This window comes from Variovorax sp. UMC13, assembly GCF_014170375.1.
Taxonomy (GTDB): domain Bacteria; phylum Pseudomonadota; class Gammaproteobacteria; order Burkholderiales; family Burkholderiaceae_C; genus Variovorax.
The window spans coordinates 111,456-162,507 of sequence record NZ_LZZW01000010.1; the positions used below are offsets into that span (position 1 = coordinate 111,456).

The 51,052-nt window shown below is 65.2% G+C and carries 71 protein-coding genes and 1 tRNA gene (2 of these 72 only partly in view); 22 read left to right on the top strand and 50 right to left on the bottom strand.

The genetic code is table 11. The features are described from left to right. The 5 genes from prfB to A9977_RS05485 all read left to right on the top strand — a co-directional run. Nucleotides 1-828, top strand: a protein-coding gene (prfB, locus tag A9977_RS05465) for a peptide chain release factor 2 (RefSeq protein WP_183023870.1) (it extends 277 nt beyond the left edge of the window). Within the gene, nt 1-828 belong to an annotated coding region that runs on past the window's edge; the region does not span the whole gene. Beyond that, complete coding sequence (locus A9977_RS05470; protein WP_183023871.1) at nt 828-1,505, top strand: HAD family phosphatase; 678 nt, start codon at nt 828-830, stop codon at nt 1,503-1,505. The genes prfB and A9977_RS05470 overlap by 1 nt, the downstream gene beginning before the upstream one ends. After that, entirely contained in the window at nt 1,489-4,179 is a 2,691-nt protein-coding gene (pepN, locus tag A9977_RS05475; protein WP_183023872.1) for an aminopeptidase N, read from the top strand. Before A9977_RS05470 ends, pepN begins: the two co-directional genes overlap by 17 nt. A gap of 16 nt (nt 4,180-4,195) precedes the next feature. Continuing rightward, a complete protein-coding gene (locus tag A9977_RS05480; RefSeq protein WP_183023873.1) occupies nt 4,196-5,206 on the top strand; it encodes a class 1 fructose-bisphosphatase in 1,011 nt (336 codons plus the stop codon). A gap of 11 nt (nt 5,207-5,217) precedes the next feature. Next, a tRNA-Thr gene (locus tag A9977_RS05485) sits at nt 5,218-5,293 on the top strand. Between the two features lie 493 nt (nt 5,294-5,786). Here A9977_RS05485 and A9977_RS05490 read toward each other — a convergent pair. Both A9977_RS05490 and A9977_RS05495 read right to left on the bottom strand, forming a co-directional pair. Further along, nucleotides 5,787-6,470 carry an SOS response-associated peptidase gene (locus A9977_RS05490; protein WP_183023874.1) on the bottom strand — a complete coding sequence of 228 codons (684 nt, stop codon included), beginning with the start codon at nt 6,468-6,470 and terminating at the stop codon, nt 5,787-5,789. Between the two features lie 13 nt (nt 6,471-6,483). Beyond that, the gene (locus tag A9977_RS05495; protein ID WP_183023875.1) at nt 6,484-6,723 is read right to left on the bottom strand and encodes a hypothetical protein; all 240 of its coding nucleotides are present in this window, start codon (nt 6,721-6,723) and stop codon (nt 6,484-6,486) included. 74 nt (nt 6,724-6,797) lie between these two features. Between A9977_RS05495 and A9977_RS05500 the strand changes: the two genes are divergently transcribed. The 4 genes from A9977_RS05500 to A9977_RS05515 all read left to right on the top strand — a co-directional run bounded on the left by A9977_RS05500 (nt 6,798) and on the right by A9977_RS05515 (nt 8,852). Then, nucleotides 6,798-7,139 (top strand): hypothetical protein, encoded by a 342-nt coding sequence (locus tag A9977_RS05500; protein ID WP_183023876.1) that lies wholly within the window; start codon nt 6,798-6,800, stop codon nt 7,137-7,139. Between the two features lie 4 nt (nt 7,140-7,143). After that, nucleotides 7,144-7,509 carry a hypothetical protein gene (locus tag A9977_RS05505; protein ID WP_183023877.1) on the top strand — a complete coding sequence of 122 codons (366 nt, stop codon included), beginning with the start codon at nt 7,144-7,146 and terminating at the stop codon, nt 7,507-7,509. Further along, a complete protein-coding gene (locus tag A9977_RS05510) occupies nt 7,506-7,754 on the top strand; it encodes a hypothetical protein (RefSeq protein ID WP_183023878.1) in 249 nt (82 codons plus the stop codon). Before A9977_RS05505 ends, A9977_RS05510 begins: the two co-directional genes overlap by 4 nt. 111 nt (nt 7,755-7,865) lie before the next feature. Next, nucleotides 7,866-8,852, top strand: a complete 987-nt coding sequence (locus tag A9977_RS05515) for a P63C domain-containing protein (RefSeq protein WP_183023879.1) — start codon at nt 7,866-7,868, stop codon at nt 8,850-8,852. A gap of 96 nt (nt 8,853-8,948) precedes the next feature. Here A9977_RS05515 and A9977_RS05520 read toward each other — a convergent pair whose 3' ends face one another. The 14 genes from A9977_RS05520 to A9977_RS05585 all read right to left on the bottom strand — a co-directional run bounded on the left by A9977_RS05520 (nt 8,949) and on the right by A9977_RS05585 (nt 24,333). Continuing rightward, nucleotides 8,949-9,455 (bottom strand): DUF2514 family protein, encoded by a 507-nt coding sequence (locus A9977_RS05520; protein ID WP_183023880.1) that lies wholly within the window; start codon nt 9,453-9,455, stop codon nt 8,949-8,951. Then, nucleotides 9,452-10,099, bottom strand: coding sequence for a glycoside hydrolase family 19 protein (locus tag A9977_RS05525; RefSeq protein WP_183023881.1), 648 nt, complete (start codon nt 10,097-10,099; stop codon nt 9,452-9,454). The genes A9977_RS05520 and A9977_RS05525 overlap by 4 nt, the downstream gene beginning before the upstream one ends. 2 nt (nt 10,100-10,101) lie before the next feature. Beyond that, nucleotides 10,102-10,593, bottom strand: a complete 492-nt coding sequence (locus A9977_RS05530; RefSeq protein WP_183023882.1) for a hypothetical protein — start codon at nt 10,591-10,593, stop codon at nt 10,102-10,104. Further along, entirely contained in the window at nt 10,586-11,077 is a 492-nt protein-coding gene (locus A9977_RS05535) for a hypothetical protein (protein WP_183023883.1), read from the bottom strand. The genes A9977_RS05530 and A9977_RS05535 overlap by 8 nt, the downstream gene beginning before the upstream one ends. Nucleotides 11,078-11,235: 158 nt before the next feature. After that, nucleotides 11,236-13,050 carry a hypothetical protein gene (locus A9977_RS05540; RefSeq protein WP_183023884.1) on the bottom strand — a complete coding sequence of 605 codons (1,815 nt, stop codon included), beginning with the start codon at nt 13,048-13,050 and terminating at the stop codon, nt 11,236-11,238. Further along, nucleotides 13,047-17,360: a phage tail protein gene (locus tag A9977_RS05545; RefSeq protein WP_183023885.1), complete on the bottom strand. Its 4,314-nt coding sequence runs from the start codon at nt 17,358-17,360 to the stop codon at nt 13,047-13,049. Before A9977_RS05545 ends, A9977_RS05540 begins: the two co-directional genes overlap by 4 nt. Then, entirely contained in the window at nt 17,357-17,806 is a 450-nt protein-coding gene (locus A9977_RS05550) for a C40 family peptidase (protein WP_183023886.1), read from the bottom strand. Before A9977_RS05550 ends, A9977_RS05545 begins: the two co-directional genes overlap by 4 nt. After that, nucleotides 17,803-18,660: a DUF2163 domain-containing protein gene (locus A9977_RS05555; RefSeq protein ID WP_183023887.1), complete on the bottom strand. Its 858-nt coding sequence runs from the start codon at nt 18,658-18,660 to the stop codon at nt 17,803-17,805. The genes A9977_RS05550 and A9977_RS05555 overlap by 4 nt, the downstream gene beginning before the upstream one ends. A 1-nt stretch (nt 18,661) precedes the next feature. Next, nucleotides 18,662-19,585 (bottom strand): hypothetical protein, encoded by a 924-nt coding sequence (locus tag A9977_RS05560; RefSeq protein ID WP_183023888.1) that lies wholly within the window; start codon nt 19,583-19,585, stop codon nt 18,662-18,664. After that, nucleotides 19,582-22,554, bottom strand: coding sequence for a phage tail tape measure C-terminal domain-containing protein (locus tag A9977_RS05565; protein ID WP_183023889.1), 2,973 nt, complete (start codon nt 22,552-22,554; stop codon nt 19,582-19,584). Before A9977_RS05565 ends, A9977_RS05560 begins: the two co-directional genes overlap by 4 nt. Beyond that, nucleotides 22,551-22,925: a DUF1799 domain-containing protein gene (locus A9977_RS05570; RefSeq protein WP_220811560.1), complete on the bottom strand. Its 375-nt coding sequence runs from the start codon at nt 22,923-22,925 to the stop codon at nt 22,551-22,553. Before A9977_RS05570 ends, A9977_RS05565 begins: the two co-directional genes overlap by 4 nt. Further along, nucleotides 22,865-23,173, bottom strand: a complete 309-nt coding sequence (locus A9977_RS05575) for a phage tail assembly chaperone (RefSeq protein WP_183023890.1) — start codon at nt 23,171-23,173, stop codon at nt 22,865-22,867. Before A9977_RS05575 ends, A9977_RS05570 begins: the two co-directional genes overlap by 61 nt. 4 nt (nt 23,174-23,177) lie before the next feature. Continuing rightward, the gene (locus A9977_RS05580) at nt 23,178-23,825 is read right to left on the bottom strand and encodes a phage tail protein (protein WP_183023891.1); all 648 of its coding nucleotides are present in this window, start codon (nt 23,823-23,825) and stop codon (nt 23,178-23,180) included. An 82-nt stretch (nt 23,826-23,907) separates the two neighbouring features. Beyond that, the gene (locus tag A9977_RS05585) at nt 23,908-24,333 is read right to left on the bottom strand and encodes a phage tail terminator-like protein (protein ID WP_183023892.1); all 426 of its coding nucleotides are present in this window, start codon (nt 24,331-24,333) and stop codon (nt 23,908-23,910) included. Between the two features lie 77 nt (nt 24,334-24,410). Here A9977_RS05585 and A9977_RS05590 point away from each other — a divergent pair, with 77 nt between their 5' ends. After that, nucleotides 24,411-25,025, top strand: a complete 615-nt coding sequence (locus A9977_RS05590; protein ID WP_183023893.1) for an NUMOD4 motif-containing HNH endonuclease — start codon at nt 24,411-24,413, stop codon at nt 25,023-25,025. Here A9977_RS05590 and A9977_RS05595 read toward each other — a convergent pair. The 16 genes from A9977_RS05595 to A9977_RS05670 all read right to left on the bottom strand — a co-directional run bounded on the left by A9977_RS05595 (nt 24,961) and on the right by A9977_RS05670 (nt 36,242). After that, nucleotides 24,961-25,383, bottom strand: coding sequence for an HK97 gp10 family phage protein (locus tag A9977_RS05595; protein ID WP_183023894.1), 423 nt, complete (start codon nt 25,381-25,383; stop codon nt 24,961-24,963). The two genes, A9977_RS05590 and A9977_RS05595, sit on opposite strands and share 65 nt — an antisense overlap. Before the next feature lie 2 nt (nt 25,384-25,385). Next, nucleotides 25,386-25,745, bottom strand: coding sequence for a hypothetical protein (locus A9977_RS05600; protein WP_183023895.1), 360 nt, complete (start codon nt 25,743-25,745; stop codon nt 25,386-25,388). Then, a complete protein-coding gene (locus A9977_RS05605; RefSeq protein ID WP_183023896.1) occupies nt 25,742-26,230 on the bottom strand; it encodes a DnaT-like ssDNA-binding protein in 489 nt (162 codons plus the stop codon). Before A9977_RS05605 ends, A9977_RS05600 begins: the two co-directional genes overlap by 4 nt. A gap of 73 nt (nt 26,231-26,303) precedes the next feature. Next, complete coding sequence (locus A9977_RS05610) at nt 26,304-26,525, bottom strand: hypothetical protein (protein ID WP_183023897.1); 222 nt, start codon at nt 26,523-26,525, stop codon at nt 26,304-26,306. 11 nt (nt 26,526-26,536) lie between these two features. After that, entirely contained in the window at nt 26,537-27,973 is a 1,437-nt protein-coding gene (locus A9977_RS05615) for a hypothetical protein (protein ID WP_183023898.1), read from the bottom strand. 3 nt (nt 27,974-27,976) lie between these two features. Further along, on the bottom strand, nt 27,977-28,300 hold the full coding sequence (locus A9977_RS05620; RefSeq protein WP_183023899.1) for a hypothetical protein: 324 nt from the start codon (nt 28,298-28,300) through the stop codon (nt 27,977-27,979). Nucleotides 28,301-28,365: 65 nt separating this feature from the next. Beyond that, nucleotides 28,366-28,761: a hypothetical protein gene (locus tag A9977_RS05625; protein WP_220811535.1), complete on the bottom strand. Its 396-nt coding sequence runs from the start codon at nt 28,759-28,761 to the stop codon at nt 28,366-28,368. Between the two features lie 64 nt (nt 28,762-28,825). Beyond that, nucleotides 28,826-30,124 (bottom strand): P22 coat - protein 5 family protein, encoded by a 1,299-nt coding sequence (locus A9977_RS05630; RefSeq protein WP_183023900.1) that lies wholly within the window; start codon nt 30,122-30,124, stop codon nt 28,826-28,828. Between the two features lie 67 nt (nt 30,125-30,191). Continuing rightward, nucleotides 30,192-31,028, bottom strand: a complete 837-nt coding sequence (locus tag A9977_RS05635) for a hypothetical protein (RefSeq protein WP_183023901.1) — start codon at nt 31,026-31,028, stop codon at nt 30,192-30,194. Nucleotides 31,029-31,165: 137 nt separating this feature from the next. Further along, on the bottom strand, nt 31,166-31,369 hold the full coding sequence (locus tag A9977_RS05640; RefSeq protein ID WP_183023902.1) for a hypothetical protein: 204 nt from the start codon (nt 31,367-31,369) through the stop codon (nt 31,166-31,168). Next, on the bottom strand, nt 31,366-31,602 hold the full coding sequence (locus A9977_RS05645) for a hypothetical protein (RefSeq protein WP_183023903.1): 237 nt from the start codon (nt 31,600-31,602) through the stop codon (nt 31,366-31,368). The genes A9977_RS05640 and A9977_RS05645 overlap by 4 nt, the downstream gene beginning before the upstream one ends. A gap of 9 nt (nt 31,603-31,611) precedes the next feature. Beyond that, nucleotides 31,612-31,872 (bottom strand): hypothetical protein, encoded by a 261-nt coding sequence (locus A9977_RS05650; protein ID WP_183023904.1) that lies wholly within the window; start codon nt 31,870-31,872, stop codon nt 31,612-31,614. Further along, nucleotides 31,869-32,984: a phage minor head protein gene (locus A9977_RS05655; protein ID WP_183023905.1), complete on the bottom strand. Its 1,116-nt coding sequence runs from the start codon at nt 32,982-32,984 to the stop codon at nt 31,869-31,871. Before A9977_RS05655 ends, A9977_RS05650 begins: the two co-directional genes overlap by 4 nt. Then, a complete protein-coding gene (locus A9977_RS05660; protein WP_259651825.1) occupies nt 32,984-34,429 on the bottom strand; it encodes a DUF4055 domain-containing protein in 1,446 nt (481 codons plus the stop codon). The genes A9977_RS05655 and A9977_RS05660 overlap by 1 nt, the downstream gene beginning before the upstream one ends. A gap of 9 nt (nt 34,430-34,438) precedes the next feature. Continuing rightward, the gene (locus A9977_RS05665; RefSeq protein ID WP_183023906.1) at nt 34,439-35,722 is read right to left on the bottom strand and encodes a terminase large subunit domain-containing protein; all 1,284 of its coding nucleotides are present in this window, start codon (nt 35,720-35,722) and stop codon (nt 34,439-34,441) included. Continuing rightward, a complete protein-coding gene (locus A9977_RS05670) occupies nt 35,697-36,242 on the bottom strand; it encodes a helix-turn-helix domain-containing protein (protein WP_183023907.1) in 546 nt (181 codons plus the stop codon). The genes A9977_RS05665 and A9977_RS05670 overlap by 26 nt, the downstream gene beginning before the upstream one ends. A gap of 468 nt (nt 36,243-36,710) precedes the next feature. Between A9977_RS05670 and A9977_RS05675 the strand changes: the two genes are divergently transcribed. Next, nucleotides 36,711-37,220 (top strand): hypothetical protein, encoded by a 510-nt coding sequence (locus tag A9977_RS05675; RefSeq protein ID WP_183023908.1) that lies wholly within the window; start codon nt 36,711-36,713, stop codon nt 37,218-37,220. 94 nt (nt 37,221-37,314) lie between these two features. Here A9977_RS05675 and A9977_RS05680 read toward each other — a convergent pair whose 3' ends face one another. The 17 genes from A9977_RS05680 to A9977_RS05760 form a co-directional block, all read right to left on the bottom strand. Next, a complete protein-coding gene (locus tag A9977_RS05680) occupies nt 37,315-37,713 on the bottom strand; it encodes a hypothetical protein (RefSeq protein WP_183023909.1) in 399 nt (132 codons plus the stop codon). After that, on the bottom strand, nt 37,710-38,159 hold the full coding sequence (locus A9977_RS34150; protein WP_183023910.1) for a hypothetical protein: 450 nt from the start codon (nt 38,157-38,159) through the stop codon (nt 37,710-37,712). Before A9977_RS34150 ends, A9977_RS05680 begins: the two co-directional genes overlap by 4 nt. Continuing rightward, on the bottom strand, nt 38,156-38,386 hold the full coding sequence (locus tag A9977_RS34155; RefSeq protein WP_183023911.1) for a hypothetical protein: 231 nt from the start codon (nt 38,384-38,386) through the stop codon (nt 38,156-38,158). Before A9977_RS34155 ends, A9977_RS34150 begins: the two co-directional genes overlap by 4 nt. Further along, nucleotides 38,383-38,775 (bottom strand): DUF1364 domain-containing protein, encoded by a 393-nt coding sequence (locus tag A9977_RS05695; protein ID WP_259651826.1) that lies wholly within the window; start codon nt 38,773-38,775, stop codon nt 38,383-38,385. Before A9977_RS05695 ends, A9977_RS34155 begins: the two co-directional genes overlap by 4 nt. Before the next feature lie 194 nt (nt 38,776-38,969). Beyond that, nucleotides 38,970-39,311: a hypothetical protein gene (locus A9977_RS05700; protein ID WP_183023913.1), complete on the bottom strand. Its 342-nt coding sequence runs from the start codon at nt 39,309-39,311 to the stop codon at nt 38,970-38,972. Then, nucleotides 39,308-39,799 (bottom strand): recombination protein NinB, encoded by a 492-nt coding sequence (locus tag A9977_RS05705; protein WP_183023914.1) that lies wholly within the window; start codon nt 39,797-39,799, stop codon nt 39,308-39,310. Before A9977_RS05705 ends, A9977_RS05700 begins: the two co-directional genes overlap by 4 nt. Further along, entirely contained in the window at nt 39,796-39,948 is a 153-nt protein-coding gene (locus tag A9977_RS05710) for a hypothetical protein (protein ID WP_183023915.1), read from the bottom strand. The genes A9977_RS05705 and A9977_RS05710 overlap by 4 nt, the downstream gene beginning before the upstream one ends. Further along, on the bottom strand, nt 39,945-40,259 hold the full coding sequence (locus tag A9977_RS05715; protein ID WP_310936091.1) for a DUF4406 domain-containing protein: 315 nt from the start codon (nt 40,257-40,259) through the stop codon (nt 39,945-39,947). The genes A9977_RS05710 and A9977_RS05715 overlap by 4 nt, the downstream gene beginning before the upstream one ends. Beyond that, nucleotides 40,256-40,765 carry a hypothetical protein gene (locus A9977_RS05720; RefSeq protein ID WP_183023916.1) on the bottom strand — a complete coding sequence of 170 codons (510 nt, stop codon included), beginning with the start codon at nt 40,763-40,765 and terminating at the stop codon, nt 40,256-40,258. Before A9977_RS05720 ends, A9977_RS05715 begins: the two co-directional genes overlap by 4 nt. Continuing rightward, a complete protein-coding gene (locus tag A9977_RS05725; RefSeq protein WP_183023917.1) occupies nt 40,762-41,283 on the bottom strand; it encodes an endonuclease domain-containing protein in 522 nt (173 codons plus the stop codon). The genes A9977_RS05720 and A9977_RS05725 overlap by 4 nt, the downstream gene beginning before the upstream one ends. Further along, nucleotides 41,280-42,650, bottom strand: a complete 1,371-nt coding sequence (locus A9977_RS05730) for a replicative DNA helicase (protein ID WP_183023918.1) — start codon at nt 42,648-42,650, stop codon at nt 41,280-41,282. The genes A9977_RS05725 and A9977_RS05730 overlap by 4 nt, the downstream gene beginning before the upstream one ends. Next, nucleotides 42,637-43,581, bottom strand: a complete 945-nt coding sequence (locus A9977_RS05735) for a hypothetical protein (RefSeq protein WP_183023919.1) — start codon at nt 43,579-43,581, stop codon at nt 42,637-42,639. The genes A9977_RS05730 and A9977_RS05735 overlap by 14 nt, the downstream gene beginning before the upstream one ends. Then, complete coding sequence (locus tag A9977_RS05740; protein WP_183023920.1) at nt 43,574-43,825, bottom strand: hypothetical protein; 252 nt, start codon at nt 43,823-43,825, stop codon at nt 43,574-43,576. Before A9977_RS05740 ends, A9977_RS05735 begins: the two co-directional genes overlap by 8 nt. Further along, a complete protein-coding gene (locus tag A9977_RS05745; RefSeq protein WP_183023921.1) occupies nt 43,825-44,091 on the bottom strand; it encodes a hypothetical protein in 267 nt (88 codons plus the stop codon). The genes A9977_RS05740 and A9977_RS05745 overlap by 1 nt, the downstream gene beginning before the upstream one ends. Beyond that, nucleotides 44,088-44,579, bottom strand: coding sequence for a phage regulatory CII family protein (locus A9977_RS05750; RefSeq protein WP_183023922.1), 492 nt, complete (start codon nt 44,577-44,579; stop codon nt 44,088-44,090). Before A9977_RS05750 ends, A9977_RS05745 begins: the two co-directional genes overlap by 4 nt. A gap of 191 nt (nt 44,580-44,770) precedes the next feature. After that, complete coding sequence (locus tag A9977_RS05755) at nt 44,771-44,920, bottom strand: hypothetical protein (protein ID WP_183023923.1); 150 nt, start codon at nt 44,918-44,920, stop codon at nt 44,771-44,773. A gap of 3 nt (nt 44,921-44,923) precedes the next feature. Beyond that, on the bottom strand, nt 44,924-45,220 hold the full coding sequence (locus tag A9977_RS05760; RefSeq protein WP_259651827.1) for a helix-turn-helix domain-containing protein: 297 nt from the start codon (nt 45,218-45,220) through the stop codon (nt 44,924-44,926). Here A9977_RS05760 and A9977_RS05765 point away from each other — a divergent pair. Then, complete coding sequence (locus tag A9977_RS05765; protein WP_259651828.1) at nt 45,219-45,938, top strand: LexA family transcriptional regulator; 720 nt, start codon at nt 45,219-45,221, stop codon at nt 45,936-45,938. The two genes, A9977_RS05760 and A9977_RS05765, sit on opposite strands and share 2 nt — an antisense overlap. A 50-nt stretch (nt 45,939-45,988) precedes the next feature. On the opposite strand, the gene A9977_RS05770 is transcribed toward A9977_RS05765, so the two are convergent. Beyond that, nucleotides 45,989-46,489: a pilin gene (locus A9977_RS05770; protein ID WP_183023924.1), complete on the bottom strand. Its 501-nt coding sequence runs from the start codon at nt 46,487-46,489 to the stop codon at nt 45,989-45,991. Between the two features lie 166 nt (nt 46,490-46,655). Between A9977_RS05770 and A9977_RS05775 the strand changes: the two genes are divergently transcribed. From A9977_RS05775 to A9977_RS05815, 10 genes are all read left to right on the top strand, one after another. Next, nucleotides 46,656-47,132 (top strand): tetratricopeptide repeat protein, encoded by a 477-nt coding sequence (locus tag A9977_RS05775; RefSeq protein ID WP_183023925.1) that lies wholly within the window; start codon nt 46,656-46,658, stop codon nt 47,130-47,132. A gap of 374 nt (nt 47,133-47,506) precedes the next feature. Then, nucleotides 47,507-47,824, top strand: a complete 318-nt coding sequence (locus A9977_RS05780; protein ID WP_183023926.1) for a hypothetical protein — start codon at nt 47,507-47,509, stop codon at nt 47,822-47,824. Continuing rightward, on the top strand, nt 47,821-47,946 hold the full coding sequence (locus A9977_RS34160; RefSeq protein WP_259651829.1) for a hypothetical protein: 126 nt from the start codon (nt 47,821-47,823) through the stop codon (nt 47,944-47,946). Before A9977_RS05780 ends, A9977_RS34160 begins: the two co-directional genes overlap by 4 nt. Before the next feature lie 20 nt (nt 47,947-47,966). Further along, nucleotides 47,967-48,263, top strand: a complete 297-nt coding sequence (locus A9977_RS05785) for a hypothetical protein (RefSeq protein WP_183023927.1) — start codon at nt 47,967-47,969, stop codon at nt 48,261-48,263. Further along, on the top strand, nt 48,260-48,514 hold the full coding sequence (locus A9977_RS05790) for a hypothetical protein (protein WP_183023928.1): 255 nt from the start codon (nt 48,260-48,262) through the stop codon (nt 48,512-48,514). Before A9977_RS05785 ends, A9977_RS05790 begins: the two co-directional genes overlap by 4 nt. Beyond that, the gene (locus A9977_RS05795) at nt 48,511-48,675 is read left to right on the top strand and encodes a hypothetical protein (protein ID WP_183023929.1); all 165 of its coding nucleotides are present in this window, start codon (nt 48,511-48,513) and stop codon (nt 48,673-48,675) included. Before A9977_RS05790 ends, A9977_RS05795 begins: the two co-directional genes overlap by 4 nt. After that, complete coding sequence (locus A9977_RS05800; RefSeq protein WP_183023930.1) at nt 48,672-48,851, top strand: hypothetical protein; 180 nt, start codon at nt 48,672-48,674, stop codon at nt 48,849-48,851. Before A9977_RS05795 ends, A9977_RS05800 begins: the two co-directional genes overlap by 4 nt. Further along, nucleotides 48,848-49,039, top strand: a complete 192-nt coding sequence (locus A9977_RS05805) for a hypothetical protein (RefSeq protein ID WP_183023931.1) — start codon at nt 48,848-48,850, stop codon at nt 49,037-49,039. The genes A9977_RS05800 and A9977_RS05805 overlap by 4 nt, the downstream gene beginning before the upstream one ends. A gap of 8 nt (nt 49,040-49,047) precedes the next feature. Further along, on the top strand, nt 49,048-50,385 hold the full coding sequence (locus A9977_RS05810; RefSeq protein ID WP_183023932.1) for an AAA family ATPase: 1,338 nt from the start codon (nt 49,048-49,050) through the stop codon (nt 50,383-50,385). After that, nucleotides 50,382-51,052 carry the 5' portion of a RecT family recombinase gene (locus A9977_RS05815; RefSeq protein ID WP_183023933.1) on the top strand. 469 nt of this gene lie beyond the right edge of the window, so only the first 671 of its 1,140 coding nucleotides appear in the window; its start codon is at nt 50,382-50,384; the stop codon falls past the right edge of the window. Before A9977_RS05810 ends, A9977_RS05815 begins: the two co-directional genes overlap by 4 nt.

The following is a 51,052-nucleotide window of genomic DNA, read 5'->3' on the forward strand; positions in this document are numbered from 1 at the left end:
GGCGACCTGGACGGCCTGCAGGCCATCGCCGATGACGCCGCCGTGCTGGAAGCCGACATCAAGCAGCTCGAGTTCCGCCGGATGTTCAGCAACCCGGCCGATCCGCTGAACTGCTTTGTCGACATCCAGGCCGGCGCCGGCGGCACCGAGGCCTGCGACTGGGCCAGCATGCTGCTGCGCCAGTACCTGAAGTACGCCGAGCGCAAGGGCTTCAAGACGCAGATCGAGGACGAGACTCCAGGCGACACCGCGGGCATCAAGGGCGCGACCATCAAGGTCGAGGGCGACTACGCCTTCGGCCTGTTGCGCACCGAGACCGGTGTGCACCGCCTGGTGCGCAAGTCGCCCTTCGACTCCTCGGGCGGACGCCACACCAGCTTCGCGTCGATCTTCGTGTACCCCGAAGTGGACGACTCGATCGAGATCGAGATCAACCCCTCGGACGTGCGCACCGACACCTTCCGTGCCAGCGGCGCGGGCGGCCAGCACATCAACAAGACCGACTCGGCGGTGCGGCTCACGCACATCCCGACCGGCATCGTGGTGCAGTGCCAGGACGGCCGCAGCCAGCACAGCAACCGCGACGTGGCCTGGAAGCGCCTGCGTTCGCGGCTCTACGACTTCGAGCTGCGCAAGCAGCAGGAAGCGCAGCAGAAGCTGGAAGACACCAAGACAGACGTGGGCTGGGGCCACCAGATCCGCAGCTACGTGCTGGACAACAGCCGCATCAAGGACCTGCGCACCAACGTCGAGGTCTCGGCCACGCAGAAGGTGCTCGACGGCGACCTCGACGTGTTCATCGAAGCCTCGCTGAAGCAAGGCGTCTGATGGCACGCACGGACGCGCTCATCTTCGACATGGACGGCACCATGGTCGACTCCATGCCCTGGCACGCCAAGGCCTGGATCGAGTTCGCGCGCCGGCGCGGGCTCGCGCTCGACGTGCCCGACCTCATGCGCCGCACCACCGGCCGCAACGCCTTCGAATGCGCCTGCGAGCTGATGGAACGCGAGGTGAGCGTGGCCGAGAGCGACGCGATCACGCACGAGAAGGAAAGCATCTACCGCGAGCTGTTCGGCGCCGTGTTCGCCGAAGTCGCGGGCTTCAATGCCTTCGCCAGGGCGGCGGCGGCGCGCGGGCTCAAGATCGCGGTCGGCACCGCGGGCGACCGCCACAACGTCGCCTTCGTGATGGAGCGCCTGCGGATGGACCCGTTGCCGCTGGCCATCGTGGGTGGCGACGAGGGCTTCACCGGCAAGCCCACGCCGGCCATCTTCCTCGAGGCGGCCCGCCGCATCGGCGTCGCGCCCGCGCACTGCATCGTGTTCGAGGACGCACCCTTCGGCATCGAAGCCGCCCGCCGCGCCGGCATGCGCGCCGTGGCCGTCTGCACCACCCACAGCGCGGCCGAACTGGCCGGCCCGCACGTGATCGCCGCCGTGCGCGACTACGAAGAACTTGCCCTTTCGAATTTCCTGGAGACACTCGATGCTGCAACTGCGTGATGGACAAGAACAGTCGCTGGCGATCCGCCGCGAGGACTATGTCGCCCCCGCCTGGTGGATCGACACCGTCGACCTGACCTTCGACCTGGACCCGGCCAAGACGCGCGTGCTCAACCGCATGCGCCTGCGCCGCAATCCCGAGCTGCCGGCCGGCCCGCTGCGGCTGGACGGCGACGAGCTGAACCTGGCGCGCGTGCTGGTCGACGGCCAGGGCGCGTCCTTCCGCATGGACAACGACCAGCTGGTCATCGACAACCTGCCCGACAGCTTCGAGCTGGAGATCTTCACCACCTGCTGCCCGGCGAAGAACACCAAGCTCATGGGCCTGTTCGTGAGCGAGAACACCTTCTTCACGCAGTGCGAGGCCGAGGGCTTCCGCCGCATCACCTACTTCCTCGACCGTCCGGACGTGATGGCGAGCTACACCGTGACGCTGCGCGCCGACAAGGCCGCCTACCCGGTGCTGCTGTCGAACGGCAACCTGACCGACAGCGGCGAGCTGCCCGAGGGCCGCCACTTCGCCAAGTGGGTCGACCCCTTCCGCAAGCCCAGCTACCTGTTCGCGCTGGTCGCGGGCAAGCTGGTGGCGCGCGAACAGCGCATCACCACCCGCGCCGGCAAGGAGCACCTGCTGCAGGTCTACGTGCGCGCGGGCGACCTCGACAAGACCGAGCACGCGATGAACTCGCTGGTGCACTCGATCCTCTGGGACGAGACCCGCTTCGGCCTGCCGCTGGACCTGGACCGCTTCATGATCGTCGCCACCAGCGACTTCAACATGGGCGCGATGGAGAACAAGGGCCTGAACATCTTCAACACGAAGTACGTGCTGGCCAGCCAGGCCACCGCCACCGATGCCGACTACGGCAACATCGAGAGCGTGGTCGGCCACGAGTACTTCCACAACTGGTCGGGCGACCGCGTGACCTGCCGCGACTGGTTCCAGCTCTCGCTCAAGGAAGGCCTCACGGTGTTCCGCGATCAGGAGTTCAGCATGGACCTGTGCGCCGATGCCTCGGCGCGCGCGGTCAAGCGCATCGAGGACGTGCGGGTGCTGCGCACCGCGCAGTTCCCCGAAGATGCCGGCCCGATGGCGCACCCGGTGCGTCCCGACAGCTACATCGAGATCAGCAACTTCTACACCGTCACCATCTACGAGAAGGGTGCGGAGGTGGTGCGCATGATGCAGACGCTGGTCGGCCGCAAGGGCTTCGAATCCGGCATCACGCTGTACTTCCAGCGCCACGACGGCCAGGCCGTGACCTGCGACGATTTCGCGCAGGCCATCGCCGACGCCAACCCGGACTCCGAACTGGCCCGCCTGCTGCCCCAGTTCAAGCGCTGGTACGGCCAGGCCGGCACGCCGCGGCTCGCGGCCAGCGGCCACTACGACGCCGCGGCGCGCAGCTACACGCTGCGCTTCGCGCAGAGTTGCCCGCCCACGCCGGGCCAAGCGCTCAAGCTGCCCTTCGTGATCCCGGTCAACCTGGGCCTGCTGGCCGCAGACGGACGCGAGCTGCCGCTGCAGCTGGAGGGCGAGGCGCAGGCCGCGCACGGCACCCGCACGCTGGTGCTGACCGAGGCCGAGCAGCAGTTCACCTTCCACGGCCTCGACGCCGAGCCCGTGCCCTCGATCCTGCGCGGCTTCAGCGCGCCGGTGATCCTGGACTTCGGCTACACCGACACCCAGCTGCTCACGCTGCTGGCCAACGACCTCGATCCCTTCAACCGCTGGGAAGCGGGCCAGCGGCTGGCACTGCGCAGCGCCATCCGTGCGATCGGCGCCACCGAGGCCGGCACGCCGGTGCTCGACGCCGCCTACATCGACGCCATGCGCGCGGTGCTGCGCGACGCGAAGCTCGACGCCGCCTTCAAGGAACTGGTGCTCACGCTGCCCTCGGAGACCTACATCGCCGAGCAATTGGAGGTGGTCGATCCGCAGCGCATCCACACGGTGCGCGAAGCCATGCGCGCGCAGTTGGCCACGGCGCTGTTCGCCGAATGGGAACAGGCCTACGAGCAGAACCACGACACCGGCGCCTACACGCCCGACCCGCTGTCGGCCGGCCGCCGCGCGCTGGCCGGCATGGCGCTGACCTTCCTGTGCCTGGCGGCACGCGAATCGAACGACACCGTCTGGCCGGGCAAGACGCTGCAGCGCTTCAAGGACGCGGGCAACATGACCGACCGCTTCAACGCGCTGTCGGCCCTGGTGTCCTCGGGCCATGCGCTGGCCGCCCCGGCGCTGGCGCGCTTCCATGCGCTGTTCAAGGACGAGGCGCTGGTGATCGACAAGTGGTTCTCGCTGCAGGCCGGCGCGCCCGACCGCGGCGGCCATGTGCTGCCGCTGGTCAAGCAGCTGATGAAGCACCCGGACTTCTCGCTCAAGAACCCCAACCGCGCGCGCAGCGTGATCTTCAGCTACTGCAGCGCCAACCCCGGCGCCTTCCACCGCAGCGATGCCGCGGGCTACGTGTTCTGGTCGGACCGCGTGATCGAGCTCGATGCGCTCAATCCGCAGGTGGCGGCCCGCCTCGCGCGCGGCCTCGACCGTTGGAGCAAGCTGGCCGAACCCTACCGCAGCGCCGCGCGCGAAGCCCTCGCGCGCGTGGCCGCGCGCCCCGACCTGAGCAAGGACACGCAGGAAGTCGTCCACCGCGCCCTCGCCGACTGATCCCCAAGGAACCTCCATGGCACAACAGAAAATTTCACTCACCCGCTACCTCGTCGAGCAGCAACGCGCCGACGGCCTGATCCCCGGCCAGCTCCGGCTGCTGCTCGAAGTCGTGGCCCGCGCCTGCAAGAGCATCAGCATGGCCGTCAACAAGGGCGACCTGGGTGGCGTGCTCGGCACCGCCGACAGCGAGAACGTCCAGGGCGAAGTCCAGAAGAAGCTGGACATCATCGCCAACGAGGTGCTGATCGAAGCCAACGAATGGGGCGGCCACCTGGCCGCCATGGCCAGCGAGGAGATGGACAGCATCTACGTGGTGCCCAACCGCTACCCGCAAGGCGAATACCTGCTGCTGTTCGATCCCCTCGACGGCTCGAGCAACATCGACGTCAACGTGAGCATCGGCACCATCTTCAGCGTGCTGAAAAAGCCCGACGACCACCCCGGCGTGCAGGAAGCCGACTTCCTGCAGGCCGGCGCCAAGCAGGTCGCGGCCGGCTACTGCATCTACGGCCCGCAGACCACGCTGGTGCTGACCGTCGGCGACGGCGTGGCGATGTTCACGCTCGACCGCGAGCAGGGTTCCTTCGTGCTGACCAAGGAGAACATCCAGATCCCGGCCGACACCAAGGAATTCGCGATCAACATGAGCAATCAGCGCCACTGGGACCAACCGGTGAAGCGCTACATCGACGAATGCCTGGCCGGCAGCGAAGGCCCGCGCGGCAAGGACTTCAACATGCGCTGGATCGCCAGCATGGTCACCGACGTGCACCGCATCCTGATGCGCGGCGGCATCTTCATGTACCCCTGGGACAAGCGCGAACCGGGCAAGCCCGGCAAGCTGCGCCTGATGTACGAGGCCAACCCCATGAGCTGGCTGGTCGAACAGGCCGGCGGCATGGCGACCAACGGCCGCGAACGCATCCTCGACCTGCAGCCGGGCAAGCTGCATGAGCGGGTCAGCGTGATTCTTGGCTCAAAAAATGAGGTCGAGCGCGTCACCAGGTACCACGACCCGCTATAATCGAAGGCTTAGCCGGTGTAGCTCAGTCGGTAGAGCAGCTCATTCGTAATGAGAAGGTCGGGTGTTCGATTCATCTCTCCGGCACCAAACGCAGAAAGCCCGTTGTCCTAGGACAACGGGCTTTTTCGTTGGTGCTCGCACCATCACCCTCGCCGCAGCGGGCCGCTCACAGCCCGGCTCGGTCCGAGCGCTGGCGTCACGGAAAATCCATTCCCCGCATACCACCATCGACTGCACAGGCAATCGGAGGCTGGCCGCAGCGGAACCCACGCGAAGGACGGAAAGAGGAGCGTGAAGCGCAGAACGCGCGTCGCTCAGGGCCTTGCACCGACGGACAGCGGCAAAGGCTACCCAGAAACAGAAAAAGGCACCGAGGTGTCTTTTTCATTTCGAGATTTGGGGTGGCTGATGGGACTCGAACCCACGACGACCAGAATCACAATCTGAGCAGCGAAGCCAGCATCCATGCGGGTTTGCGCGGATTCCTGGGAATTTTCCATGCCATCTGAAGCACCGTTTTTGGCGGGCTCCGGCCACATCGTTCCCAGCAACCTCAGACCAAAACGCCGGCCTGACGCCGCTACACCGGCGCCTTCTGATCGGGCTCCATCGGCCCGGCGTCGTACACCTCGGTCGGCGCCAGGCGCATCATCGCCCTCGCCTGCTCGACCGTCCCCTCAAGCCACTCGTCGAAGTCGCCCGGGTCCAGCGGGATCACGCTGCGCTTGTCCTGCTTGTCGGCCGCCAGCTTCGGGTCGGGCTTGTGCATGCGGCTCATCAGCGGGTCCGCGTCGGCGTTCACCGTGAGCATGGTGTAGCTCTCGTGCACCTCGCCGGTGGCCTTGTCGGTCCAGGTGTTCCACAGGCCGGCCAGGCCCCACGGCGCGCCGTCCGCGCGGCGGAAGCGCCACCAGATGTTCTTCCCCGTCTCCCAGTTCGGCTCGTCGAAGGTGGCCGCCGGGATGATGCAGCGCTGGCCGCGCTTCCATGGGTCCTTGTAGCTGGCCTTGGCCTCGAGCTCTTCGCTCCGGGCGTTGTTCGTCGGGAACTTGAGCTTCGGCTCCTTGGCGAACCAGGGGATCAGGCCCCACTGCCCGACCACCAGCTCGCGCTCGTAGCCCACGGCGTCGCGCCGGCGGCGGATGAACGGGCCCGGCGCCCGCGGGAAGATCTCGCGTGGCCACAGGTCCGGCTGGTGCGCCCGGGGCAGGCTCCAGAAACGCTCGATCTCGGCCACCTCAGGGGGGATGTAGCGATTGCACATGGGCGCAGCTTACTCACGCCCTGGGCGGCAGCAAGTCGGCGGACTTCGCCTGCCAAGACCAATGCGCACGCTTGTGCGGAACCGGGCCGGCGAGCTCGAACGTGAAGCGCACGCGGCCCACCCGAGGCACGAACATCTCCAGCGACGCCTCGGGCGGCTGGGCCTCACCCGCCGGCGGCAGCGAGTACATGGCGCGCACCACGAACTGTCCGGGCACAGCGTCCAGGATGCCGGTTCCGCGATCGGTGTCCATGGATCGATCGTAGCAAACTACTGGATGCGCGTACAGTATTTAGGTACAGTGGAGGGCCACTTCAGGAGCTGACCATGTGGCAATCCCCCAACCCGATCTCGTACCGCGGCCGCGAGCTATCCGACCTTGAAGCCTGGGTCTTTGTGTTCGCCAACACCTGGCAGGAGCTCGAGCACGACCCCGAGGACCTGCGCATGGCGGGCTTCAACGTCTTCGGCCCGGCTGTGGCCGCGAAGCATGGAGATGAGGACCCTGCAGCCGTCGCACGCCGCCTGTACCCGGAAGCCGGCGAGTACAACGACGACCTCTATCCGGGCCATGCCGGCGATGACGCCGACCCGCTAGAGGTCTCGCACCTCGAGGAGCCCGCCCCGCCCCCAGAATTCGGGCTCAAGGACGCCGACGTGCCGTTCTGACCCGATGCACTGCGTCGTCTACGTCCTGCGAGAGGCGGGCAAGAAGCTGCCCCAGGACGTCGTCAAGAGCCGGCCCTATCCTGGCTGGCTGTTCTTCGGAGACGACAGCCGCAAGTTCTACCCGCGCGCCGTGGCCAGGCTCTTCGAAACCGAGCGCACTCGCGTCGACGTCATCGAGCCATTGATCCACGCGAACATCAAGAAGATCGAGAACGGCGGCATACTGATTTACGGGGCCGTCGAGGCAGTCGGCTACCAGCAGCCCGATCCGCCGCAGGTGTGGTGGTGCATGCCCGCGCCGCCGGTCGAAGCGACGCCTCCGCCGCCTGAGTACCGTACAACCTCTCCAACCACCGAAGGAGCAGCATGATCGAGAACGAATACAGCGAGCACGTGGGCCGCGTCGACCTCGACCTCGACCCCGTAGCCAATTTCACCGCCCTGGCCGTGCAGTGCGGCCTGATCAGGTCCGGCGACAAGCTCGACCAGAACGTGCTGGATCTCTGCGCTGGCGTCGTGAGCCTGTGCGCTGGCGTGGCTGACGAATACGAGAACCCGTCGTGCCCTGAGGACACAGTTGGCGATCACCTCCGCGCCGTGCTGTTCGAGCACTGAACTCCATGCGTGTTGCAGGCATCCTCCCAAAGTAAGCATCGGCCATTTTTAATGCTTGCTTGTTGAGCAAGCATTAAAGACAATGCAAGCACCTTAACTTGAGGAGCGAGCATGAGCGAGAGCGCAAAGAAGCCACCGAGCGGGCGGGCGAAGGGCGGCGTAGTTGCTGCCGCCAAGATGACGGAGGAGCAGAAAAAGGCACGAGCCCAGAAGGGCGCGTTGGCCCGCTGGGGCGTTCGTGCCACACACAAGGGCAACTTTTTGCAAGATTTCGGCGTCGACGCCGAGTGCTACGTACTGGACGATGCGCGTAAGACGGCTGTGATGACGCAACGCGGGATCGCAGCGGCGCTCGGCCTCAAGAACCCTGGTGGCAAGGATTTCGAACGGCTGGTAACCGGCAAGCGCCTCTCGCAATACCTTGGTGCTGAACTGCTCACAAAAATCGCCCAACCCATTGAATTTAAATGGATTTACCCTGGTGCTAAACAGACGGAAATCACGATCCGAGGCTACAGCGCAGACATCCTGATCGACGTCTGCAACGCCATCATCGATGCAGACGCTGCGAGGCAGCTGAACAAGAGCCAAGCCTCGATCGGAATCCAAGCGCGGATCATCGTGAACGCTTCGGCCAAGAGCGGCATCACGTCCCTGGTGTACGCGCTGGCCGGATACCGGCCGGAGATCGAGGAGGTCATTCAGGCCTTCAAGACTTTCGTACAGGAAGAGGCCAAGAAGTACGAGCAAGAATTCCCGAACGAGCTCTATCTGCAGTGGCACCGCCTATACAAGATCCCCGTTCCGGCGCGGGGAAAACCGTGGCAGCTGATGCACCTGACTCGAAGGCATGTCTACTACCCCTTGGCTCGAAGCAGCGGGAAAATTCTGGACTTGCTCCGAGCGCTTCGTGACCGGGATCCAGGAAAGAAAAAGCTGTTTCAGTTTCTCAACGAGATCGGCACCCGCGCGCTGCGCATGCACATGGGTCGCGTCCTCGAAATGGCAGAGTCCTCAGCCACAGAGGCCGAGTACGAAGCCAAGATCATTCAGCGGTTTGGCGGCCAACAAGAGCTGGAGCTGGTCCCGCGGGCATAGTAGGTAATTCAGCGAACCCATAACGCAAAAAGGGCCCCCAGCGCCGAAGCGCCAGGGGCTGGTGGGTGTGTGGTGCGCGCTCAGCGCGACGGAACGCTACTGGGCGGCAGGTCGGAGGGCGTCGTAGGCCCGCTCGCAGCCGGCGGCCCGGATGCCGCGCTCGTCAGCCGCTGCTGCGAAGACTTCCGCCAGGCGGTCAGCCCCTGCAAGCACGTCGGCAAGCACTCCGATGGGGTCGTCTCCAGGGACTGCCGCAGCTGCGGGGCAAGCCGGGGCACGCCGGCGGGCAGCGTCGGCGGCGAGCTGGGCGGCGTCGTGCAGGCCGCCGCCAGCGCGGCGAGCATCAGCGAGATCGCCCGCAAGGGCAGCGAGTTGGGTTTGTGCACGGGAGGCCTCCTGGTCCATAACGCTCTGGCGTCGGTCAAATTCATCGCGCTGCGCCTTCATGGCCAGGCGCAGGGATTCGGCGTCAGTGGCGCGCTGCTCGGCCGCCTCCTGCTTCAGGCCGGCGATGCGCAACGTCTGCGCGCCCAACGCGGCCAGCAGCACGGCGACCAGCAGCAGCTTCCAGTTCGCCAGCAGCACGCGGCCGGCGGCGATCACGCGGCCACCTGCAGGGCGCGGCGCGCCTTCACCAGCATCTCCTCGACCTCGCGCAGGCCGAACGTGCCGCCGTTGACCACGCGGCGCACCTTGACCGTGTCGGCCAGGTAGGCGTCGGGCACCTTACCCTCCCACCAATCGAATGCGAACTCGAGCGCGAAGTGCGGCTGCTCGGCCAGCTCGGGCAGAACGGTCAGATCCTGGCCGCTGCGCTTGCCCTGCCAGAGATAGCCCTCGTAGAAGGTCAGCATGATCAGCCCGCGGCCCGGGTAGCGCGCGCCGTCGCCGGTGCCCTCCGGTCGGTTGCCGCCGCGGCCGCCGTAGCAGGCCTCGAAGAACTTCTGCTCGTTGAACGCGAGTTCCTCGGCGCGCGGCACGAGGGAGCGCCACCGGCTGCCGGGCGGCGATGCGTTGCCGAGCTCGCGGATGCGCGCAGCGCTGTAGCTGCCGTTCTCCTTCAGCTTCTGCAGGCCCTGGCTCTCGACCAGGACGTTGGCCAGGAACTGCGCCAAGTCGGCGTCGCCCTTGCTGAAGCGGTCCATCTTCGGCGTGTGCGCGAACACGCCCGACCACATAGCGACCTGTGCCGGCCTGATGCCGCACATGGTCAGGATCCGGGCCCAGTCTTCTTTCGTGCGCGTCATGCTCACTCCTTGCCGAGCGGAACGGCCGCGGTGATGGGTGGGTCTTCGCTCGGCGCGCCGCCGCGCAGCTTCTGGCGGGCATTGGCGATGGCGTCGGCAGTGAAGCGGTCGACCACGCCCAGCCAGCGGCCGCGGGAAGCACCTGCCAAGACGATGATCAGCACGCGGAAGCCGCGGCCGATGGGCGGCAGCGAAACGATCGAGAGCGTGCTCGACCAGTCGTTGTAGCCCTGGATGCAGAGGTAGGCGAAACCGCCGCCGATCAGGGCGACGACCAGGTCCTTGAGCAAGACCCAGCGGAGGTTCCCGACGAACTGCTTCTCGCTGACGAGGGTCAGCAGCGTGCGGCCGGCGCCACCCAACAGGCCCGCGGCGCCGGCCAGCAGCAGCGAGGTCCAGTCGTAGGCGGCAACGTCCTGCGCGAAGGTCGTAGATGCCGCGTAGCTCAGCGCGCAGAAGCACATGAGCCACAGACCGAAGAGGCGATTAATCATTCGTGGCATCGAGAGCCTCCCGACCCTGATCAGCGTTGACGGAGAAGCCGTAGGTCAGGCCGACCAGCATCGAGCCGAGCGCGCGCAGCGCATAGGCCCACTCCAGGCCGCCGACATCCATCGGGTAGGCGAGGTTCGCCAGGTAGAGCCATGTCACCGCGCTGCCGAACGTGCCGTAGGCAGCGAAGCGACGGGGCCAGCGGTTGCCGAGGCTGTGCGGCTGGAACAGCAGTGCGAAGAGATGCGGCACGGTCGCCGCGAGGCACAAGCTGAAGGCGGCGAACACGCACCACATCGACGGCGCCACGCTGGCCACGCGAACGATCATGGCCTCGGGCACCGTCAGCAGGTAGAACAGCGGCTCCAGCAAGGACAGCATGAAACCGGTGGTGGTGAGGGCCGCATAGATCCTCACCTCGGCACGGTTCTGGTCGACCGGCACGGCGCTCGAGTGCGCGATGAACTCGCGGAGGTCACAGACCATCGGGCTCACCGTTGACCTTTCGAGAGCAGCTGCTCCCACCGGTCCCGAAACCATTCGATCAAGCGAGCCCAAAGGCCCCGGAAGAAGACGGTCATGGCATTCCTTTCAGGCATGAAAAAACCCGCCGAAGCGGGTTGGGTGGTGATAGGTCAGTCGCGTCATCCAACGACCTCGACAGTCGCTGCAGAAACCACCCACTTGAGCCCAGAGGCAACGGCACCGGTCACCGCAAATGCAACGGACTTGTTCGTGTTGTCGGCCGAAACCGCTAGCGACCATGACGAAGCCCCGCTGTCGGCGTGGTCCTTGGTTGCGCTCGGAGTGCCGACAATCGAGACGGTGCCGCCCACGTTTTTCACCAACCCCTGAACGACCCAACGCGCCGCATCGCCGCTCGAGGAATTGCGTGCGACGACTACTGCACTGAACGCGACTGCACTGTCCGTTGGCACAACAACCTGATTCGACGAAGCTGCGACGCCTGCGTCCGCAGTTGCTGCCGCAGGCGTCGCATCCGATGTAGCGGTGCGCAGTAGGAAGCGTTGAGCCTGTGCATCCCCGGTTGCCGAGAACCTGCCAGCAGAGTGCGCCGATGCGCCCAGAACACCGCGCGTTGTTGCATAGAAGCCCGTGGCCAAGCTGTATGCGCCGCTCGCCACAGTGTTGGCGCCGAACGCTGTTCCGGATACACCGGATGCGAGAACGCCCTGCCCTAGAGCAAGACCATCCGAGGCAGATGCTTTGCTGCCCCGACCGCCAGCTGTCGAACACGTGGAATCGGCTTCGCAGCTCTGCCCAAATGCCGTGGATCCTTGACCTGATGCAACGCATGACGATCCCCACGTCATGGCATACAGGCCGCTCGCGGTATTTCCGGAACCTCCTGGGACGGCAGAAAAATCCCCGCTCGCAAGGTTGCCGACACCGGCCCCAACAAACGCTGAAGACCCACCTGTTGCGTTTCCGTCTCCTGCCACGACCGCCGACCTGCTAGCTTGGGTCGAGTTGCCCTCACCGGCCCCCACGAAACTGTGCGATGCAGCAGCCTTGTTGTTGAACCCTCCGACGATGACGGACCGCGCGCCGCTCGCGACCTGGTCAGCGCTCGCGCGGACCGCCTGTAGATCGACGGCGTTCGCTCCCCGCTTGTTCCCGCCAGCGGCGGTGGCATCGGGGATCGCTGCCAAGAGCGCTCCAGCGCCTTTTCTCACAACAGCGAAATCGACGTCCGTAGTGCCAGAACCAGCCGTTAGCGAGGACACGTTCACCGAGCTGTTCGGCGAGGCAGTCGACGCAGCCTCCACGAAATTGGTGAGCGCCCCTCCGCCTCCAGTTGCAGACACGATCGGGTTGGCGGGGTCAGTGGCGTCAACAGAAACACCCGATCCAGCAACGATCGTTTCCACAATGCCTGAGCCGCCGCTGCCGCCAATGGCGTTGAGCGTTGTTCCCGAGATCGCAAGGTTCGTCCCAAGAGCGAGGTGCTTGTAACCGCTCGCACTGTCATCCCAGAAGAGAAGGCGGTCTGCGCCGGGATCGGTTAGCGCGGCAATGTCACTGATCGGCGGGGGCACTCCTGTTAAATCGCTCCATGCAGGCGCGCCACCACCGCCGCCACCCGCTATGCCGTATGCCTGCCTGCAGTCCACGAAGGCAGTGATCGTCGTTGCTCCCGTGGCGATCTGGTGCAGCTGAAGATAATCGGAGGTATTCAGCCAGTTTGTTGTCGTCGTAGCCGCCGATACCGCGCCGGTCGTCCGGTCGGCGACGACGTAATTCGTGGCGCTGGCAATGAGCTCCACTGTCCCATCGGGCACCGCCACGCCATTGAACTGTCCGCCGTAGTAACCCAGGGTCAGCCCCGAGGTGGCGGCCGGCCGTTTGCCGAAGAGAGATGCAGGCCCCACGGAGTCGAAGTTCTCATTGACCAGAGTAGCCGCGCCTGTTCCGGCAATGACTTGTTGAAGGCTCATGCTAGTACCCAAGTTGTGAGGTTTGAAGATTTAAGGGTCTGATATCGCTGCCCTTGCGTGCGCGCGCTGATGAACCACTGGCCACTGAATCTGCCAAGCATCTGAATGCTCGAGACCATCGGCGTAAGCACAACCGACAGGCTCGTCCAGCTAAGACCACCGTCGGCCGACGTGTAGCACCACCAAGCACTACCATTCGCACCGATTCCGTTTGTGCTTATCCACTTTCCGAGGCTACTGTCATAGCGAGCATTGGCCGCGGAGAATCTATACCGCTGAGTTGTCGTGACCGTGCCAATCGTCATCGTTCGAGTCTCATCAGGAAGTTCGCAATCCGTAGGCCCGGACCAAACTTCTCCAGAGGTGGTTGTGTATCGGACCATCGATGCAATGCCGTAGTCCGTGTCAGATCGGAGAAACAGATAACCCATACCATCTTGAATCGAATATCCGGATGAGACGCCATCGAAGTGCAACGCCCCATTTCCCTGCACTTGCGCGAATAGATTGAACGTCAACAGATCCGTCCAGAAGGCTCGCAGAACCCCGTTCTTTGCTGTCGACGTCAGCAGAAGAGGGGAGCCAGGCGTCTCATAGATTGCGAATGGGTTGTAGCCAAAATTTGTCAGGTGGTCGTACACACCGGCCGGCAGTGTGACAACGAAAGTCCAGGTCTGAGCGTCCGTCGATCGGACAAGGCCGAGGCCGCCACCTTGGAAGGCAACGACACGGTAAAAGTACCCCGCCGCGTAGCCGATGTTCAGAGTTCCTTCGACGCCGAGTATCGAAGGTGCCACCGGAAGCGGGTTCCCAACGTACACCGAATCAGTACGCAAGATGTTGTCGACGAGTTCATAGCGACCGGTGCCAACGTCGACGACAGAGCCATTGGTCTTCTCGATGCCAGCGGAGTCGCCCGGCAACGACCTCACATTCGTTGTGTCCTGCCGCCAGTTGCTGCCATCGTAGTTGTATAACCGCCATCCGTTCACTGGCTCGACCTGGTAGGCGCTCAACTGTAGTTTGCTGCTCACGACACCAAGCCAGCGAGGGGGCTGGATGTAGCCTCCGCTCGCCTCTCCAGGAAGGGAGGGCCATGGACCGGCGGACGCATCCGGAGGCGGCGCCAGGCTTACCGCAAGGACGGAACCCCGACCTCTTCCGACTACGGAGCTCATCTGGTAAACGATCATGGTCGCAGCACCCGACCCGTCCTGCGCCTGCTGCGAGGCCGAGTACGTGAGACTTCGAGATGTCGCGCGCAACGTGCGCCTCGCCACGCCTTCGACGACAACATCAACCTCGTACTCTTCTGAAGCTTCGCCCAAAGGCACCAGTCCGAGCATCCAGTTCTCGGACAGACGCGTGCGTCGATCCCATGTCAGCTGAAGATCGCCGCTCTGCTGACGCTCTGCCCGCAAGTTGAGTGTCGAGAGGGGTCGTAGTCCCTCTGCTGTGTTCACGTAGGGTTGCGAAGGGGCGGATGACATCGGCCGCCCCTGGCTGATCGCGCGGTACTGGCGAACTTTGCCAATGTCGACCTCCTCCATCATTGGGCGCAGCATCCCAGCCAGCGTCAGCAGCACGAAGCCATCCCCGACCGCGTGGTTGCCACGGGCGTGCTCAGTGCCACGCATTCCGCGGCGCAACCCTGACAGCACATAGCGGCCAGCCCCGAGAAACTCGGCGCGCTGGAACTGCACGATCTCCCAACGACCAGGCGCGCCAATCGCGCATGCATTCACGTTGCTCGACAGCATCAGATCTCGCGTGGTGCTATTCAGTTCGCTAGCTCCTACGCTCACCGTCAACCAATTGGTCTCATCAACGACGTTCCGAGCCCATCCCCCAAGTGCCGATTCAGTTGAGCCAATGACGGCGGCGTTTCGCACCGTGCCAACAAGCTCGAGCTCAGAATCGCTCGGCCCGTCGTACAAAGCGGCCCCACGCCAATCCTGCGCGCCGAACCCAGCCAGCGCGTCATAGAGCCCGGCGTCGTTGTCGCTATCGCGCAAGATCGGGATGTCAAGAAGTTGCTGCCGCGTTGGGGGCGGCAACGGTGCGACCTCTTGGCCCGTGTATCCAGTGCCACCGACCGCAGTCTGCGCGTAGAGCTCGGCGTCTGCCGGCACCGCCTCAACCTCCAACAATGCGCCAGTATCGGTTGACTGCACCCATCGCCAGTCCGATAGCGTGCCTCGGGGATATTCGACGGTCGTCACATCTCCTGCACTGAGGTACGCATACCTCCGTGACAGTTTCATAGTGCGGCGGTTTCGGTCGTTGTGAGCGTCGTAAAGGATCCGATGCGCCGCTGTCGCCGCCTGATCAGAGGACAACGAGATGGCCAGTTCGACGTTCTGATCTGCTGATGCTCCCGTGACCTGACGGCGCGCTTCTTCGGTCGACGTCTGGTAGTCGAAGTCCCGATTGATGTAGCTCGCCATCACGCTCCGGGGAAGCTCCGTGATGTTGGCGCGCGTCAACGGCATCGGGTCGCTGACTTCAGAGACATCCTCTGCGCAACCTAGCTCGTCATACCCGATCACGGTCACCGCAGTTTTATCCGCTCGGTTGAAAAACTTTATCTTTCCATCCTCGTCCGTCGCATCTATGGCGAAGGTCGACATGAGCGGCTGGATGCCAGCGCGAGCACTAGACGGATTGCTGATGGTGTAGCCATGGACCATTTCACCGATGGTCGACACATCGAACTGAGAAACCTCAAGGCCTGCGCGCGCGCATTCCTCGGCGATGACCTTCGCCACTGGCACATCCACTGGCGTGATCGCCTTGAATCGAACCAAGTTGTAACCCACCGGTTCGGCGCTGTAGGTCGGACCAATGATGGCGGTCGTCGTCGAGCACCAGAAGCTGTTCGAGACCGTGTTAAATGCTGAGACGGGTCGTGCTCCAGGATCCGTAGACAGCAGATCCCAAGTCCCTTCATCCACATGCACCCGATATATCCACGAAGTTGAAACGCCGGCGCTGATCGCGTAGACGAAAACGCCGGTTTGGTCGACATGCATAGCGGACCAACGGATGCTGAAATCGATCTCGGGCCCAGGGATGTCCGGCATGGCCGCATCGATCTCTCCATCGCGGTTTCGACGCACCAGGATCGGCCGGTCTCCGTCGGTCACCACTGCGTAGACGACTCCGCCAAACATGGCGACTACAGCGCCGTGCCCATCGCCAGGCACCGCCTCGCATGGGAGCCCCATCCCCATACCAGTTGGCGAAGGAACTACGACCACCGGCGCATTGAACGTAGAGAGTGGGTTGTAACTACAGACGACAAAGCGACCTAGGGAATCATCGAATGCGGCGCGACCATAGAGAACGCCGGCGCCGAGTGGGCCGCCCTTATACAGAGACATCAGCGTCCTGTGCTGGAGATCTGCGACAAACAGATCGCCGTTCGGGTAAGCAGCAATCACACTCGCATCGGTTCCAGCGACAGGATACGGCGTGTACCCACCAGATTGGATTGCCATCTGCCCGATCTGCTGCAACGAGCCCGGCACCCCGTAACTCCATTGAAGAGTCGTCGGCTGGCCAAACCCGTTATCGATCGTGCTCCATTCCCAGATGTGATCTGATTTGATCAGCGCGCCGCTGGTTTGGTTAGAAACTAGGGGGCTTGCGACGAATTGCGTGACTGCATCGGCGATGACAGCATCCACACTGCACTCATAGGAGAACTGTGGGACCCGGCCTCCGGGGCACTCGATGTGATTCAAGACCAACGTCACAACACCTCGGTAGGCTAGCGCGTTCCCCAATCCGTGGCGCGCCTCCTCAGTCGGGTCGGGCAACTGGTCCTCATCGCCTTGATACACGATCATCGACGCTGCCGGGTTCTCTGCACTGGCCAAGGCCGACCCCACAGACACTCCCGTGCTGGCATCGTAGACAAGCTTCCCGTCTTGCCATATTTTCCGGATCGCCACCGTAGAACCAGCGCGTGCCTCGCACAGAAGGGTTCGCATGTTCACGTAATAGCGGTACGTCGTGGACTCCACGCCGCCCCCTCCTTTCCCCTGGCTCTCCGTCGTCGAGACCTCCATCTTGTCGGTCGACTCGATGACATTCCCCCCGAGACGCACCGTCCCCCAAACCCTCGGGATACCGGATCCTTCCGTGCTGACAGTGACCTTCTGGTCTTCGATGCGAGGGCCCTCGACCTTTTGGGCAGGCGTGAGGGCGCCGCCTACAAGCGAGCCCACGACGAATCCCAGCTGCGGGTAGCCGAAGTACGCGCCGACAACGAATCCAACCGCGCCCAGCGCCTGCTGCATGCTCATGCGATCACTCCTGGAAAGCGGAAGGTGCCGATCAACGATGCCCCGTGGCTGCGCATCCAGTCATCGGTAAAACGATGCTCGACCACCTGCGGGGGCTTCTTGCCATCGATCCGCTGCGAGAACGCGTGGATGAGCGACAGGCCGCCGTACAGGTAGTCGCCGAAGATGCCGACGTGCCGATTCGATCCGAAGGCCATCACCGCGATGTCGCCTGGCTGCGCGGCGCCGAATGTGATCGGCAGCAGGTGTTCGCGGCACTGCTCGAGCATCGACTCGTCAGCCGCCTGGCGCGCATAGTCGCGCGTGTCGAAGTCGGTGATGCTCAAGGCGTGGGCAACCAGCAGAACGAGACCGAGGCAGTCCATCCCGTCTCGACTGCGGCCCTGATGCCTCCAGCGGCAACCCAGGTGCGTGCGCGCCTCCGCGACGATTTCGGGGCCGGTCACAGGTTCGTCCCTTCGGTGCCACCCAGTCCGAGCACCTTGTCAGCGCCTGGGATGTTCGGGAAGCCGCGGTAGTTCAGGACGTTGACCCACTTCGCCTTGCAGTCTTCATTGAACCGCTTGCGGCAGCCCGGCACGGCCTCGTAGGTCATGCCTACCTCGGGGTTCTGCGACAGAGGCAGGACGAGAGAGAACACGCCTGCAGCAAAGCTGTCGATCTCCATCTCCTCGCCGGCCATCGGGCCGCTGGTGATGCGGAACAGGCCAGCACCGAAGTAGTCGGAAGGCTCGGCGCGAGAGGTATCGGTGATCGTCCGGCGGTTCGTGACGCCCGTGGCAGCCCCGGCCACCGTAATGGGCGTGAGATTCACCTTGCACCGGTCATCGCCGAACTGCGCCGTGCAGTTCTTCGTGACGACCTTGCCGTTGGTCTGCTGCAGGGCCTGGGCGATACCGCGCATCTCGGCAGTGAACGCGCTGCGGCCGACCTTGAGATCCCCCAGCGTGCCGCTGCCGATGACCATGTGGCCCATGGAGAGGTCGCGGTAGTTGACCTCAAAGATGGTGTAGCGGCATCCGTCCCAGAGTCCGGACAGGAACTCGGCCTCGGTCGCCAGGTCCTCGGACAGCGTGCCAGTGGCCTCGGAGTTCGTGACGGCGGCGCCGACCTGCTGGGAGATGGCCGTCGGGTTGATGCCGTCCTTCGTGCGATACAACTCACCGAGGTACAGCAGATCGCGCGCGCAAGTAGTGACGGTGATGACGTGGCCATCGGTGCGCTCGAAGCGCCACTGTCGTGAGATCGTGGTCGAGCCCTGCGCGTAGTGGGCACGCAGCTCTGGGGAACATGCCTTCATGTCAGGCCTCTCGGATTTCGTCGATGAACGTCGATGGGATGACGACTTGTCGCCGCGCGGCCGGCCCTGGGATCACCAGATCCCAGTCGAGGTTGTCGTCCCGGAAGTGGACCGGCACGTAGAAACCACCGGACCAAGTCAGCGCCTCGTCGGGTTGCGGGTACTTGTGGCCTTGGCCTGTAGCGGTGATGGCCTTCCCAGACGTGTCGACTGCCAGCGTGTAGACGGTGCCGGCCACGGCTGCGACCTGGTGGCTCTTTCCGTTGAGTAGCGCGGCGTCCTCGCCGCCGATCCCTTGCAGCCAAAGCCGGCCACCGGCGATGACGCCAATCGGGCTGTCGAGCGTCACTTGCGTGGTCGCACCGACTGCCAGCGCGTTGATGGTGCGTGTAGCGTCAGGTACGAAGTCGACGTACACAGGCGCTGCAGTAAGCGAAGCGTTTCCCGCCGCGGCGCCGATCGGTACCGGTGAACCTCCGCGCAACATCGCGGGATTTCCTATGGGTCGCGTGAGCGCCCGCCCCCGGCGAAGACCGGACCCGCGTGCGGTGTACATCTTGCGCAGTCCGTACCGCGGACCGCCGCTGCCGAAGCCTGGCACACCAAACTCCACACCCTGTTGGTAGCCCTGCAGGGCCCCATCCTCAGCGGCGACTGCGGCATCGATGGGATCCAAGAACAGCATGCCGAACGCGCCGGCGTCGGTGACCTCGTAGAGTCCGAAGATCTGATCCGCGACCGACAAGCTCATCGGGCCCGTTCCGATCTGCCATGCGCGCATGGTGGCGTCGCGAATGGTGTTCACCGTGGCAAAACCACCCTGATTCCGGACACGCTGATTCTGGCGCGAGTGCACACCAGACATGCCGGCCATCAGGACGCTCTGCGGGACGATGATCGAGGGAAGGACAACGATTCCGGTCATGCGTTCCTCTGCGAGCGATTGAGCACGCGCGCGAGCTTTAGGGTGGCCTGGTCGATGGTCCGGTTGTCGGTGCCGGCCGCGAAGTGGTTGTGCACCTCGACCTTGGAGTTGTCCGTCGTGTTGCCCGCCGCGGCGTTCAGGTTTCCACCCATCACTGAGCCCACATAGCCGCCGTCGGCGTAACCGCGGCGGTTCAGGCGCTCGAGGAAGGAGACGCCTAGACGGCGCGTGTTCTCGGCGTTCACCACGTATTCGCCGGCGTGCACGATGCCGGCCGGTTGGTACTTGGCACCGTCGCCGGTGTAGCCACCGTCAGCCCAGCCCATGGACGCGATCAGCGAGCCCAGGGCGTCGCCGCCGGACGCGCCGACACCGTTCGCCAGCCCCAGCGCGCTGGAGATGCTGGAACCACCCATCGCAACGGCAGCAGACGCGGCGGCTGCGGCAAGCGCGCTGATGGACGCCGTGGCGGCCGTCGCGCTCGTGGCCAGAGCAGCTTGGGAAGTGGCCGCCGCAGTGGCTCCGGCCGCGCCCGCAGCATCCTTGCCGCCGCCCAGCAAGCTGCCCAGCCAGTTCTCGCCCGTGCCCTTGGTGCCAGTGAGCCCGCCGATCAGCTTGCCGACGATGGATCCTTCGTCCTTGAGAGAGCCCTGCAGCCATTCGGCGATGGGCTTCGTGATCTGCTGCTCGAGCACCCCGGCCAGGATCTGCTTGCCCATGCGCTCGCCGAACGACTTGAAGGAGTCGAGATTTCCGTCGTACAGCGAATCCGCCAGCGATGCATTGAAGCCCTGCAGGCCGTCCGTCACGAGCCGGTTGCCGCGCTCGAACGAGTTGTTGACCTCGTCGATGTAGTTCTGCAGGCCCTCCTGGGCGCCGCGGATGCCGTCCTCTTGGACAGCGCGCTTCTGCTCCCAGTACTTGGCGTCGAGGGCGATGGAGCGCTCGAAGGCGGACTTCTCGATGGCCAGGAACTTCTCGTATTCCTCGCTCGTGATCTGGTTGGCCCGCCGCTGGGTGTCGAGCTGCTCCTTGCGGCTCTGGAACTGGTCCTCGCGCTGGCTCCGGCGCGCGTCGACCTCGCGGTTCTGACTGCCACGCCCCAGGCCGGCGATCTCACGGTCGTTGGCCCGCGCAATGGTGTCGGTGTAGGACTTCGCGGCAACAGCCGCCTCCTCGTACTTGATGCGGATCTTGTCGAGGGCGTCTTGCTCCTTGATCGCAAGCACCTGCAGGTTCGCCGAGGCGTTCTCGCGCACCTTGGCCAGCTTGGACTGCGCGTCGAGGATCTTGCGATCGTTGTCGATCTTGTCCTTGCCGCTGAGCTTCTCCTGCTCGAGCCGGGCGATCTCCTTCACCAGCGAATCGGCCTGCGCGGCATCGTTCTGCACGAGGAAGGCGCGCTTCTGCTGCCAGTAGGCAGCCTCGGACACCAGGTTGGCCGACCGACGCGCCTCGAGGAGCTTCTCGCCGTTGGAGATCGTATTGGCCAGCGCGTCCTGGGCCTTGCGGATGTCCTCCAGGTCGTAGGCGAGCTGGGCCTTGGCGATCTGAGAGGCGCTCTTGTCCGTCTTCGACTTGTCGGTGTTCAGGCCGGAGACGTCGATGCGCGGCAGGCCGGGGCTGAATCCACGCTCCTCCTCGCGCTTCCGAGCGGCGTCGGCCTGGCGCTGCGCGGCGCGCTTGTCGAGCGCCTCGGCAAAGTTCGGACGATTGAGCAGCCGCTCGCCGTCTTCACGCGCTGCGTCGATGATCCCGCTGATGGCGGCGAACTCTCCGCGCGCGGCCGACGCAGCGATGGCCGCCGTCGCCCCGATGGACTTGCCGACGTACTGGAAGGCGAAGACCACCTTGTCCGCCATGTCCAACAGGTTGGCCAGGAAGCGGACACCCTCCTCCGCGAAGGAAGCGATGGCTCCATTGCCCTTCAGGTCCTTCGCGGCATCGCCCAGGCCCAGCGTCGACGTGATGCCGTCCTTCAGGGCGCCGGTGAAGTCGGTGACGGCAGGAATCGACTCGGCGACGATGACCTGGGCGAGCTGCGAGATCTCGGACTTGAGGCGGGCCTGAGCCTTGGTGTAGTCGTCGGCCGCCTTGATCTGCTCGTCGGTCAGCCGGAGCTGGCGCTCGCCGCCATCGGCCAGGTCGTTCAGAAAAGGAATCAGCTCCGCGCCCGACTTGCCGAAGATGGCCACGGCGGCCGCGGTCTTCTCGCTGCCATTGGCGAACTCCGACATCGACTTCGCCACGGCGTCCAGCTGCTGCGCCGGCGCGAGCTTCTTGAACTCGTCGAAGTTGAGGCCCAGGGCCTTGATGCCCTTGGCGACCAGCTTGGATTCGTCGTCGGTCTTTGCGAGAGCGGACGTGAGGCGAACCGACGCGCTGGCCACCGTGTCGAGCGAAGTGCCCGACAGATCAGCAGCGGTCTGCAGCGAGGCGATGTTCGCCGCGGTCTCGCCCGTCTTGTCGGCCAGGTCCTGGTACTTGGCGATGCTGTCCGCGACCTTGTTGAAGAGCACCGCGCCGCCCACGCCCGCCGCAGTCAGCGCCGCGCCGAGCTGCAGGGCCGCCTTAGCCGTGGAGATGAAGCCGGAGCGCAGCTTATCGCCGATCTGCGTGCCCAGTTCGTAGGCCTTGGCCATCTGCTCAGCAGACGCGGCGACCTTCTCCTGTGCCTTACTCGTCTCCACCAGCGCGGGGCCGTAGACCTTGGTGGTCTTGGCGCCCTCGGTGGTCGCCTTGTTGGCTTTCTCGACCTTGTTGACGAATTGGTCGATCGAGCGCCCGGCTTCGGTCGTAGCCTTGCCGGTCTCGTTGATGCCGGTGCCGCCTCGCTTGCCGGCGGCGCCGAGGTCGTCGATTGCCTTCTCGGCCTTCTCACCGACGACGACGAGCTTCTCGAGCTCGGTCTGTGCTGCCTTGGCCTGGCTGCTGTCGATGCGAATGCCGAGCGATGCGAAATCAGTCATGGGCCGGCCTTCTTCTTGTGCATGAATGCGAGCGCCGAGCCCTCCATCTGGAGAAGGGACTCGAACACCTCGTCGCGATCGGCTTCGGGCACCTTGAGCCGAAGCCACATTTCGGGCAGGACGTTGAGGTCCAGGCCGTAAAAGCCGCCCATGCCGGCGCGCCACTGAGAACGCATGGCGGAGAACACCGTCAAGGCCTGCCAGTTGTCTGGCCAGACCTCGAAGCGCTCGTCGCCGAAGTCCTCAGGCTCAAACCCGAGGGCTGCGCGGCCTGCCCAATCCGGTGGATCGAACAGCCGCCACGCAGCCTCTAGGAGTTTTTTTCGCGGTGCTTCGTCAGTTCCTCGACGTAGACCGCATAGGCGTTCCAGGCGACGCCTTGGTAGTTCTGCAGCAGGAGCTCGACGTTGGCCTTCGTGAAGTCCTCGGTGATGCTCCAGCCGTCGACCATCTCCAGGAACAGGTCGAGGTCCTTGCGGCCGGCCAGCTTCTCGCGCCAGGCGATCAGCTCGTCCTTGCTGCGGTGCTTGAAGGTCAGCTTGACGACCTCTGCGGTGCCCCCGGCGACGGGGATCTCGACGTCGGCGACGAACGTGGGGTTGGGTACGAGCTTGAACATGGGCTCAGTACTTCGTCGAACGCGGGTTGACCAGCGCGAGCTGCGCGGTGACCTGCATGTTGGTGTTGATGTTGAAGTTCGGCTCGCCGTCGAAGCCGACCACCACCGACCAGTAGAAGAGCTTGCCGTTGGGCAGCGCGGCCCGCAGGATCTGCGTGTCGCCCGACAGGTCGTGACCCAGCAGGGTGTTGTACCAGGCCAGCGCGTTGTCGTAGTCCAGCAGCACGGTCATCGAGCGCGCGTTCTTGAAGGTCGGCTTCTGGCGCTGCAGGCCGTCTTCCAGGTAGACCCATTGGAAGTACTGCTGTTCGCCGCCGCTGGTCTGCACGTCGGTGACCTGCGAGAACGGCACGAACGAGGTGGCCTTGCGGAAAGTCGAGCCGACGCCGCCGCCAGCCGGGAAGCGCGTGGTGTTCGTGGTGTCGAAGCCTTCGAGGTCGAATGCGCCCGTGGCGATGTTCGCGGCACGGATCGGCCGGTCGTTCAGCTCGGTCCACCCCGAGCCGGCCAGCAGCAGGTCGCCGTTGGCGTAGCCGTGCGCGGCCGAGGAGGCGACGCCCGGGTTGGCGTTGGTGATCGCCGAAGCGACCTTGGCCGCCTCGAAGCCGGAGCTGATCGAGAGGATCGTTTTATTGGGGAAGTAGCTTGCCATGATGTGGCCCTTTCTTTGGACGAAAAAAAGGCCGCTCAATGGCGGCCGAGGTTGCAGGGAGCCCGAAAGGGCGGGAGAGAAATCAGGTCGGGTAGGTGTCCGAGCGGTACTGGAAGTCCACGGGCACCGTGTAGCGGTCGGCGTCGACGAGCGGCGGCCGCGTGCGCAGCGGCGACATCTGCTGCACAGCGAAGGTGCCGCTGGTCAGCCGGAGGTTCATGGGGAAGAGCGCGTCGAGCTCGGCGGCGATGTTCTCCGCGGCGCCGGGCCCGCCGGTGGGCGCGCAGCTGATGCTGACCTGGTAGACGCCGACGCGGTTGCGGTTGTCGCCAGCCAGATCTCGGCTGGTGGCCTCGCCGCGCAGCAGGTAGGCGCGCAGGTACGGGGCGCCGGCGGCAGGCGGTGTGAACGGGACGTTCTCCCAGGCCACGGGCAGCGGCGGCACGCGCGCGGCGGCCCAGGCGCTCAGGCGGCCGTCGAACAGCGTTCGGATCAGTTTTTCAGACATATATGATGCTCACGTACGGCTACCTTTAGCGGGGGAAAAGGTTGCTCATCACGACCCTGCCGTACACCACTTCAGTGATGACCAACTCTTTGATGGAGAGTGCAATGGAAGAAATCTGGAAGCCCGTTCTCGGCTTCGAAACTCACTACGAGGTCAGCAACCTTGGCGCTGTGCGGTCAGTCGGCCGGTCACTGCGCATCCGAGGCGGCGGAATCGCTTTCAGACGCGGCCGGGTACTGAGGCCTTTTCGAATGGGCGATTACCTTGGCGTGTCCTTGTCGGCTGACAACCAGGTCACTCGTGCATACGTGCACCGTCTTGTCGCGGAGGCTTTTTGCGATCCGCGCGACGGGTGCCTTGAGGTCAGTCACGAGAACCACGATCGACAAGACAACCGCGCGGCCAACCTTGAATGGTCGACCCATCAAGAGAACGAAGATCACAAACACCGATCGGGCCGTCGTGTTCGGGGTTCTGATATCGGCACCTCCAAGCTGACGGCAGAAGACATCTTGGAGGTTCAACTGATGCTGATCGGCGGCGCCCCTCAGTCGGCGCTCGCAGTCATGTTCGATGTGGGGCAGTCCACGATCTCGAAGATCAAGCGTGGAGAGATCTGGGGGCACCTCACTGTGGCAGCTCAGCAAGCGCCTTCGCCACCAGTCCTTGGAACTCAACTACTGAAACCCTGACCATTCCGGCGGGGGCTTGCTTGGAGTAGCCGTCGTACTCCAGCCGGTTGATGTAGGGCAAGTTGTTGACGATGAAGATGCTAGGGCCCAGCTGAAACGAGGCGAGCGCGCCCGCCGCACTTGACTGCAATGAGCTGCTCGGCGGGCTTCCATAACTGGCCTTGTCGTCGCGCGCAACCTCGCCGCTGGCCGCTTGCCCGACCGTCAACTGCCAATTGCCTCTCGCTCTGCCAGAGTCAACGGGCGTCCGCATGACGACCCTACCGAAGATGTCCAAGGCCACCTTCTGAACCACCAGGCTGGCGTTGTCGCCCGCCTTCTTGGCGAACTCGGCGAGCTGGAGCGAGAACGTGCCCATGGCTACCGGCGCAGCTGGAGGGTGTAGAGCACGGCCTGGCCGGACGGTGCCAGCACCTTGGCGTTCACGACGCTGTACGTCGCGCCGCGCCAGACGATCTTGTCGCCCGGCAGCGGATCGCCCAGGCCGATCACGGACAGGTAGGCCTCCTCGTCGCCGGCCAGCACCCGGGTGCCGTCGATCCACTTGTCCTCGATGGGGAAGGAGGCCATCGTGCAGGGGAAGTCCGTGGAGACGTCCGTCGTGGTGCCGGTGGCCGAGTCGTAGACGCCCGGCACGGTGCGCGTCAGGACGCTGGTCGCACCGAACTCGGCCAGGATCTCGTCGGCGGTAGCCGCGATCTCGTCGTAGAACTCGCTCATGCGCGCACCACCGCGATCATCGAAGTCCCGCCGCTCAGGTAGCCGGCCAGCAGGTTCTCGACGGCGGTGTAGCGCGTCTGCGCCCCGCTGCCGGCGACGTATTCGGTCTCGATCGGGCCGACCTTCACGCGCGACTTCAGCCGTCCCACGTCGATCGTCAGAGGACCGGTAGCCGCGCGCAAGGCCAGCTCAGCGCAGGCATTCGCCACTGCGGCCGGCACGACGCTGCTGTCCACCAGGTAGCCGTTGACCGCCACGTCGTAGCGCGGCCAGTCGAGCGTCTGCTCCGCCGACACACGGTAGCCCTTCCAGCGCTGGCCGTAGGTGCCGCCGAGGTAGTCGGTCGCGCGGATCAGCGCGGCTTCCTTGGCCGTGTTGTCGAGCAGGGCCCAGGCCGCATTGCCGCGCGCCAGGTGGTACGCATCGGCAGCAGCAACCGAGCACAGCGACGTTGCGCCGGCAGCAGGAGGAATGATCAGTGCCATCAGGTGTTCTCCTCCACCATCCCCAGCCCCACCCTTGCCAGAGGATCGAAGGGAGGGGATTTGGGGATGGGGGTCATGGGTTGGCTTTCTTTTCAAGAGAGAAGCGCCATCCTTCAATCGCAGCCAAGATGAGGTACTCTGGCACAGCAATTTCGCCTTCGCGCTGGCTCCAGTTCCTCGGAAGACGCATGTCATTTGCTGCCGCAAAGTTGCACTCAGCAAGTATTCGGCGGACCAAGTCTTCAGCGTCAACACTGCCTGTGGGCAGATCGTCTGGTTGTTTGAATTCAATCATTTGCTTGGCTGTCAGTACGTCGCCACGTCGCCGGAGACCGTGCCGTTGATCGTGCAGTTCTTGGTCCGGATTTGTGCGGTTTCGGTGGTCACAAGTGCTATGACGCCGTCGAACCGACAATCCTCGGCCCAAACTTTTGCGGTGTTCCCCGCGAGAACGGCAGCGCCGCTCGCCGTGCCAGGAGCAGTCGACCGACTGCCTCCGAGCTCACAACCGAGAAGCCATGCCTGCGTGGTGTTGATGTGGGCTCCGATAGGGCCGACGCTGCCCCAACCTTTGCACCCGATGCTGATCAACCGCGTGTTCTCGTGGCCCGTCGTGATGTTGTCGTTGTTGACGCCATCTGTATCACCGCTGTCGAAGCTGACAACGTCGATTTCCAAGGCGTTGCAGTCGTACCCATTTCCGCCGAGGTGGTAGTTGGAGATATCTAGGAGACATCCCTTTCGCTCGCCGAGGTGCTGAATAACAAGCGGGATGCCTGTTGCCGCGATTGCATTGCCCTGCGCATAGCGGATGTTGCAGCGCTCCAGGATCACCGACCCAGCGGCTCCGATACCAGCGCTGATGGACCCGACCGCATCACCAACGCCACCCTCAAAGGTCACGCCTTCGATGTACCAACGCTTATTGACCGAGAAGACGCAGTTGTTCACGCCTGCCAGCAGCAGCAGAGAAGCGTCAGGCATGCGTCCATCGTGCGTGTGCACGTACTGGTCGCTGCCAATCGTGAACCACGTGGCCGGCGTCGATTCCATTTCTGCCTGCGTTGCAGGCTTGCGGTAGAAGATAGCTTCATAGCCCTTCACGCCGGTCGGGCTCGTAAGTTCGACCTGCGATGTTTCATCGCGCACTTGCACCACGGCACTGCGGGTCGTCTTCCAGACGCCGGGAGTCGTGTGCGCCACCCAAGTCTGAGCTTCGTAGCGGGTCGAAGAAACGATGTCGCCCCCGACAGCCACGATCACCAGATTCTTGTCGCAGAGCGTGCCGTTCCAGTGCAGGTTGCGGTTGTAGATGTTATTCACGCCGCCCAGCGAGCCGTCGATGACGATGCGGACACCCGCGTCAGGCAGGGCAGCGGCTGCGGTAATGCCTTTCTTAATCGACCGGTAGGGCTTCTCTGGTGTTCCCTCTCCAGTCGCATCACTGCCAGGAATGCCCGTCGTTCCCATCGGACCCACGTACAGCGTTGCCGTCGTCGCTGGCATGAAGTCGGTCTTCACGTAGCTCGTGGTGTAGACAAGCCCGTTTTTGTAGATGATGACCGGAGGCGTCCAGTCGTAGCCGATCGGTGCTGCCAGCTGTACAGGCCCGGTGACTGAGACATAGGCCCCGCCGACTTTCGCCGACACGCCAGCCACCGCCGAGTACACCCCCGCCTTCTTGGCGAAGATGCCCACCGGGTCGGTGTAGACGCCGCCCTTCTTGACCTTGATCGAGGGCATAGCTCAGGCCGTCTGGATGTAGATCGTGCCGTCGGGGCGGCCGTCGGCGTCGACAGGGGCGGCGCTGGAGACGACGACCGAGGCAGCGTTCACGGGCAACTGGCTCGGTTGCGACCAGTCCACGGCCCCGGCCGTGCAGCGGAGGTGCAGGGTGCGCACCGCGCCGTAGGGGCCAAACGTGGACGTGGCACCCGACACGGTCGAGTCGATCGTCTCGTTCACGTGAAACACGCGAGCCGAGGAGCCGGCCGGGGCTACGACGGTGAGCGCATCTCCCACGGAGAGGCGAAGGCGGACTTCAGCTTCATTGGCGCGAAGAGTGGGCATTGTGATCTTTCAGTGGGAGTGCAGGTCTTGCAAAGCGCCAACCCGTGACGCTTCCGAAGGCCAGCTCAGGTCGTGACGAGCTTCCAGCCGTTGTGCTGGTGTTGGACCAGCGCATCGGGGTGGATGTCCAGGGTGTCGCCGTCCTTGGTGACGCGCACCAGGTCGGCCTTGGGCGTGGCGCCCAGCTTGGGCAGGCGGCCTTTGTCTTCTTCCAGCGCGTCCGCTGCGGCATCCACGAAGGCAGCCTTCTCGTCGGCGCTCAGGGCGTCGAACTCGGTCGGGGCCAGGCCGCTCAGTTCGACGGCGCGCGTGTGCAGCGCGATGGCGCGGTGCTCGAGCTGCAGGCGGGCTGATTCCTCGGCAGTGATGACGGGGTTGCCGAGCTTGGTCGACACGGCCAGCGCGCGGGCTTCGGCCTCGTCCTTCTTGGCCTGTGCGGCCGGGGTGGTGGTCTTGGTCATGATGATCTTTCGGGAAGGGGGTGAACGACCCAGGCCCGTAGGCCCGGGCAGCGAACGGGCCTGATCAGCCCATCAGGATGGCGACGTGCTCGCCCTGCACGACCTTGAAGCCGTAGGCGAGGTGCAGCTCCCAGCTGGTCTGGCCGTACTGCTCGATCTGCAGCAGCAGGTAGGTCATGCCCATGGCATCGCTGATCAGCGTCTTCGTGATCGTGGCGTTGTCCGGGAAGATCGGCGGACGCATGATGCCGACGACAGCCTGGCGCTCGAACGCGAGGTTCGGCGTGTAGCTGTTGCCCACGGTCAGTGCGTTGGCGGTCGGGATGACCTGACGCGCACCCGGGCGGCCCAGCGTGATCGTGCCCGGCGCGGCGATGCCGACGTTGTTCACGTACTTGTTCGCCGCGTCAGCCGCGAAGGTGACCACGTCGCCAGCCAGCACGGTGCCGGTGCCGGTCACCAGCGCGACGTTCTGCACGCCCTGCGCGGTCGAGCCGCTGGTCACGTAGTTGGCGCCGGTGCCCTTCACGTGCTGGGTGATGCCTGCCGACTCGCGGATCTGGAAGCCGAATTGGCGCAGCAGGTCACCCGAACGGCGCTCGGCATCGCTGCCGGCCTGGTAGGCCTGCTGGATGATGCCCAGCTTGCGAGCGGCGACGCCCGCGGTCGAGTCGATGCACAGCTGCAGGTCGGCCATGGGCGCGCCGTTGTCGAACAGCACCTTGCGCACGTCGGGGATGACGTTGATGTCGGAGACGAACGGGTTGGTGCCGGCGACGCCGACGGCGCGCGAGGCACCCACCTTGATGGCCTGGCAGGCTGCGACCTCGGCCAGGTTGCGCAGCGAACGCATGCCCTGGGCGATGAGCTGGCGCACCCATTCGTTGTCGTTGCCGCCGTTCTGCAGGCTGCGCAGCTGCTCGCCGGTCAGGAACCAGCTGACCTTCTTCGAGGCGGTGATCTGCACCGGCACGTTCACGGCCGTCGCGTCGTCGCCCTGCGGCGCAGTCGCGCCCGGCACGAAGTCGGTCGGCGCGCGCACCGGCGCAACGGGCACGGCCACGGTGTCACCCACCGCCACGCCCTTGTCGTCGAAGTTCGCGTTGATGGCGCCGATCACGCCGAAGGGCTCGTTCGACACCTCCTGCGCAGCGCTGTACAGGACAGGCTGCAGGGCGGTGAAGATGTTGGCGCCGAGCACCATGCCGCTCTTGGCCATGTGGGCGAAGAGGATCGCGTGGATCTTCTCGCCGCACGCGGCCGTCAGATGCTTGGCATGCACGGGAACTGCAGCAACGGCCGAAGCGACCGACGCGAGGGCCATCGCAGCCAGGGCGACGATGGGGAGGAAGAGCTTTTTCATGGTTGGGCTTTCAGAAATGACAAAGCCCGCGCATGGCGGGCCCTGGGGGTTGCGGAAGGGGAACTGCTTACTCGACGACCGAGTAGCCATCCTTCATGCGCGCCGCCCGATCCTTGGGCGACAGCGCATCGAAGGCTGCCTGCTTGATCACCTTGCTGCCGCCGCCAGGGCCGCCAGATGCACCACCTCCCGTGGTGCCCGACGCCTCGAACGCGCGGCCAAAAACTTCGGACTGGCGCATCTCGCCGACCAAATCCGCGATCGAAAGAAACTCGCCCTTGCCGTTGACACGGGGGTTGCCCGCCGCGTCCACGACTTGGACCTTGAAGTCGCCACCGTCCTCGATGACCTTCACCGACGCGCGCACGTGCGGCAGGAGGAGCATGGGAACGCCCTTCGCTGCAGCAATGGCCGCGGTTGCGTCGGCGTCGATCAGCCGGCGTTCCAGGCTCTTGGTGAGCACGTTGATGCGCTCGTCCTTCTTGCCCAGCTCGGCCTTGTGCTGATCGGCCATCTGCTGCTTCAGCTTGTCCCACTCGCCGCTCTTGCCGAGCTTGTCCTGCTCGGCCTGCGCGGCGGCTTCGACCAGCGCTTGGATCTCCTCGGGCGTCTTGCCCAGGGCGGCCCATGCGGCGACCTGCTTGCTGGCATTCTTGGCTGCTTCACGCTCCTTGGTGAGGGCGCTCTTCAGCCCGACCGGGTCTTCGTAGCCGTCCACGTCGAGCACGAACTTCCCGTTCGACTCCTTGTAGAGGCCACGCTGGGCTTCAGGGATCGCGTCGATCGCGTCGACCGTCATGGGAATGGCGGTCAGCAGCAGTCCGGCGCGGGCCATGTAGCCCACCAGGTGGTTGTGGGCGATGCGGAACATGCCTCGGGTCGAGGACTTGGTGGCGAACTTCATGGGAGATCCTTCCTCTCGAAGGGTTGATGCGCCCGTCTCGGGCATGAAAAAGCCGCTGGGCATCACGCGCAGCGGCTCGGAAAAAGAAAACCCGCCGCGGTTGCCCGGGGCGGGTTGTGGGAGGCCGTGTGGCCGAGTCAGGAAATGCGTCTTACCGAAATCTGGTCTATCAGGCCATCGGCCACGTGGCGATACTCACCGATGTAGCCGTCGATCGTTCCGGCTTCGAGTTGCCTTGCAAACCCGTGGAACTCTGGATCGCTCATCCCCAGTTCTCGCGCCTGAAGAGCGACGGACTGGCCAATCTTCAACCCCTTGACCTTGTCTTGAAACCTGTTCACAGCACGACCACCCTTTCGCCTTTGAGCAGGCAGGCCGCGCAGAGGATCTGCTTGGTCCCGCCGGAGGCCTTGCCCCCGGAGAACAGCATACCGGTCTTCGTCTCGATCATCTCCCTGCCGCCGCAGCGCGGGCACTGGATCAGGCTCGCGGGCCGGGGCATCGCCTTGACGCGCTGGCGCACCTTCTCGGCGGGAGAGGGTTCAGCGGGTGGGACGAGCTTGAGGCGGGGCACGCCGGGATTCTATGCAGTCTGGCCCTCCAGCCGACCGTAGCAGTGAAAGAGCGTGGGCTTGCGGCAGCCGCCGAAGATCGCGTGGATCGACCGAAAGCGAAGCTGGAAGCTGGCCACCTCTGTGCCGTCATGGTTCAACTGCAGCGGCTCGTGACAGCACTCGACGATGCCAGCGTCCACGTCGATCGACAGCACCTTGTTGAGTCGCTCGACGCGATCAACGTCATAGACCAGCGTTGACCGCTCGACGTTCCCATTGCCGTATTTCATAGCCCTGCCCTCTTGAATGCCGCCGCATCACGCGCGCGCAGCACATCCAGGTCGATCCACTCGCCGCGCGACGTGTAGAAGCTGTCGAAGGGCAGCTGGCCCTCCCGCATCAGCTTCCCGCGCGTCGGGCCAACGACCTCATCCTGCCGGGCCGCCGACTGCTTCTGCAGCCAGTCGCCGTAGCTCATCTCCGCGGCCACCTGGCCGTCCATGCTCGCGCGCTCGGCTGGCGCCAGTTCGTCGATGTCGATGCCGAGCTCGCGGAAGCTCTTGGTCTTCGGCGCGCTGCTCGAGCGGCACCGCCAGTGCAGCCGGCCCGGGCCCTGCAGCCAGGGAATCGAGTGGCCGACCGGCTTGTGGTCGACCGTGTACTGCTTGCCGTCGCGGATCCGGCACATCTCCGAGGTGCGCAGGTCCAGCGTTGACACCCACGACAGCGAGGCGATCAGCTGCTCGTTGGCGTTGTAGAACTCGTCGCGGGCCATCGCCGCCGTGTGGCTCACCGCCGTGCGGACGACAGCCTCTACCTCGACGCGGCCGCGGTTCACGATGCCGTCGCTGTAGCCCTTCGCCCGGGTGCCGCGCACTGCCTGCACGATCTGGCTGTTCGTCTTGCCCTGCAGGAAACCGTCGCGCACGGTGTTCCTGATCTGCGCCATGCGCGTGGGCTCGATGGCCGCGGCCCAGGACTGCAGCAGGCGGCCCTGGAAAGGCCGGCTCAGCGCCGCGGCATAGGCCTGCTGCACGCTGATCGCGCGGACGGGCACATGCGCCTGCACGCCGGTCGGGATCGTCGCCGTGAACAGGTCACGCTGGTAGACCGCCTCGTACTCGGCCAGGCGCCGCATCTCGTCCGGGATGGCTCGCCCGATCGCGTTGTAGGCCTCCAGGTTCAGCGCGCGGACGGAGCCAAGCAGCACTTCTAGGCGATCCAGGGTGAAGGTCGACGGCTCGACCTGCTCGAGCGCCTGGCTCAGCGCCGCGGCCAGCTGCGCATCGGTGCGGTTGAGGATGGCGATGATGCGGCGCACAACGCCGGTGCTGTACTGCTGCAGGCTGACGGCGTGGTCGACCTCGGCGTCGAGCAGCTTCTCGTTGACGGTCTTGGCCATCAGGCGACCACCGGATCAGGTTCTCCAGGCTTCTTCTTCGGCAGGCCCGTCAGAGGGTCGATGTTCGGGTCGTCGGTCAGCGTGCCGAGCGCCGGTCCCTCCTCTTCCACCGCGGCCAGCTCGGTCTCGGGGTCGATGTCGGCCGCCAGCATGCCGCGGCGCTGCTGCTCGCGGATCGCCGTCTCCTTGGTGATCAGGCCGGACTGCTGCATGGACAGGACCAGCTGCGCGCTGGCATCGCTCAGGCTGCCGGCGCCGAAGTCCTTGAACAGGCTGGCGTGGCCACCCTGCGCGACCCTGACCCAGTCGGCCATGTACTGCAGCACCTGGTCGAGCCCGTCTTCGAACGACTCTGTGATGCGCTGCAGGTCGCTCTTGTTGCCCTCGGCGTCGTTGTTGGCCTGCGTGGCCGACTTCTGCTCGCCCGGCTTCACGACCAGCAGCTCAGCGCCGGTCTGCACCATCTGGTCCTCGAGCTTCTCGAGCGAGGTCTGGCCGGCATCGATGGCGGCGCCCGTGTGCTCGACGAACTTCATGTCGCCGTTCAGCGGGATCTTCACTGCGGTCGACGCGCCGACGGTCAGCGTCGAGTCGTCATCTGCGCCGATGATGGCCAGGATCGGCACGCGCGCCACGTGCAATATCGTGTCCTGGTCGCTCTGGCTCTGCCAGTGCTTGACGTTCAGGTGGGCCAGGTCGAGCAGTGGGCTGATGCCCTGCATGAAGGCCAGCTTCTTGCCGTAGAACGGGACGAAGGGGATCTCGGTCAGGGTGTTGGTGCCCCCTTCTTCGAGGGTCCATTCGTCTTCGGCCTTCACGGCCGGCATGTAGACTTTCCAGGTGCCGCGCTCGAGCACACGCACGCGGGGCTCATGCTTCACGCCGAACTCGCCGTCGGGCACTTCCTTCGTCTCGGCGATGCGCAGCTGGGTCAGGCGCGTGGCGCCGTCGGCCCGCTCCGACTTCCAGCCCAGGATCTGGCCGTGACGGATGAAGACCAAGTACGGCCGAACACCGAGCGCGCGCTCCTGCTGCAGCGTCTTCACGTCTTCCCCGACCTTCGGGTAGTCCACCAACACGCCGCAGATGCCGAAGCCCAGGGCCTCGGTCATGACGCCCGCGGCGAACGAGTGCAGGCTGTTGCCCTGCTGGTCGGCGTCGTCGCACCACTCCTTGATCTTCGCCGGCACGTCCTCGGCCAGCGTGAGCTGCTTGGAGAACGGCTTGCCGCTCATGACGCCGATGGTGCGGCCGAACGCCGGGAACAGCGTGGCGACGCTCAGGCGGATGTTGTAGCTGGCGGGCTCCTCGTTCGGCCACTTGGGCAGGTAGGTGGCGCCGGCGGCGCGCATCGCCACGGTGCCGCCCAGCAGCGCCTCCGCGACGGGCCAGTTCGCCGCCATCGCGACGACCTCGGAGGATTGATCTTGTACTTTGAGGGCCATGCGGCGTCCTTACATGCGAAGTGGCGTGACGACGGCCGTGCGCTTGACGATCGGGAACCGCTTCACCAGGAAGTAGCCGATCGCATCATTCGGGTGGTCGTGGCCGGTGCTCTTGTCCGGCTCGCCATTCGTGCCCCAGGCCTGCTGCTCCTGCGCCTCGGTCAGCGCCGGGCAGGCGTCGGTGTTGACCTTCCAGCGGCGCACGCCATCAGCGTTCAGCGCCATCGCGTCTACCGCGTTCACACGGTCCTTCACGGCCGGGTTCGCAGGGTTCACGCTGATCGTGAAGCCCGCTTGCTTGAGGATGCTCAGGTCGGACTCGCTGGCGTTCTTGCTGCTGGTGTTGCCGCCGCTGGCGTCAGGGTAGATCGTGACCGCGTGGCCCTTGTCCTTGAAGCGCTCCTTCAGCATTCGCGCCATAGTCGGGGTGTCTCGCACCTTGGTGAGCTCCTCGAGCGTCAGCGGCAGGTCATCGCGGATCACGCTGACCGTCGCCGTCATGTTCAGCACGTTGAAGTCGAGCCCGACGTGCAGCGGCTCGCTCGGCCGGATGGTCTCACCCGTGTGGTTCAGCACCCGGTCGAAGTTCGGGTACACGCTGCCGCTGGTCAGGTTGGTGAACAGCCCGCGGATGTACGCCTGGATGAGCTGCGGCGGGTAGCTGGCCAGCAGCGACGAGATGTAGTCGGCCGGCAGGTTCTTCGCGTTCTCGTAGGTGCTGGCGTGCACGAGGCCGTACAGCCCGGCCAGGTGCGGCTTGTCGCGCACAGCCTTCACGAACTGCTGGTAGACGAACTTGAAGCCCTCGGGCGTGGTCGTCACGTCGACGCCGTTCTTCAGGCCGTCCACGCTGTAGCGCATGCGCGCGATGATCTTGCGCCAGGCCGTCTCGGCCTTCACCGCCTTCATCACGTCCAGCTCGTCGATGACCGCATGGCCGATCTTGAAGCCCACGATGTCGCCCGGCTTCTCCATCGACCGGCACAGGATCGTGCCGCGGAAGTTGCCGTTCGAGTAGAGGTGGACCTCCTTGTTGCTCTCGTGGATGTCTGCCGTCAGGCCCCAGTCGAATGCCGACTCCTCAATGGCCGGATAGAAGATGTCCCGGATCTGTGCGTAGGTCGGTGCGAAGTAGCCGCTGTCGACCTTGGGCCACTCCCATGCGTGGCTGCACAGCGCGGCGCTGCCCGCCCGGGTCTTGCCACTGCCGAACCCTGCGACGAAGGCCCGGTACTTGTGGGGCAGCGCGAGGAAACGGGCCTGCGGCCTATTGAGCTTCGGGGAGACTTGCATCTTCGACCTGCACCACGATGCGCACAGGCGTGACCGGCGTTGCCTGGTTCACCAGCTTCACCGAGTCTTTGTTCGCGTTCAGCAGGCTCAGCGGGCCGAACAGCGCGTCGTTGCCCAGCTTGGTCAGCGCGCCAAAGCGCTGCAGGGCCGCCAGCGACTTCTCCGGCTCGGCGTCGTCGATCTTCTGCACCTGGTCGTGTGCGATGCCATGCAGGCGGTGCGCGCTGGCTGCGGCCAGTTCTGCGGCGCCGGCGACGTGCGTGGAGATGTTGCGCAGTCGGTCTGCGAGCGTGATTGCCGACGCCTGTTCGGAAAGCGTCAGAGACTTGAGAGAGTCCTCGGCGGCAAGTAGTTGATTCGCAACGGTTTTCACCTTTCCGACGGATTCGGAAAAGCGTTCGGAAATGGTCGCGCGGCTGACCTTGAACTCTTTGGCGAGGGCCGAGGCCTTTTCACCTGCGACGAGGCGCCGGCCGATCTGCTCCCACTGCTTGTCGGTGAGCTTGGAGGGACGTCCCATGGTGAATCCTTGGAGGGGGCCGGCACGCCGCCGGCGTCCCTGGGAGAAGGGCATATAGCCGGCGGCGGTCGGGGGCGCACCGTTGACCCGACGGGTAGGCGCTGCGGGTTGAGCAATCGGCAGACGGCAGCGAAGTGGGAAGGCTGCTTGCCGACGAAAGCGCTCGGAGATTGAATTCGGAAGCCCTCCAGCCCGGCCGCTCGCCATCGAGTGGCGTGCGTGCGGACCTTCATCAGGCGGCGGCGGGCCGTTCTAGTCGTTGGGCTAACCCTAGCCCTGTGCTCGGCGCCCCAAGGACTGCCGGCGCGTGCGGTGGATCACCGAACTGCGCGCCGGCCCGTCGGAGCTGGTGCCTGACCTTGCACTGCGAGTGATCACCGCCGGCTGTCGCCGAAACTGTTTGCGCAGGGCTGCGCGCCATGGTCAACCCTGCAGTGCATCTAGACTGGGCCAAATCCTGGAGGGGACATGGCTACCGAAAACATTGCGCTCGTCATCAGCGTGGCTTCCGCAGCCATCGCCTCCGTTTCGCTCGGGTGGAACATCTACCGGGATCTGGTGTTCCGGGCGCGGGCGCTGGTGTCCGTGTCCGTCGTGAACCTCATCGCTGGGAATGGGGAGCCGCCTGAATCGTGGCCGACGTACATCTCGATCAACATCGCCAACATGGGCCCAGGGCCGATACGGGTGCAGTCGATCAACGCGCAGACGGGGCGCTGGTACTGGCGAGTGCTACGGAAAAGGTGGAAGCACGCTTTCATCGCCGACGATTCAAACAATCCCTTGAGCCACCGCATTCCATGCAAGCTGGAAGTTGGCGACAGCGCCTCTTTTCTCCTGCCCTTCGACAAGAACTGCTTTCTCAGCGGCGACTTCCATCGCGTCGGCCTGCGTGACACGTATGGCCGCAGCCTGTGGGCCCCGGAGAACCAGCTTCGCGCCGCGCAGAAAAAGTTCCGAGAAGCTTTCCCTGCGTGAAACGAAAAAGCCGCCGAACATTGCTGTCGGGCGGCTGTTTTTGGAGGCACCTATCCCCCACGGCCGGAAATGTAGCAGATTCTTGCGCGCAGCGCTACAGCACGCCTGCCGCCATGAGCCGGCGAGTCAGGATGTTCCGGGCCTCCTGGATCACGATGCCGAGCTCGAGCGGGTCGGCCGGCAGGCGCGGGCTGTTCCACACCTTCGCGCCCGTGCACGCGTTGCGCGCCAGGATGTAGATGGCCGACCGGTGGGGCTCGTCCATTCCGCCCTGGGCCCGGCTGTCGCCGCCGACCTGGAAGTCCACCGCCTTCATCTTCTGCTGCTCGACCTCGCGGTCGTAGATGTCGTCGGACGAGTCCCAGCCGCTTCGCGAGCGCGCTTCGCGGAAGGCCGGGTCGTCAAGGCGGTCGACGCCATTGATCGGCGCGCCGGACATCCAGTGGTGCCAGCGCGCGAGGATGTCGTCGAGGATCTGGTCGGCTTCGTTCATGTGCATTCGCTCTCCTTCTGCGGGCTGGGGATGAGGGCCTGGAAGTCGCTGTAGTGGATGTGCTGCTGCTTCATCTTCAGCGTGAGATCGCAGGCGGCGGTGATCAGGCTGCGGCGGGCCAGGTCTGGCATGAGGCGCTCGACGGCTTCAAGGCCGGAGACGATCGAGGCGCGGCGCGTGGCCGGGATCTCGGCCTCACCTGCCTGGTCGTGCACGGCGTTGACGGCGCCGCGGATGATCCGGATCTCGGGGTGGTCGTAGGCAAAGCCGTCTGCGATGGCCGCGCCCAGCACCACGTACAGGACGCGGCCGGCGGCGTTCACCATGCCGTCGCTGTTGTCGCCGTAGAGGGCGTGGATCTGGGCGGTCAGCGCGGTCTGGTGCCAGGCCTGCTCGATCAAGGCGCGCTCGATCAGGCTCAGGGTGCGGGGCTGGCGACGCTTCACGTGGTCGCCTCCGCGGCAGCGCGCGTGAAGCGCCATCCGCCCTGGGCGTTGCGCTCGATGCAGCCCTTCCGCTCGAGCGCGCGCAGCTGTTCGAAAGCGCTGTTCACGCTGGCCCAGCCGAAGTGCGTGGCGATCGTGCGGTCGGTCGGCATGTTGTCGTTGGAGGCCTGGAACTCGCGCATGTACGCCAGTACCGAGGCCTGCTTCTCGGTGAGAGCGGTGCTCATGGGAGTTCTCCGAGCGGTGAGGCGTTGAGGTGATCGAGGGCCCACTGCGCGGCCGTACGGTCCTTGGGGTCAGCTGCCGCGCTGCCGGCGATGGCGCGCCACTCGCAGACCTGGGCCAGGTGGGCGGACATGAAGGCCAGCTGCTTCCGTGTGCCGTCGGCGCTCCCCTGGTCGAGCCAGCGGTGGCAGTTGAAGCAGCCCCAGGCCGAGTACTCGTCATCAGCCTTGCGCGCGCCGGCCTTGCCGTGGGCGCCGAGGTTGCTGTGGCAGGCCACGGTGGTGGCCGGGTCGAAGTTGCAGATGCCCGGCAGGCGGAAGAGGCAGGGCTTGCCGCGGGCCATGGCGAGGAGGTACGGGTTGCGGTGGGCCTCGGGCTTCGGCAGCGACATGGGAATTCCCATATCCGCATGGGCGTAGGTGCCGCGGCGCACGGCGGGCGCGGGCCGGTGCTCGCCGGTGGTCGAATCCGCCGGCAACCCGCATGCAGCCTCGATCTCTGCTGGTGCTCGCGTGGGCCAGGGTTTGCGATTCGGTGCAAGTCGGGGGCCCTTTGCATACTCGGGGCGCTTGAAGCCGGTGCGTTTCATTTGCGGCTGATCTCCGTCATCTCGCCACACTTGCGGCACTTGGTCTTGGAGCGCTCCGACAGCCGCTGCATCTCGTCTTGGTAGGCGGCGCGCGTGCGCATCCACTGGCTCTCCTGCCTCATCAGCCGCTCGAGCACAAACATCGGTGAGACCTCTTCGCCACAGGCCTTGCAGAAGCACTTTCCCGCGTCCGCGTCGACGGTGAAGGAAGTGAAGCTGTGCCGGCAATGGCTGTACGGCACTGCCTGCAGCATCGGCGCGTCGGTCAGCGCAGGGCGCGCCGTCACTGGCAGCGCGGTGACGGTGGTGTCATCGGGGTGGATGGGCGGGAGGTTCATCTCTGCATCGCCTCGTACTGCGCGCGCTCGGCGCGGGATGGTGTCCAGCGAACGCCGTTCTCGGCGCCGTAGGCCTGCAGCCACTCGATGAAGCCGGCCGCCAGGCGGGTGTTGAAGTTGCGGGTCTGCTCGCCGACCATCACAAAGCCAGGGTGGTTCAGCGCGGGCACGAGCTCGATGTCGCCGAAGCGGGACCAGCTGTCGCGGAACTGGGGGTCGTCCTTGGTCTCGTACTTGAAGGCATCGACCAGCACGCGCTTCCAGGAAATGGCCGGCAGCTGCTTGCCAAACAGGCGGCACTGGGCGGCGATGTCGTTCAGCATCGCGTGGTACTTCTCCTCCTGCAGCCGGCTCTTGGTGTCCTTCCGGCGCTTGAGGGTCAGCTCGATGGAGTGACCGGCCTGCAGGTCTTCCTGCACGTCGCTCGCATACCAGGACCGCACGACGGCCTTGTACTGGTCAGGGCTGGTGATGGTCACGGTCTTCACGGCCGCACCTCATGCACGCGGAACACCACGCCGCCGATCGTGATGCGCTGGCCGACGGTGACGAAGAGCGGCGGCACGCGGCGCTCGTCGATCTCGATCGACATGGGCCGCCACTTGCCGCGGCCGATGGGCTTGAGGATGAGGCTCACGACGGTGCGACTCCGGTTGCAGCCTCGACCAGCACCAGGCCGAGGGCCTTGGCGATGTGGGCCTCGAGCGACGCGCCGCGGCTCTGGCGCCAGCCCGGCAGCAGCAGCACTGCATCGCAGGTCACGAGGCGCGCGATGTCGGCGCGCATGCACTCCTGCCAGCCGGCGGTCGGATCGGGGTTGATCTCGGCGGGGTTCTCCACTTCGAAGCCCTGTGCCCGGAGGCGCGCGGCCTCGGCGTGGAACGCGGGGAAGTTGAGCTCGGCCAGGCCGGTCATCGGGCCGGCGACGTAGTAGCGGATGGGCTTCACTTTGCGTTCCTCCAGCCCCACTGAGCGATCAGCAGGGCCTCAGCGCGCCCGTCGTCCTTGGCTCGTTTCAGGTCGCCCTGCAGCGCAGGGAACAGCTCACGCGCCTTCGTGAGGGATGCGGCTTTGCGCTGCGCGTCGGTCTTCTTCACGACGCCCAGCGACGGCTTGTCGATCAGGCCGAAGAACTTTTTCCAGCGCTGCGGCGTCACCTGTGTCACCGGCAGGCGGGTGCAGTCGATGGAGCCGAGGATGATCCCGACGGTCTTCATCATCGACCCCATCTGCTGCATGCCGCCGCCGCCAGCGCGCGCGTGGAGCTCCTCGAGGTAGACGCGGCCGCCGATTGACACCGGCGCATGCTCGCGGAGAAGCCTGGCCAGCTGCAGGCCGCAGATGCGCCGCTCGACGGGGCTGATCGGGAGATCGAAGACGCTGGCCTTGCCGGTAGCGGTATCGATGAATGCGACGGCGCCGGTCATTCCGGGGTCGATGCCGATGCTGATCATGCTCGGGCCTCGCACATCTTCCGGTATGCCGCGTCGGCAGAGACGCCGATCGGCACCCATTCGTCAGTGCCCACGCGCGCGAGCCGATGGCGCTCGACGATCTCGCGCACGAACTGTCCGGCCTTGCTTGGCGTGCCGGTGTCGCGGTCGTACTCGGTGGCGCAGAGCCAGCCCGGCGCGCGGTAGACGCGCCAGCCCATCTCGGCCAGCTTCGCGTCGCGCGCGGCGTCCTTGGCCTTGTCCAAGTGGAAGGCGGCGCCGTCGCACTCGATGGCGACCTTGGCCTTCGGGTTGGCAAAGTCGACGAAGACGCGGCCCACCGGATATTGGGGATAGAAGATTGCGTTCGCGTCGCGGATGTCGGCCCACAGCCACGCCTCGATCGGCGTCATGTGCATCATCTTTGGATCGCCGTCGTCCCACGCGTAAGCGTCGATCGCCCACTCGTTGCGAGCCTCGGCCAGGATCTCGGGTGTGAAGCGCGCGTAGTGCTCGCGCAGGGCATTCCAGTTGTTCATGCTTCTTCCGTGTAGTTGCGGAAACCGGCCTTCTTCTGGCCAAGCGGCGCGCTGCTCTGGCGCCAGCGCTGATAGCCGCCCTCGAAGGCGAGCGCGACGCTGCCGACCCGCCCCTGGCGGTTCTTGGCGAAGTCGGCCTCGATCACCTTCGGGCCGTGGCCAGGGATGTCGTCGATGCTCAGCAGGATCACGACGTCGGCGTCTTCCTCGATGGCGCCGGATTCCTTTAGGTCGCTCAGCACCGGCTTGCCGCCCGAGCGCGTCTCGACGCCGCGGCTGAGCTGGCTGAGCGTCAGGATCGTGATGTCGAGCTGCTTCGCCAGCGTCTTCAGGCCGCGGCTGATCTCTTCGATCGCGTGGTGCCGCTTGTCGTGCTGGGTCTTGCCGCTCGTGCCGCACAGCTGGATGTAGTCGAGCACCAGCAGCTTGATGTCGCGCTGGCGCACCAGGGCCCGTGTCTTCGCACAGATGTCGGAGAGCGTGAGCGCGGGCTGGTCGTCGAAGAAGAGCGGCAGATCGCGCATCTCTTCGACGGCATCGGTCAGCCGGCCCCACTCGTCGTCGCGCAGGCGGCCGGTCATCACGTTGTCCAGCAGGATCTCGCCCAGGTTGGCCGTCGCACGCTCCATCTGCTCCTCGTTCGGCATCTCCTGCGACAGGAACGCGGCGCCGTGGCCGGCGCGAGCCAGGTTGATCGCGATCTGCAACGCCAGCGACGACTTGCCGATCGACGGGCGCGCGGCCAGCACCATCTGCTTTCCGCCGCGCAGGCCGCCGCTCAAGCGCAGGTCGATCGCGGGGATACCGGTCGGAATGCCCGGCTTGATGTTCCCCACGTTCAGGTCGTTGATTCGGTCGACCATGCGCGCAGCCATGTCGCCCACCACCACCGGCTCCGCCCGGCCGCGGCGCACCTGCAGCGCCTGCAGCTTGTCCTGGGCCTTTTCCAGCCGGTCGACAACAGGCAGGCCGGAGGTGGTCGCGATCTCGTGGACCTCCTCTGCGGCCTTGAGCAGCGAGCGCAGCAGCGCGCGCTCCACGACGATCTCGGCGTAGCGCCGCACCGTGGCCGCGCCAGCGACGAACTGCGCCATGTCGTGCAGCAGCGTGAGGTCGATGCCCTCGGCCTGGCCGGTGACCTTCAGGCTGTCCCAGACCGTGATCACGTCCGCCGGCTTGCAGGCGCTGATGAGCGATCCCAGCGCGGCGAAGATCCTGGCGTTGCGGGTGTCGAAGAACTGCTCCTCGAGCAGGAGGTCGCCGACGACGTCCCAGTGGCCGTTGTCCATGAGCAGCGCGCCCAGCACGCCGTTCTCGGCTTCTGCCGACCAAGGGATCGCGTCCTGCTCGAGGTCACGCGGGTGCATGTTCACCTCCCTGCCGGACTTGATTCGCAGCGTGGCGTGCGTCGAGCACGCGCTTCTCCTGCAGCCCGGTGGCGGTCCACTCGGCCGCGCCCTCGGCGTTCACGAACCAGAGCTTGTACCAGCGGCCCTTCACGCTGTTCGCGAATGCGGCCGGCCAGTCCTTCTGACGCTTCGCCTTCTCGGCCGTCATGTGCCGATCACGGAACACGAGCCATGCGATTTGACGCATCTCGTCGGTGATGCCGGCGTCTTGGCAGTAGCCCCGAATCGGGTGGTCGGCAGGCACCGCCATGATCCCGGCGGTTTTGCAGTCAGCGATGTACTCGGCGAAGGTCTTCTCGACCTTTTTCGGACGAGGGGCCCGAGGCGGCTTGTCCGCCTGGGCTACTCCTGAACGAAGTGAAGGAGAAGACGGAGACGGAGACGGAGACGGAGACGGAGACGGAGACGGAGACGGAGCATTGCTGTCAGCATCGACCGTTGTGCTACTAGCATTGCTGTCTGCATTGCTAGGTGTGATGCTGCTAGCAATCCTGATAGCAGCGTACTCGGGTACCAGTCGATCAGCTTCAGCAGCCCCGTGGTGGCGCTTAGCAGCATTCCATCGGGCCTTCACCGAGCGGAGTTCCGCGCCCGCAGCCCAAGGGTTGTGCTCTTGCCAATCGTGGATCGTTCGCTCGTTCTCTTCGCCGTCGACGAAGCCGACTGAGGACAAGGCCTGCACGAATGCGCCCTCGTCGCCCACCCAGTCGATGGCGAGCTCGATGTCCTCGTCGCTCATGCCAGACAGGTCGCCGTCGCTGCGGTTCACTGAGGCCCACAGGAACAGACGAACGAGGAACCAGCCCGCGGCGGGGCCCGCCCGGCGGATCAGCTTCTTCGTCTTGGGATGTCCCGGCAGCTCTGCCGAGATGCGTGCATCACTAGCCACAGACTGCGCTCCTTGCCTCGGCCTGCATGCGCGACACCGAGCCGGCCACGGCGAAGTAGCTCTCGCCCTCCTCCTCGGCCAGCTGGATGGCGGCATCGCGCGCGGCGATCAGGGCTTCCATCTCGATGCGGTGGCGCTGGGCCTCCTCACGCGCGCCCAGATCCATGGCGATCTCGATGGCCAGGCCCTCGGCCAGGATCAGGTGCTCGCGGCGGCGCGCGATCTTGGTCTGGACCGGCGTCATCAGATGGCCGCCTTCGACGCCGCACGGCGCTTCTCGGTGGCCGCCTGACCAGCCTCACGACCTTCAACAGGCAGGCTCTTGCGCGTGCGCAAGATCTCGTCCGCGCGGCGGCTGGTGCCCTTGATGTCGATGTTGGGGTCGCCGGCGGCGCGGCGCGCATCGATGCGCTTGCTGGCGATGGTCTTGAGGCGGGTCTCGCGCTCGAGGTCGGTGGTGTCGACCTGGCGGGGGTTGGTGCGCCAGTTGAAGGGGTTGACGACCGTCATGCTGCTGCCCTCAGGTGCGCGGGCTTGCTGGCCGCGTTGTTCTCGCGCGCGCCGCGCAGAACGTCCTGTGACTTCGCCAGCAACTCGCCGACCTCGCGTTGGATCGTGCGCAACTCGTTGTCGGAGACGGTGTCGTCGGAAAGAGCTGTGGTCAGCGCGACAACAGCGTCCGAGCACTCCTTGAGCATGGAGGCCATGTCGGCGCGCAGATCCTGCTTGGGGGCTGTCATCTCACGCACGGGCAAGGCGATGAAGCCACCGCTGTTCGCAGCCACGGCGGTCACGTAGGCGTAGCAGTTCGGCCAACCCTCTTCGATCGCCGTGTCCGAGATCAGCTGCGCGGTGTTCTCGCCCATCTTGAACTTGGGGTCGGTGCCCGACAGCTCCTTGCGCAGCGTCTCGGGGTTCTTGCCGATACGGATGGCCACGACCTCGAGGCCACCGGGCGCGGACTTGGCGATCAACTTCAGTGCGTCGGCGGTGTTCATATCCGGTAGCTCCTGTTTTGGATGTGTTGCGCCGCAGCAGAAGCGGCGACATTCACGTCATGGATGAGGGAAAAAGAAAAAGGGAGGGCGGAGCGCAGGCAGCTGGGGGGCTGGCCTGCGCTACCGCTATGGGCAGCGCTCAGGGAGACGGATGGAAGTCCTTGCATGAGCTGGCACTCGAGTGGCTAGCGTCAGTTGTGCCGGCCGCGCAGCAACTCGTAGAGCACCGCGAGAGCGGCGACGACGAAGATGGCCGTGATGACGTACTCGCGGGCAGCAAACGCACCAACGGCGTACCAGATCAAGGCCACCAGCAACAGGACACCAATGAGGGTGGACATGAGTCAGGCGCCGGGCTGGTCCGCGGGCTCAACTCCGGACTGCATGCGGAGCACGTCCCAGGCGACGCCGGCGCGCAGGCGCTCGCATCGCACGCCGGTTTCGCGCTCGATGGCCGGGCAGTACTCGGCCGGCACGCTCTTGCGCTTCTTCCACATGCTGGGCGCACTGGCCGCCGCGCCTACGCGCTGTGCCAGTTGGCCGACGCCGCCGGCGACCCGAATGGCCTCGTCCAGCGCTTGCATGCTCTCGGACTCGACGCCCTCGGCGGTGGTGTTGATGCTTAGTTCAGGTGTTTCCATGGGTGTCCCTATTTGTCACGTTCGTGATTTTGCACGAACCACCAACGTGATGCAATGGGGCGGCCTAATCACATCCGTGAAAACCATAGGCGAACGAATCAAATGGGCTCGCGCGCAACGCGGGCTGACTCAGGGCGGGCTGGCTGCGGCCGCCAAGGTTTCAACGAGCACGATCGGGAATCTCGAGTCGGGCCTGCGCGAGAAGCCGCGCGAGCTCAACGCGATCGCGCACGCGCTGCGTGCGGCGCCCGCTTGGGTCGAAACAGGAAGAGGCGAGTGGGATGCGACGAGCAACGTCGAGGCCGGCCCTGACCGCGGCGGCCTGGTGCCATTGGTCTCATGGGTTCAGGCCGGCGACTGGTGCGAGGCCTCGGATCCGTTCCAACCCGGGGACGCCGAGCGCTGGATGCCGTGTCCGGTGGCTCACGGTCCACACACCTACGCTTTGCGCGTCAAGGGCGACAGCATGACCGCGCCTCATGGCAACAGCCGGACCTATCCGGAAGGCTGCATGGTCTATGTCGACCCGGACAGGGGCTCGCCAATCAACGGCGACCGCGTGGTGGCAAAGCTACGCGGGACCGACGAAGTGACCTTCAAGGTCTACAAGGAAGAGGACGGCCGCAAGTGGCTCATGCCTCTGAATCCAGCCCACCTTCCCATCCGCGACGAATTCACTGTCTGCGGCATCATCATTGGGAAGTGGGAAGACGGCTGAAGCAGACGCAAAAAAGCCGCCCGGAGGCGGCTTCGCGTGGACTTCGAAAATTAACGGCAGTTCGCAGGAGCGTACTTTGCGTTAAGCGTACCGGCCGTAGCTGGCTTCGCTGCGCCCTTGGCACCACACGCCCAGTTGATGCTGCCGTCAGGCGGAGCATAGCCGGCCGTCTTCGAATCAGGAAGAGCGGTGCCGTCGCCGGTGCCGGTGTAGGGACGCAGGATGAGGGTGGCGTCGGTTTCCACGGGCGCGTTGTAGGTGATCGTGATCGAGCCATCCGTCTGGCTGATACCTACCGACTTCACATTCGCCGTCGCGCTCGGAGCGACCCAGCCCGAATCGTAAGGCTTCGATCCGGCTGCGTTCTCTGCGACTGTCGTCTTAGCCGATGTCGCAAGCGACAGACCTTCGGTGACCTTGGCGCGCTTCGTGTAATCCTGGTAGGCAGGTAGTGCCACCGCAGCAAGAATACCGATGATCGCGACAACGATCATCAACTCAATGAGGGTGAAGCCGGCTTGTGCGCGGCGAGCGATGGAACGACGGTTCATGGAAACTCCTGGGTTGTTAAACCGGAGACCCTCCCCGGCACGCCAATGTATCTGCAGCATGCGTGCCAGCTCCTCGAACACCGAAAGTGTGCCGAATAGTTCACAATCAACTCTGCTCGTGACATGCAACAACGTGTGACACGGCTCCATGTCACCCCTTGCTCCTATGACAGTCACCCCGCCAAGCACGACAACCTCCATCTCACTCGACACGGCTGCGATCATTTCCGAACGTAGCAAGAGGACGTGGCAGCGGCGCCTTGCTGAAGGCGGCATCACGCGTTTGGCCGACGACGCCCGAGGGCGTTCAATGGTTTGCCTCACAGACGTCGCAGCGCTGATCTGCGTGCCGCTGCAGGGCGATGATGTTGAGGTGCTGCTTGATGCCGACGCAGGTTCACCCGCCGCCCAGCGGGACTTGGGCCAGATCTTCTCTAGCCATGAGAAGCACGAGATCGCCGTCCACTGGCTTCGCCTGGCTGCAGAACAAGGCGATGCCGATGCCATGCAATGCTTGGGCGCTGCGCATGCAGCAGGCGAAGGCGTTGAACGAGACGAAAACCTGGCCTTGATTTGGCTTGCCAAGGCCGCTGCTAAGGGCCACCCGATCGCATCGCACCAGGTGAAGGGCCTCCTGCCGTGAGATATGGCTGGATCACCGGGCTCGCTCTTGCGATTTCACTGGCTGCAAGCGCAGGCGAGGACCTAGAAAATGCGGCGCGATCCGCGATGGAAGCATGCCGAATCATCGGCGCCTCCAGTATCGATGAATGCTCCAACAGCACGGGAAAGTCGCCGGAGCACTCCAGGGCACGCAAGGCCGTAGCCCAGCTATACAACGCCCGGGCACGATTCATGACCTCCTGCGACGGCCCGCAGACCCTGCATCAATGCCAAGACGAATCTGACTGGCTCATCCTCGCCGGCCTCAGCTCACCGAAGTCGAAACCGTAAGAAGCGCCCTGTCCCGCCTGCCCGCACCTAGCGGGCTTTTTTTCGCCCTCATCTCTCCTTTTCGTGATTGAAAGTCACAAACGTGTTGACAACATAAATCACGTTCGTGACAATCAACCCCGCACCGCAGCCACCCCGGCAGCGGATGAGGAGATCGAAATGGCGACAACTACCCGGCCGGTGGACACGGCACACAGCAAGCAGATGGCGGCGATCCGTCGCGCGAACGCCATCGCTGCAAATGGCGAAGACCTGCTGCAGGTCTCGAAGCGCGTGGTGGAGTGGGAAGCGGCCGGCTTCTTCCGTGGCGGCCGCACGGTGCGCATTGCTCGCGCTGCTGTGGCGCGCATCGCCGCTGCCGAAGCTGGAGCCCGCGCATGACCGTCTACCAATCCCTGGAGGCGCTGACGAAGCGCGAGCTGGAGGCTGTGTTCTTCACGATCGCGGCTGGTGTGCTGCTGCTGGGCGCTGCGTTCGGCCTGGTCATGGCGGTGTTCCTGTGAGCGCCGCGAAGCACGCAGGGATGAACCTGCACGGCACCCCGGGCCCATTCGTGGCCCGCGAGGAGAAGCGGCCCGGCGATGCACCGCGCATCACAGTGCAGGCCGCGAACGGGGTCGTGCTCGCCGAACTCAGCAACTACAACGCCGCCGAGCGACGCACGCTGGCGCGCCAGTTCGCCGCCGCGCCCGACATGCAAGCCGCGCTGCTCCGCTTGAGCGCCAGTTACGCGCGCCTCAAACCGCCTGGCTACCCACGGTCGGACGCGGAGAAGCAGGCGGACGCCGCCATCGCCAAGGCCACCGGGAGCGCATCGTGAGCGCCGCACCGAAACGCTATGGCGACATGACAGAGGCCGAGAAGCTCGCCTGGGGTGCCGCCGAGTCGAAGCGCCGCATTGCGGATCTCGCCGACCGCACCGCCGATGGCCTTCGCGCCGCGCAGCGCAATGCCGCCGCTCGCCGGCATGCCATTGGCGCAAGCCTCGGGCAAGCCGCCGACATGGTGATCCTGGCCAACCGCGCAGCGCGGCTGACCGCCCATCGCCTGGAAGCGCGGAGCCCGGCATGAGCTACGCCGACTACACCCCCGAGCCCCGCGAGGGCGACGACGAGCGCGAGGCCCTGGCCCGCCAGCGCGCGGCTGCACGCCGCCAGCACAACGCCTACATGGCGAACCCCCATCCCCGAGATCCCGAACACGAGGGCGCCGGCGCGGCGCGTGACGAATGAACGTTGTCCTCCTCCGCTGGCTGCTCGGCACCCTGCTCGCCCTCCTCATCGGCGCAAGCGGCCCGCTGATCGACGGCCCCACCGAATTCGAGGCCGCCCTCGACACCGCCGCCGCGGCGCGTGACGTCGAACGCACCGATCTCTCCGAACGCATCGCATCGAAAGGAACGCCGTGAACCGTGACCTGTCCCCCTCCGAACTCGACGAATGGCAGGACGGCGAAGCCGCTCGCACGCCCGCCTCCGCCGGCGAGGAAGACCGCGAAACCTTGAGCGCCATGCGCTTGGTCTGGTTCTTCCTGGTGGTCGCCTCCCCCATCCTCTTGTCCGGCGTCATCGCGCTGGCTCGCCACTTCCTCAACTGAAAAAGACCATGAAGATCATCAACCTCAAGGCCGAGAACATCAAGAAGCTCGTGGCCATCGAGATCTCGCCCACCGGTGAGATCGTGACGATCGCGGGCCGCAACGGTCAGGGCAAGACCTCGGTGCTGGACAGCATCTGGTGGGCGCTGGCAGGCACCAGCGGCATCCAGTCGCAGCCGATCCGCAACGGGCAGAACAAGGCGCGCATCCGTCTGGACCTGGGCGAGATCATCGTCGAGCGCAAGTTCACCGACGCCGGCAGTACGCTCACGGTCACCAATGCCGAGGGCGCCAAGTTCCCGAGCCCGCAGAAGATGCTCGACGCGCTGCTGGGCGAGCTCTCCTTCGACCCGCTGGCCTTCTCGCGCATGGCAGCCAAGCAGCAGTTCAACGAGCTGCGCCGCGTCAGCAAGCTGTCCATCGACGTCGAGGAGATTGATCGCCTGAACAAGGCCGACTTCGATGCGCGCACGGTGGTGAATCGCGACGCGAAGGCGCGACGCGCCCAGCTCGACGGCATCGTCGTGCCTACCGTGCCAGCCGGTGAACCTGTGGACGAGCAGGCGCTGCTGCAGCAGATGGCGACAGCAGCCGCGACCAACGTCGAGATCGAGGCGAAGAAACAGCGGCGCATCAAGGCTGCACAGCAGGTCGCAGCGGATCGCGACACGGTCGCTGCAGCCTCCGCCCTGGCTACTGAGAAGCGCGCTCAAGCGGCGGCGTTGATCGCCGAGGCCGACGGCTTGGACAGCAAGCGCGTTGAGCAGATGAAGGACATCGAAGCGCTCGAGGCGCGCTTGGCCGCGGCGCCCGCCCTTCCCGCGCTGGTCGACGTCGCAGTGCTCAGCCAGCAGATCACCGCCGCGCGCGCCGCCACCGCGCTGCGCGACAGCCGCGACCACGTCCTCAAGCAGCGCACCGCCATCGAGACCGATGCGGACGAGTTGGAGGCTAAGTCCAAGAAGCTCACGGAAGCCATCGCATCGCGCGAAAAGGACAAGGCTGACGCGATCGCCGCCGCCGCGATGCCAGTAGAAGGCCTCGGCTTCGGCGACGGCATCGTCACCTACCGCGGTGTGCCCTTCGACCAGTGCTCCAGCGCCGAGCAGCTGCGCGTTTCGGTATCGATCGCCATGGCCAGCAACCCGAAGGTGCGCGTCATCCGCATCCAGGACGGCTCCCTCCTGGACGACGACAGCATGCGCGCCATCGCCGAGCTGGCCGCCGACAACGACTACCAGGTCTGGGTCGAGAAGGTCGACACCAGCGGAAAGGTCGGAATCGTCATCGAGGACGGCCACGTCAAGACAGTCAACACCCCCCAAGCAGAAGGAATCGCAGCATGAACGCCCCTACGAGGTTCGCCGAGTCGTCGGCATTGCAGGTAGTCGAGACGCCCCAGGCGCCGGTCCAAACGAGCAGCGCCGCGCTCATCCTCAATGGCGATGCCATGGACCGCATCTTCAAGTTCGCGGAACTCATGGCGAACGGGTCGGTGACGATCCCCAAGCACCTGCAGAAGAACGTTGCCGACTGCCTGGCCGTCACGATGCAGGCCACCCAGTGGGGCATGAATCCCTTTGCCGTGGCGCAGAAGACGCATGTCAGCCAGGGCGGCGCGCTGGGCTACGAGGCGCAACTGGTCAGCGCTGTGGTCGCCGAGTGCGGACCGGTCGAAGGCTTCCCGGAGTATGAGTACATCGGCGACTGGAGCAAGGTGCTCGGCAAGGTCGAGGAACGCAAGTCCGACAAGGGCGGCAAGTACTACGTGTCGACCTACAGCAAGAAGGATGAAGAAGGCCTCGGCGTGCGTTGCAAGCTGCGCCTCAAAGGCGAGAAGGAGCCGCGCGTCATGGAAGTGTTCATGTCGCAGTGCTTTCCCCGTTTCTCAACCCAATGGGCCACCGACCCCAAGCAGCAGATCAGCTACGTGGCCATCCGCAAGTGGGCACGCCAGAACACGCCCGGCGTGATCCTCGGCGTCTACACGCCCGACGAGCTCGACGGCCTGGT

Bases quoted from the DNA above. Each gene is read 5' to 3' on its own strand.
- A9977_RS05470 (WP_183023871.1), top strand. From the start codon at position 828: ATGGCACGCACGGACGCGCTCATCTTCGACATGGACGGCACCATGGTC.
- pepN (WP_183023872.1), top strand. From the start codon at position 1,489: ATGCTGCAACTGCGTGATGGACAAGAACAGTCGCTGGCGATCCGCCGC.
- A9977_RS05480 (WP_183023873.1), top strand. From the start codon at position 4,196: ATGGCACAACAGAAAATTTCACTCACCCGCTACCTCGTCGAGCAGCAA.
- A9977_RS05490 (WP_183023874.1), bottom strand. From the start codon at position 6,470: ATGTGCAATCGCTACATCCCCCCTGAGGTGGCCGAGATCGAGCGTTTC.
- A9977_RS05495 (WP_183023875.1), bottom strand. From the start codon at position 6,723: ATGGACACCGATCGCGGAACCGGCATCCTGGACGCTGTGCCCGGACAG.
- A9977_RS05500 (WP_183023876.1), top strand. From the start codon at position 6,798: ATGTGGCAATCCCCCAACCCGATCTCGTACCGCGGCCGCGAGCTATCC.
- A9977_RS05505 (WP_183023877.1), top strand. From the start codon at position 7,144: ATGCACTGCGTCGTCTACGTCCTGCGAGAGGCGGGCAAGAAGCTGCCC.
- A9977_RS05510 (WP_183023878.1), top strand. From the start codon at position 7,506: ATGATCGAGAACGAATACAGCGAGCACGTGGGCCGCGTCGACCTCGAC.
- A9977_RS05515 (WP_183023879.1), top strand. From the start codon at position 7,866: ATGAGCGAGAGCGCAAAGAAGCCACCGAGCGGGCGGGCGAAGGGCGGC.
- A9977_RS05525 (WP_183023881.1), bottom strand. From the start codon at position 10,099: ATGACGCGCACGAAAGAAGACTGGGCCCGGATCCTGACCATGTGCGGC.
- A9977_RS05530 (WP_183023882.1), bottom strand. From the start codon at position 10,593: ATGATTAATCGCCTCTTCGGTCTGTGGCTCATGTGCTTCTGCGCGCTG.
- A9977_RS05535 (WP_183023883.1), bottom strand. From the start codon at position 11,077: ATGGTCTGTGACCTCCGCGAGTTCATCGCGCACTCGAGCGCCGTGCCG.
- A9977_RS05540 (WP_183023884.1), bottom strand. From the start codon at position 13,050: ATGAGCCTTCAACAAGTCATTGCCGGAACAGGCGCGGCTACTCTGGTC.
- A9977_RS05545 (WP_183023885.1), bottom strand. From the start codon at position 17,360: ATGAGCATGCAGCAGGCGCTGGGCGCGGTTGGATTCGTTGTCGGCGCG.
- A9977_RS05555 (WP_183023887.1), bottom strand. From the start codon at position 18,660: ATGAAGGCATGTTCCCCAGAGCTGCGTGCCCACTACGCGCAGGGCTCG.
- A9977_RS05560 (WP_183023888.1), bottom strand. From the start codon at position 19,585: ATGACCGGAATCGTTGTCCTTCCCTCGATCATCGTCCCGCAGAGCGTC.
- A9977_RS05565 (WP_183023889.1), bottom strand. From the start codon at position 22,554: ATGACTGATTTCGCATCGCTCGGCATTCGCATCGACAGCAGCCAGGCC.
- A9977_RS05575 (WP_183023890.1), bottom strand. From the start codon at position 23,173: ATGTTCAAGCTCGTACCCAACCCCACGTTCGTCGCCGACGTCGAGATC.
- A9977_RS05580 (WP_183023891.1), bottom strand. From the start codon at position 23,825: ATGGCAAGCTACTTCCCCAATAAAACGATCCTCTCGATCAGCTCCGGC.
- A9977_RS05585 (WP_183023892.1), bottom strand. From the start codon at position 24,333: ATGTCTGAAAAACTGATCCGAACGCTGTTCGACGGCCGCCTGAGCGCC.
- A9977_RS05590 (WP_183023893.1), top strand. From the start codon at position 24,411: ATGACCAACTCTTTGATGGAGAGTGCAATGGAAGAAATCTGGAAGCCC.
- A9977_RS05595 (WP_183023894.1), bottom strand. From the start codon at position 25,383: ATGGGCACGTTCTCGCTCCAGCTCGCCGAGTTCGCCAAGAAGGCGGGC.
- A9977_RS05600 (WP_183023895.1), bottom strand. From the start codon at position 25,745: ATGAGCGAGTTCTACGACGAGATCGCGGCTACCGCCGACGAGATCCTG.
- A9977_RS05605 (WP_183023896.1), bottom strand. From the start codon at position 26,230: ATGGCACTGATCATTCCTCCTGCTGCCGGCGCAACGTCGCTGTGCTCG.
- A9977_RS05610 (WP_183023897.1), bottom strand. From the start codon at position 26,525: ATGATTGAATTCAAACAACCAGACGATCTGCCCACAGGCAGTGTTGAC.
- A9977_RS05615 (WP_183023898.1), bottom strand. From the start codon at position 27,973: ATGCCCTCGATCAAGGTCAAGAAGGGCGGCGTCTACACCGACCCGGTG.
- A9977_RS05620 (WP_183023899.1), bottom strand. From the start codon at position 28,300: ATGCCCACTCTTCGCGCCAATGAAGCTGAAGTCCGCCTTCGCCTCTCC.
- A9977_RS05625 (WP_220811535.1), bottom strand. From the start codon at position 28,761: ATGACCAAGACCACCACCCCGGCCGCACAGGCCAAGAAGGACGAGGCC.
- A9977_RS05630 (WP_183023900.1), bottom strand. From the start codon at position 30,124: ATGAAAAAGCTCTTCCTCCCCATCGTCGCCCTGGCTGCGATGGCCCTC.
- A9977_RS05635 (WP_183023901.1), bottom strand. From the start codon at position 31,028: ATGAAGTTCGCCACCAAGTCCTCGACCCGAGGCATGTTCCGCATCGCC.
- A9977_RS05650 (WP_183023904.1), bottom strand. From the start codon at position 31,872: ATGAAATACGGCAATGGGAACGTCGAGCGGTCAACGCTGGTCTATGAC.
- A9977_RS05655 (WP_183023905.1), bottom strand. From the start codon at position 32,984: ATGGCCAAGACCGTCAACGAGAAGCTGCTCGACGCCGAGGTCGACCAC.
- A9977_RS05660 (WP_259651825.1), bottom strand. From the start codon at position 34,429: ATGGCCCTCAAAGTACAAGATCAATCCTCCGAGGTCGTCGCGATGGCG.
- A9977_RS05665 (WP_183023906.1), bottom strand. From the start codon at position 35,722: ATGCAAGTCTCCCCGAAGCTCAATAGGCCGCAGGCCCGTTTCCTCGCG.
- A9977_RS05670 (WP_183023907.1), bottom strand. From the start codon at position 36,242: ATGGGACGTCCCTCCAAGCTCACCGACAAGCAGTGGGAGCAGATCGGC.
- A9977_RS05675 (WP_183023908.1), top strand. From the start codon at position 36,711: ATGGCTACCGAAAACATTGCGCTCGTCATCAGCGTGGCTTCCGCAGCC.
- A9977_RS05680 (WP_183023909.1), bottom strand. From the start codon at position 37,713: ATGAACGAAGCCGACCAGATCCTCGACGACATCCTCGCGCGCTGGCAC.
- A9977_RS34155 (WP_183023911.1), bottom strand. From the start codon at position 38,386: ATGAGCACCGCTCTCACCGAGAAGCAGGCCTCGGTACTGGCGTACATG.
- A9977_RS05695 (WP_259651826.1), bottom strand. From the start codon at position 38,775: ATGTCGCTGCCGAAGCCCGAGGCCCACCGCAACCCGTACCTCCTCGCC.
- A9977_RS05700 (WP_183023913.1), bottom strand. From the start codon at position 39,311: ATGAACCTCCCGCCCATCCACCCCGATGACACCACCGTCACCGCGCTG.
- A9977_RS05720 (WP_183023916.1), bottom strand. From the start codon at position 40,765: ATGATCAGCATCGGCATCGACCCCGGAATGACCGGCGCCGTCGCATTC.
- A9977_RS05725 (WP_183023917.1), bottom strand. From the start codon at position 41,283: ATGAACAACTGGAATGCCCTGCGCGAGCACTACGCGCGCTTCACACCC.
- A9977_RS05730 (WP_183023918.1), bottom strand. From the start codon at position 42,650: ATGCACCCGCGTGACCTCGAGCAGGACGCGATCCCTTGGTCGGCAGAA.
- A9977_RS05740 (WP_183023920.1), bottom strand. From the start codon at position 43,825: ATGACGCCGGTCCAGACCAAGATCGCGCGCCGCCGCGAGCACCTGATC.
- A9977_RS05745 (WP_183023921.1), bottom strand. From the start codon at position 44,091: ATGACGGTCGTCAACCCCTTCAACTGGCGCACCAACCCCCGCCAGGTC.
- A9977_RS05750 (WP_183023922.1), bottom strand. From the start codon at position 44,579: ATGAACACCGCCGACGCACTGAAGTTGATCGCCAAGTCCGCGCCCGGT.
- A9977_RS05755 (WP_183023923.1), bottom strand. From the start codon at position 44,920: ATGTCCACCCTCATTGGTGTCCTGTTGCTGGTGGCCTTGATCTGGTAC.
- A9977_RS05765 (WP_259651828.1), top strand. From the start codon at position 45,219: ATGGGTGTCCCTATTTGTCACGTTCGTGATTTTGCACGAACCACCAAC.
- A9977_RS05760 (WP_259651827.1), bottom strand. From the start codon at position 45,220: ATGGAAACACCTGAACTAAGCATCAACACCACCGCCGAGGGCGTCGAG.
- A9977_RS05770 (WP_183023924.1), bottom strand. From the start codon at position 46,489: ATGAACCGTCGTTCCATCGCTCGCCGCGCACAAGCCGGCTTCACCCTC.
- A9977_RS05775 (WP_183023925.1), top strand. From the start codon at position 46,656: ATGACAGTCACCCCGCCAAGCACGACAACCTCCATCTCACTCGACACG.
- A9977_RS34160 (WP_259651829.1), top strand. From the start codon at position 47,821: ATGACCGTCTACCAATCCCTGGAGGCGCTGACGAAGCGCGAGCTGGAG.
- A9977_RS05785 (WP_183023927.1), top strand. From the start codon at position 47,967: ATGAACCTGCACGGCACCCCGGGCCCATTCGTGGCCCGCGAGGAGAAG.
- A9977_RS05795 (WP_183023929.1), top strand. From the start codon at position 48,511: ATGAGCTACGCCGACTACACCCCCGAGCCCCGCGAGGGCGACGACGAG.
- A9977_RS05800 (WP_183023930.1), top strand. From the start codon at position 48,672: ATGAACGTTGTCCTCCTCCGCTGGCTGCTCGGCACCCTGCTCGCCCTC.
- A9977_RS05810 (WP_183023932.1), top strand. From the start codon at position 49,048: ATGAAGATCATCAACCTCAAGGCCGAGAACATCAAGAAGCTCGTGGCC.